The sequence below is a fragment of the Arthrobacter sp. FW306-1B-F12A genome (assembly GCF_058781865.1).
Window position 1 is genome coordinate 1 of sequence record NZ_JBYSXD010000029.1, and the last position, 55,476, is coordinate 55,476.

Annotated in this window: 51 protein-coding genes, 2 pseudogenes and 2 riboswitches; of the genes and pseudogenes, 35 read left to right on the top strand and 18 right to left on the bottom strand. The window is 64.7% G+C overall.

What is annotated here, in order from left to right; translation table 11 throughout:
- From AC3WJU_RS14345 to AC3WJU_RS14375, 7 genes and pseudogenes are all read left to right on the top strand, one after another.
- Positions 1-1,122 (top strand): annotated as a pseudogene (locus AC3WJU_RS14345) (glycine dehydrogenase (aminomethyl-transferring)); the annotation flags it as partial.
- A 13-nt stretch (positions 1,123-1,135) separates the two neighbouring features.
- A complete protein-coding gene (gene gcvT / locus AC3WJU_RS14350) occupies positions 1,136-2,269 on the top strand; it encodes a glycine cleavage system aminomethyltransferase GcvT (RefSeq protein ID WP_492260178.1) in 1,134 nt (377 codons plus the stop codon).
- 531 nt (positions 2,270-2,800) lie between these two features.
- Positions 2,801-3,184, top strand: a complete 384-nt coding sequence (gene gcvH / locus AC3WJU_RS14355; protein WP_059388212.1) for a glycine cleavage system protein GcvH — start codon at positions 2,801-2,803, stop codon at positions 3,182-3,184.
- Complete coding sequence (glyA, locus tag AC3WJU_RS14360; protein ID WP_492260179.1) at positions 3,181-4,518, top strand: serine hydroxymethyltransferase; 1,338 nt, start codon at positions 3,181-3,183, stop codon at positions 4,516-4,518. Before gcvH ends, glyA begins: the two co-directional genes overlap by 4 nt.
- 301 nt (positions 4,519-4,819) lie before the next feature.
- Entirely contained in the window at positions 4,820-6,250 is a 1,431-nt protein-coding gene (locus AC3WJU_RS14365; RefSeq protein ID WP_284989608.1) for an L-serine ammonia-lyase, read from the top strand.
- Between the two features lie 376 nt (positions 6,251-6,626).
- Positions 6,627-7,700 (top strand): lipid II:glycine glycyltransferase FemX, encoded by a 1,074-nt coding sequence (locus AC3WJU_RS14370; protein ID WP_307052758.1) that lies wholly within the window; start codon positions 6,627-6,629, stop codon positions 7,698-7,700.
- A 96-nt stretch (positions 7,701-7,796) separates the two neighbouring features.
- Positions 7,797-9,275: a threonine/serine exporter family protein gene (locus AC3WJU_RS14375; RefSeq protein WP_284989610.1), complete on the top strand. Its 1,479-nt coding sequence runs from the start codon at positions 7,797-7,799 to the stop codon at positions 9,273-9,275.
- Between the two features lie 34 nt (positions 9,276-9,309).
- On the opposite strand, the gene AC3WJU_RS14380 is transcribed toward AC3WJU_RS14375, so the two are convergent.
- Both AC3WJU_RS14380 and AC3WJU_RS14385 read right to left on the bottom strand, forming a co-directional pair.
- The gene (locus tag AC3WJU_RS14380) at positions 9,310-10,149 is read right to left on the bottom strand and encodes a siderophore-interacting protein (protein WP_306963011.1); all 840 of its coding nucleotides are present in this window, start codon (positions 10,147-10,149) and stop codon (positions 9,310-9,312) included.
- 15 nt (positions 10,150-10,164) lie between these two features.
- Positions 10,165-10,932: a uracil-DNA glycosylase gene (locus AC3WJU_RS14385; protein ID WP_284989612.1), complete on the bottom strand. Its 768-nt coding sequence runs from the start codon at positions 10,930-10,932 to the stop codon at positions 10,165-10,167.
- 136 nt (positions 10,933-11,068) lie between these two features.
- Here AC3WJU_RS14385 and AC3WJU_RS14390 point away from each other — a divergent pair, with 136 nt between their 5' ends.
- The 6 genes from AC3WJU_RS14390 (at position 11,069) to AC3WJU_RS14415 (ending at position 17,014) form a co-directional block, all read left to right on the top strand.
- The gene (locus AC3WJU_RS14390) at positions 11,069-11,404 is read left to right on the top strand and encodes a DUF3263 domain-containing protein (protein ID WP_059388211.1); all 336 of its coding nucleotides are present in this window, start codon (positions 11,069-11,071) and stop codon (positions 11,402-11,404) included.
- A 49-nt stretch (positions 11,405-11,453) separates the two neighbouring features.
- The gene (locus AC3WJU_RS14395) at positions 11,454-12,077 is read left to right on the top strand and encodes a LytR C-terminal domain-containing protein (RefSeq protein ID WP_059388210.1); all 624 of its coding nucleotides are present in this window, start codon (positions 11,454-11,456) and stop codon (positions 12,075-12,077) included.
- Between the two features lie 139 nt (positions 12,078-12,216).
- Positions 12,217-12,420, top strand: a complete 204-nt coding sequence (locus AC3WJU_RS14400; protein WP_059388209.1) for a cold-shock protein — start codon at positions 12,217-12,219, stop codon at positions 12,418-12,420.
- A 95-nt stretch (positions 12,421-12,515) separates the two neighbouring features.
- Positions 12,516-13,772 (top strand): ABC transporter substrate-binding protein, encoded by a 1,257-nt coding sequence (locus AC3WJU_RS14405; protein WP_441432755.1) that lies wholly within the window; start codon positions 12,516-12,518, stop codon positions 13,770-13,772.
- Positions 13,773-14,067: 295 nt separating this feature from the next.
- Positions 14,068-15,696, top strand: coding sequence for a chaperonin GroEL (gene groL / locus AC3WJU_RS14410; RefSeq protein ID WP_492260180.1), 1,629 nt, complete (start codon positions 14,068-14,070; stop codon positions 15,694-15,696).
- A gap of 229 nt (positions 15,697-15,925) precedes the next feature.
- Positions 15,926-17,014, top strand: a complete 1,089-nt coding sequence (locus AC3WJU_RS14415) for an RNase H family protein (protein ID WP_492260181.1) — start codon at positions 15,926-15,928, stop codon at positions 17,012-17,014.
- A gap of 88 nt (positions 17,015-17,102) precedes the next feature.
- Here the strand turns inward: AC3WJU_RS14415 and AC3WJU_RS14420 are convergent, their stop codons facing one another.
- The 4 genes from AC3WJU_RS14420 to AC3WJU_RS14435 form a co-directional block, all read right to left on the bottom strand.
- Entirely contained in the window at positions 17,103-17,393 is a 291-nt protein-coding gene (locus AC3WJU_RS14420) for a WXG100 family type VII secretion target (protein WP_059388207.1), read from the bottom strand.
- Positions 17,394-17,542: 149 nt separating this feature from the next.
- Complete coding sequence (locus tag AC3WJU_RS14425; RefSeq protein WP_307052762.1) at positions 17,543-19,024, bottom strand: sensor histidine kinase; 1,482 nt, start codon at positions 19,022-19,024, stop codon at positions 17,543-17,545.
- Between the two features lie 2 nt (positions 19,025-19,026).
- Entirely contained in the window at positions 19,027-19,737 is a 711-nt protein-coding gene (locus tag AC3WJU_RS14430; RefSeq protein ID WP_059388206.1) for a response regulator transcription factor, read from the bottom strand.
- Between the two features lie 84 nt (positions 19,738-19,821).
- Positions 19,822-20,457 (bottom strand): LysE/ArgO family amino acid transporter, encoded by a 636-nt coding sequence (locus tag AC3WJU_RS14435; protein ID WP_492260182.1) that lies wholly within the window; start codon positions 20,455-20,457, stop codon positions 19,822-19,824.
- Between the two features lie 69 nt (positions 20,458-20,526).
- Between AC3WJU_RS14435 and AC3WJU_RS14440 the strand changes: the two genes are divergently transcribed.
- Together AC3WJU_RS14440 and AC3WJU_RS14445 are read left to right on the top strand one after the other, a co-directional pair.
- On the top strand, positions 20,527-21,435 hold the full coding sequence (locus tag AC3WJU_RS14440; RefSeq protein ID WP_307052763.1) for a LysR family transcriptional regulator ArgP: 909 nt from the start codon (positions 20,527-20,529) through the stop codon (positions 21,433-21,435).
- Positions 21,436-21,527: 92 nt separating this feature from the next.
- Positions 21,528-21,755 carry a hypothetical protein gene (locus AC3WJU_RS14445; RefSeq protein ID WP_059388202.1) on the top strand — a complete coding sequence of 76 codons (228 nt, stop codon included), beginning with the start codon at positions 21,528-21,530 and terminating at the stop codon, positions 21,753-21,755.
- Positions 21,756-21,774: 19 nt separating this feature from the next.
- Here the strand turns inward: AC3WJU_RS14445 and AC3WJU_RS14450 are convergent, their stop codons facing one another.
- The 3 genes from AC3WJU_RS14450 to AC3WJU_RS14460 are packed head-to-tail and all read right to left on the bottom strand — an operon-like array spanning position 21,775 to position 26,156.
- The gene (locus AC3WJU_RS14450) at positions 21,775-23,418 is read right to left on the bottom strand and encodes a DNA repair helicase XPB (protein ID WP_059388201.1); all 1,644 of its coding nucleotides are present in this window, start codon (positions 23,416-23,418) and stop codon (positions 21,775-21,777) included.
- A gap of 10 nt (positions 23,419-23,428) precedes the next feature.
- Complete coding sequence (locus tag AC3WJU_RS14455) at positions 23,429-25,891, bottom strand: helicase-associated domain-containing protein (protein WP_284989618.1); 2,463 nt, start codon at positions 25,889-25,891, stop codon at positions 23,429-23,431.
- Positions 25,892-25,940: 49 nt separating this feature from the next.
- Positions 25,941-26,156: a hypothetical protein gene (locus tag AC3WJU_RS14460; protein WP_332601717.1), complete on the bottom strand. Its 216-nt coding sequence runs from the start codon at positions 26,154-26,156 to the stop codon at positions 25,941-25,943.
- A gap of 243 nt (positions 26,157-26,399) precedes the next feature.
- Here AC3WJU_RS14460 and AC3WJU_RS14465 point away from each other — a divergent pair, with 243 nt between their 5' ends.
- The 3 genes from AC3WJU_RS14465 to AC3WJU_RS14475 are packed head-to-tail and all read left to right on the top strand — an operon-like array spanning position 26,400 to position 28,664.
- Entirely contained in the window at positions 26,400-26,783 is a 384-nt protein-coding gene (locus AC3WJU_RS14465; protein ID WP_059388199.1) for a cold-shock protein, read from the top strand.
- A 7-nt stretch (positions 26,784-26,790) separates the two neighbouring features.
- Positions 26,791-27,279 (top strand): DUF3027 domain-containing protein, encoded by a 489-nt coding sequence (locus AC3WJU_RS14470; protein WP_084784410.1) that lies wholly within the window; start codon positions 26,791-26,793, stop codon positions 27,277-27,279.
- Positions 27,280-27,323: 44 nt separating this feature from the next.
- The gene (locus AC3WJU_RS14475; RefSeq protein WP_284989619.1) at positions 27,324-28,664 is read left to right on the top strand and encodes an MFS transporter; all 1,341 of its coding nucleotides are present in this window, start codon (positions 27,324-27,326) and stop codon (positions 28,662-28,664) included.
- Positions 28,665-28,685: 21 nt separating this feature from the next.
- Here AC3WJU_RS14475 and serC read toward each other — a convergent pair whose 3' ends face one another.
- A complete protein-coding gene (gene serC / locus AC3WJU_RS14480; protein WP_492260183.1) occupies positions 28,686-29,816 on the bottom strand; it encodes a phosphoserine transaminase in 1,131 nt (376 codons plus the stop codon).
- 271 nt (positions 29,817-30,087) lie between these two features.
- Here serC and AC3WJU_RS14485 point away from each other — a divergent pair, with 271 nt between their 5' ends.
- From AC3WJU_RS14485 to AC3WJU_RS14560, 16 genes and pseudogenes are all read left to right on the top strand, one after another.
- The gene (locus AC3WJU_RS14485) at positions 30,088-30,783 is read left to right on the top strand and encodes an iron-dependent transcriptional repressor DtxR (RefSeq protein WP_492260184.1); all 696 of its coding nucleotides are present in this window, start codon (positions 30,088-30,090) and stop codon (positions 30,781-30,783) included.
- 125 nt (positions 30,784-30,908) lie between these two features.
- Positions 30,909-31,116: riboswitch (cyclic di-AMP (ydaO/yuaA leader) on the top strand.
- Positions 31,117-31,118: 2 nt separating this feature from the next.
- Positions 31,119-31,937 (top strand): M23 family metallopeptidase, encoded by an 819-nt coding sequence (locus tag AC3WJU_RS14490; protein ID WP_306962992.1) that lies wholly within the window; start codon positions 31,119-31,121, stop codon positions 31,935-31,937.
- A 145-nt stretch (positions 31,938-32,082) separates the two neighbouring features.
- A riboswitch (cyclic di-AMP (ydaO/yuaA leader) is annotated at positions 32,083-32,249 on the top strand.
- Between the two features lie 5 nt (positions 32,250-32,254).
- Positions 32,255-33,019, top strand: a complete 765-nt coding sequence (locus AC3WJU_RS14495) for an NlpC/P60 family protein (RefSeq protein ID WP_492260185.1) — start codon at positions 32,255-32,257, stop codon at positions 33,017-33,019.
- A gap of 249 nt (positions 33,020-33,268) precedes the next feature.
- Entirely contained in the window at positions 33,269-33,769 is a 501-nt protein-coding gene (locus AC3WJU_RS14500) for an HNH endonuclease (protein WP_028266173.1), read from the top strand.
- 37 nt (positions 33,770-33,806) lie between these two features.
- Positions 33,807-34,436: a molybdenum cofactor guanylyltransferase gene (gene mobA, locus AC3WJU_RS14505; protein ID WP_492260186.1), complete on the top strand. Its 630-nt coding sequence runs from the start codon at positions 33,807-33,809 to the stop codon at positions 34,434-34,436.
- Between the two features lie 31 nt (positions 34,437-34,467).
- Positions 34,468-34,755 (top strand): DUF6457 domain-containing protein, encoded by a 288-nt coding sequence (locus AC3WJU_RS14510; protein ID WP_492260187.1) that lies wholly within the window; start codon positions 34,468-34,470, stop codon positions 34,753-34,755.
- Positions 34,752-36,077 carry a molybdopterin molybdotransferase MoeA gene (locus AC3WJU_RS14515; protein ID WP_492260188.1) on the top strand — a complete coding sequence of 442 codons (1,326 nt, stop codon included), beginning with the start codon at positions 34,752-34,754 and terminating at the stop codon, positions 36,075-36,077. The genes AC3WJU_RS14510 and AC3WJU_RS14515 overlap by 4 nt, the downstream gene beginning before the upstream one ends.
- A 62-nt stretch (positions 36,078-36,139) precedes the next feature.
- Positions 36,140-38,476, top strand: a complete 2,337-nt coding sequence (locus AC3WJU_RS14520) for an FdhF/YdeP family oxidoreductase (RefSeq protein ID WP_492260189.1) — start codon at positions 36,140-36,142, stop codon at positions 38,474-38,476.
- 1 nt (position 38,477) lies between these two features.
- Positions 38,478-39,335 (top strand): annotated as a pseudogene (gene fdhD / locus AC3WJU_RS14525) (formate dehydrogenase accessory sulfurtransferase FdhD); the annotation flags it as partial.
- A 54-nt stretch (positions 39,336-39,389) separates the two neighbouring features.
- Complete coding sequence (locus AC3WJU_RS14530) at positions 39,390-40,448, top strand: ABC transporter permease (RefSeq protein ID WP_492260196.1); 1,059 nt, start codon at positions 39,390-39,392, stop codon at positions 40,446-40,448.
- A gap of 15 nt (positions 40,449-40,463) precedes the next feature.
- Positions 40,464-41,417: an ATP-binding cassette domain-containing protein gene (locus AC3WJU_RS14535; RefSeq protein WP_492260190.1), complete on the top strand. Its 954-nt coding sequence runs from the start codon at positions 40,464-40,466 to the stop codon at positions 41,415-41,417.
- A gap of 111 nt (positions 41,418-41,528) precedes the next feature.
- Positions 41,529-42,524, top strand: a complete 996-nt coding sequence (locus tag AC3WJU_RS14540) for a Gfo/Idh/MocA family oxidoreductase (RefSeq protein WP_492260191.1) — start codon at positions 41,529-41,531, stop codon at positions 42,522-42,524.
- The gene (locus AC3WJU_RS14545; RefSeq protein ID WP_492260192.1) at positions 42,524-43,564 is read left to right on the top strand and encodes a Gfo/Idh/MocA family protein; all 1,041 of its coding nucleotides are present in this window, start codon (positions 42,524-42,526) and stop codon (positions 43,562-43,564) included. Before AC3WJU_RS14540 ends, AC3WJU_RS14545 begins: the two co-directional genes overlap by 1 nt.
- A 35-nt stretch (positions 43,565-43,599) precedes the next feature.
- The gene (locus tag AC3WJU_RS14550; RefSeq protein ID WP_307052797.1) at positions 43,600-44,703 is read left to right on the top strand and encodes a Gfo/Idh/MocA family oxidoreductase; all 1,104 of its coding nucleotides are present in this window, start codon (positions 43,600-43,602) and stop codon (positions 44,701-44,703) included.
- On the top strand, positions 44,703-45,521 hold the full coding sequence (locus tag AC3WJU_RS14555) for a TIM barrel protein (protein ID WP_284989663.1): 819 nt from the start codon (positions 44,703-44,705) through the stop codon (positions 45,519-45,521). The genes AC3WJU_RS14550 and AC3WJU_RS14555 overlap by 1 nt, the downstream gene beginning before the upstream one ends.
- The gene (locus AC3WJU_RS14560; protein WP_492260193.1) at positions 45,518-46,558 is read left to right on the top strand and encodes a Gfo/Idh/MocA family oxidoreductase; all 1,041 of its coding nucleotides are present in this window, start codon (positions 45,518-45,520) and stop codon (positions 46,556-46,558) included. Before AC3WJU_RS14555 ends, AC3WJU_RS14560 begins: the two co-directional genes overlap by 4 nt.
- 199 nt (positions 46,559-46,757) lie before the next feature.
- Here AC3WJU_RS14560 and iolB read toward each other — a convergent pair whose 3' ends face one another.
- The 5 genes from iolB to AC3WJU_RS14585 form a co-directional block, all read right to left on the bottom strand.
- Entirely contained in the window at positions 46,758-47,651 is an 894-nt protein-coding gene (gene iolB, locus AC3WJU_RS14565) for a 5-deoxy-glucuronate isomerase (RefSeq protein WP_307052800.1), read from the bottom strand.
- Positions 47,652-47,668: 17 nt separating this feature from the next.
- Positions 47,669-48,409, bottom strand: coding sequence for a GntR family transcriptional regulator (locus AC3WJU_RS14570; RefSeq protein WP_059388160.1), 741 nt, complete (start codon positions 48,407-48,409; stop codon positions 47,669-47,671).
- 232 nt (positions 48,410-48,641) lie between these two features.
- Positions 48,642-49,091 (bottom strand): hypothetical protein, encoded by a 450-nt coding sequence (locus tag AC3WJU_RS14575; RefSeq protein ID WP_492260194.1) that lies wholly within the window; start codon positions 49,089-49,091, stop codon positions 48,642-48,644.
- A gap of 10 nt (positions 49,092-49,101) precedes the next feature.
- A complete protein-coding gene (locus AC3WJU_RS14580; RefSeq protein WP_492260195.1) occupies positions 49,102-49,506 on the bottom strand; it encodes a cupredoxin domain-containing protein in 405 nt (134 codons plus the stop codon).
- 127 nt (positions 49,507-49,633) lie between these two features.
- Positions 49,634-50,413, bottom strand: coding sequence for a gamma-glutamyl-gamma-aminobutyrate hydrolase family protein (locus tag AC3WJU_RS14585; RefSeq protein ID WP_307052803.1), 780 nt, complete (start codon positions 50,411-50,413; stop codon positions 49,634-49,636).
- Between the two features lie 63 nt (positions 50,414-50,476).
- On the opposite strand from AC3WJU_RS14585, the gene AC3WJU_RS14590 reads away from it, so the two are divergent.
- Entirely contained in the window at positions 50,477-51,610 is a 1,134-nt protein-coding gene (locus AC3WJU_RS14590; RefSeq protein WP_306962113.1) for an LOG family protein, read from the top strand.
- Between the two features lie 51 nt (positions 51,611-51,661).
- Here the strand turns inward: AC3WJU_RS14590 and AC3WJU_RS14595 are convergent, their stop codons facing one another.
- The 3 genes from AC3WJU_RS14595 to AC3WJU_RS14605 form a co-directional block, all read right to left on the bottom strand.
- Positions 51,662-52,489 (bottom strand): IclR family transcriptional regulator, encoded by an 828-nt coding sequence (locus AC3WJU_RS14595; protein ID WP_059388157.1) that lies wholly within the window; start codon positions 52,487-52,489, stop codon positions 51,662-51,664.
- A gap of 128 nt (positions 52,490-52,617) precedes the next feature.
- On the bottom strand, positions 52,618-53,874 hold the full coding sequence (locus AC3WJU_RS14600; RefSeq protein WP_284989670.1) for an aminopeptidase P family protein: 1,257 nt from the start codon (positions 53,872-53,874) through the stop codon (positions 52,618-52,620).
- A 32-nt stretch (positions 53,875-53,906) separates the two neighbouring features.
- Entirely contained in the window at positions 53,907-55,202 is a 1,296-nt protein-coding gene (locus AC3WJU_RS14605; RefSeq protein WP_253257232.1) for an MFS transporter, read from the bottom strand.
- Between the last annotated feature and the right edge of the window lie 274 nt (positions 55,203-55,476).

The window sequence follows — 55,476 nt, forward strand, 5'->3', positions numbered from 1 at the left end:
GCCCAGCGCAACGTCTGCCTCATCCCGGCATCCGCCCACGGCACCAACGCAGCCTCGGCAGTGCTGGCCGGCATGAAAGTGGTCGTGGTGGCCACCGCTGCCGACGGCACCATCGACCACGCGGACCTGCAGGCCAAGATCGACGCCAACAAGGACGTCCTTTCGGCCATCATGATCACCTACCCCTCCACGCACGGTGTCTACGACGCCGACGTCCGCGAAATCTGCGACTCGGTGCACGCGGCCGGCGGCCAGGTGTACGTTGACGGCGCCAATCTGAACGCCCTGGTTGGCCTGGCCCAGCCGGGCAAGTTCGGCGGCGACGTCTCCCACCTGAACCTGCACAAGACCTTCTGCATCCCGCACGGCGGCGGCGGACCCGGCGTCGGCCCGGTCGCGGCCAAGGCACACCTCGCACCCTTCATGCCCGGCGACGCCAACAAGGCAGCGCACGAAGACGGCGCTTCTTTGCCAGGGACTGGCGTTGCGATTTCCGCTTCGCGTTACGGCTCCGCGGGTGTGTTGCCGATTTCCTGGGCCTACGTGAAGCTCATGGGCGGCGAAGGCCTCACCGAAGCCACCAAGTCCGCGCTGCTTGCCGCGAACTACATCGCCTCGCGCCTGAACGAGTACTTCCCGGTCCTCTACACCGGTGAAGGCGGACTCGTGGCCCACGAGTGCATCCTTGACCTGCGCGAACTGACGGCCAAGACCGGCGTCACCGCCGAGGATGTTGCCAAGCGCCTCATCGACTACGGTTTCCACGCTCCCACCCTGGCGTTCCCGGTCGCGGGCACCCTGATGGTGGAGCCCACCGAATCCGAGGACCTCGGGGAGATCGACCGCTTCATCGAAGCCATGATCACCATCCGCAAGGAAATCGACCAGGTTGCCCACGGCGACTTCACGGTGGAGAACAGCCCGCTGCGCCACGCACCGCACACCGCGGCCGCCGTCGTCTCCTCGGACTGGAACCGTGAGTACTCCCGCGAGCAGGCCGTCTTCCCGGTCCACCACCTCAAGCAGGACAAGTACTTCCCGCCCGTCGGCCGCATCGACGGCGCCGCAGGCGACCGCAACCTGGTCTGCTCCTGCCCGCCGATCGAAGCCTTCGAGAACTAAAGGACTCCTCACGATGACTGAGAACTACACTGCGCTCTACGAAGAGCACAAGAAGCTCGGCGCTTCCTTCACCGATTTCGGTGGCTGGCAGATGCCCCTGAAATACTCCTCCGAACTGGCCGAACACCACGCAGTACGTAACGCCGCCGGCTTGTTCGACCTTTCCCACATGGGCGAAGTCTGGGTCACCGGTCCGGAAGCCGCGGCTTTCCTGGACTACGCCTTGGTGGGCAAGATCTCCGCCATGTCGGTTGGCAAGGCCAAGTACTCGCTGATCTGCCAGGAAGACGGCGGCATCATCGACGACCTCATCACGTACCGCCGCGGCGATGCCAAGTTCCTGGTGGTTCCGAACGCCGGCAACGCCAAGGTTGTCGCCGAGGCGCTGGCGCAGCGGGCAGCCAACTTCGACGTCGTCGTCGAGGACGCCTCCGCGGCAACCTCGCTGATCGCCGTCCAGGGTCCCAAAGCGGAGGCAATCCTCCTCCGCTTGGTCCCGGCCGAACAGCACTCCCTCGTCACCGGGCTCAAGTACTACGCCGCCGTTGAGGTGCCCTTCACCTTTGCCGGGAACACCACGGATCTGCTGCTCGCCCGCACCGGTTACACGGGCGAGGACGGCTTCGAAATCTTCGTGGACAACGACGACGCTGCCGCCCTGTGGCAAGCAATCGCGGACGTTGCCGAGGACGGCGAGCTGATCCCCGCCGGCCTGGCCTCGCGCGACTCCCTGCGCCTCGAAGCCGGGATGCCGCTGTACGGCAACGAGCTCTCCCGCGAAGGCAACCCCTTCTCGGCAGGCCTGGGCCCTGTTGTCTCGCTCGCCAAGGAAAGCGACTTCGTAGGCCGCGCTGCCCTGGAAGCCCTGAAGGCTGAGGGCGCCGGTTCCACCAGCGGCCGCAAGCTGGTTGGCCTCAAGGGCTTGGGCCGCCGCGCCGGCCGCAGCCATTACCCGGTCCTCAAGGACGGCGCAGTTGTCGGCGAAGTCACCTCCGGCCAGCCCAGCCCCACCCTCGGCTACCCCGTAGCGTTGGCCTATGTCGACGTCGAACACGCCGAACCGGGCACGGCCCTGGACGTGGACTTGCGCGGCAAGTCCGAGCCGTTTGAGGTTGTCACCTTGCCGTTCTATAAGCGGACCAAATAAGTTTCGGATGGGTGACCGTGGTTGCGTTTAGCCCGTCGGGACCGACATCCTCTGCGGGCTCGGTCGCGAAAGACGCCCGCTGAGCGGACGTGACGCTCCCTTAGACGCCCGCTGCCGGATGCCGGTCCCGATGGGGCCGTCCTCGTCACCTTTGGTTATCGAACTGATGGGTGGTTATCGAACAGAAGGGCGAACGGTATGGACCTCGGCTCACCCTTGGTGCCTCTGTTGCGAACCTGCACCTGTCGCGTTCGATCGCCCTAGGTTTTTGGAAGGTGGGCTACCTCCCGCAGGTTGGCCCACTGGAACTGAATCGGCCTACTGGAACCACGGGTCACCTACTAAACCCGAAAGGGCCAGCGTTCTTTTCCGGAACTGTTGGCCCCGAAAACTGAACAAGCCTCTAGCGGTGGGGGAGCGGCATCCGGCAGCGTGCGTCAAAGCGACGAAGGAGCAGCACGCAGAGGATGGCGGCCCCCGCCGCGTAACCTGACCACAACTGTTTTCTTAGACCAACGCAAAGGAAAAAACATGGCAAAAGTTGCACCTGAACTCCAGTACTCCGACGAGCACGAGTGGGTTGCCCGCGAAGCCGGCAACCTTGTGTCTGTCGGCATTTCCGCCGTGGCCACCGACGCCCTCGGCGACATTGTGTACGTTGACTTGCCCGAGGTCGGTGCCGCTGTGACTGCGGGGGAGACCTGCGGCGAGGTTGAGTCCACCAAGTCCGTCTCGGACCTGTACTCCCCGGTGACGGGCGAGGTCACGGAAGTGAACTCCGCCGTCGTCGACGATCCCGCACTGATCAACAACGATCCGTATGGTGCGGGGTGGCTCTTCAAGGTGGCCGCCGAGTCCGACGGCCCGCTGCTTTCCGCGGAGGAATACGCTTCCAAGAACGGTGGCGAGCTGTGAGCGCCGCAACCGGGGCCGCAGGTACCGATAACACCCTGTTCGAGCAGGTAGTTTCGCCGTCCCTGGACACCGTGTTGTCAGAGCTGGATCCGGAGATCGCGGCGAAGATCGACGATGAGCTGAACCGTCAGCGTTCGGGCCTGGAAATGATCGCGTCCGAGAACCACACCGCCGTGGCTGTCATGCAGGCGCAGGGCTCGGTCCTGACCAACAAGTATGCCGAGGGCTACCCGGGCAAGCGCTACTACGGTGGCTGCGAGCACGTGGACGTCATCGAGCAGCTTGCGATCGACCGCGTGAAGGCCCTCTTCGGCGCAGAGTACGCGAACGTGCAGCCGCACTCCGGTGCCCAGGCCAACGCCTCGGTGATGCACGCCCTCATCAAGCCGGGCGACACCATCATGGGCCTGAACCTGGCACACGGCGGGCACCTGACCCATGGCATGCGGATCAACTTCTCCGGCCGCCTGTACAACGTGATCCCGTACCAGGTTCGCGAAGAGGACCACCGGATCGACATGGCCGAGGTGGAGCGCCTGGCACTCGAGCACAAGCCGGCGCTGATCGTGGCCGGCTGGTCCGCCTATGCCCGCCAGCTGGACTTCGCCGAGTTCCGCCGCATCGCCGACCTGGTGGGCGCGTACCTCATGGTGGACATGGCGCACTTCGCCGGCCTCGTGGCCGCCGGCCTGCACCCGTCCCCAGTCCCGCACGCGCACGTCACGACGTCGACGACGCACAAGACCCTCGCCGGTCCGCGCGGCGGCATCATCCTGAGCAACGACGCCGACATCGCCAAGAAGATCAACTCCGCGGTCTTCCCGGGCCAGCAGGGCGGCCCGTTGGAGCACGTGATCGCCGGCAAGGCCGTGGCCTTCAAGATCGCCGGTTCGGAAGAGTTCAAGGAACGCCAGGAACGTGTGCTGGCCGGTGCCCGGATCCTGGCCGAGCGCCTCGTCCAGCCCGACGTCACGGCCAAGGGGATCTCCGTGATTTCCGGCGGCACGGACGTGCACCTGGTGCTCGTGGACCTGCGCAACTGCGAACTCGACGGCCAGCAGGCCGAGGACCGCCTCGCCGCGATCGAAATCACCGTCAACCGCAACGCGGTTCCGTTCGACCCGCGCCCGCCGATGGTGACCTCCGGCCTGCGGATCGGCACCCCGGCATTGGCAACACGCGGTTTCGGTGAAGCGGCGTTCCGTGAAGTTGCGGACATCATCGCCGAGGCACTGATCGCCGACGCCGGCGCGGACCTCTCCGGCCTGCGTCACCGCGTGGAGGCACTCGCCGCCGCGCACCCGCTCTACCCGGGCGTCGCGAACCTCGCGTAGTCAGAGATCGGATCGGCAACGCCCGTCGGGTCCGACCTCCTCGGCATGCTCGGTCGCGTAGACGCCCGCTGAGCGGACGTGACGCTCCCTTAGACGCATGCTGCCGGAGGCCGGGCCCGAAGGGGCCCTCTGGTCGCCTCCTTTGAAGCGCGAGAACATTGACCGTTCGCTCTGGTGACGGCTAGACAGCGGGTGAGCGTATTCCGGAAGCGTGCGTCAAAGCGACGAAGGAGCAGCACGCGGAGGAATGCGGTCACCCGCCACCCATCCCCAACCCCCACCATCTAGTTAGGAACCGACCATGGCTGTTGGCGTCTTCGATCTTTTCTCTATTGGGATTGGTCCTTCGAGTTCGCATACCGTGGGGCCGATGCGGGCTGCTGCGGTCTTTGCGGGTGAGCTGAAGGATTCCGGTGCCCTGGAACGGGTGGCGTCGCTGCGCGTTGATCTGTATGGTTCCTTGGCTGCCACGGGCCGGGGGCACGGCACCATGACTGCGGTGCTGCTGGGCCTGGAGGGTTACCACCCCGAGGAGATCCTCCCCGAGGAAGTGGAGGAACGGCTCGCGTCGATCGCGGAGACCGGTCTGCTGAGCCTTTGCGGCGCGGTCGATCCCGAATCGGGGGTGTCGCTGCCGTACGGGGAAGCGGACATGATCCTGCACCCGCTCACAGTTCTTCCCCGCCATACGAACGGGATGAAGTTCTCCGTGTCCGACGCCGACGGCGAGGTGCTGCACGAGGCCACGTTCTTTTCCGTGGGCGGTGGTTTCATCGTCCGGGAGGGTGAAGAGGACGCGGCCCAGAAGGAACTGGAGGAGTCCAAGAAGGAACTCCCGCTGCCCTTCCGTACTGCCGCTGAACTCATGGGCCGTTGCTCCTCCAAGGGGCTTGGCATCTCGGACATCATGTTTATCAACGAACGCGCTTCCCGCACCGAAGAGGAAATCCGTGAAGGCCTGCTGCACATCTGGTCCGTCATGGAGGCCTGTGTTGAAACGTCCCTCAAGCGCGAAGGCGTGCTGCCCGGCGGACTGAAGGTCCGCCGTCGGGCCCCGGACTGGCACGAGCGTCTCCTGAAGGAAACCAAAGACCAGGATCCTGACTACCGGGATCCGAAGTACTGGCAGGAATGGGTGAACCTGATCGCGTTGGCCGTGAACGAGGAAAACGCCTCGGGCGGCCGCGTGGTCACCGCGCCCACCAACGGCGCCGCCGGGATCATCCCCGCCGTGCTGTACTACGCCTTGCATTTCGCCCCCGGCATGGACAAGGCCACGCAACAGGACCGCGACGACGTCGTGGTGAAGTTCCTGCTCGCCGCGGGCGCCGTCGGGGTGCTCTACAAGGAGCAGGCCTCGATCTCCGGCGCCGAAGTGGGCTGCCAGGGCGAGGTCGGCTCCGCTTCCTCGATGGCCGCCGCCGGATTGGCCGAAGTCATGGGCGGCTCCCCGGGACAGGTGGAAAACGCTGCCGAGATCGCAATGGAACACAACCTCGGACTAACCTGCGACCCGATCGGCGGACTCGTGCAGATCCCGTGCATCGAACGCAACGCGATCGCAGCGGCGAAGGCCATCAACGCGGCGAAGATGGCGCTCTGGGGGGACGGCACCCATCGCGTCTCCTTGGACGAGGTCATCGTGACCATGCGCGAGACCGGCAAGGACATGTCCTCCAAATACAAGGAAACCGCCATGGGCGGCCTCGCCGTCAACGTCGTGGAGTGCTGACCGCCGCTTCTTGATATTCGAGGCGGCGGCCACCGGATGGCCAAGCGGGGCCCAGCAATGCTGCGGATGCCATGGCGGCGAATACCGACCACCAGCTGTTGCTGCGGCCGGTGGTGAGCGGCGGAAGGGGGCGGTAGACGATCAACGGATCCTCCTGGTTCGGCTTTCGTTGTAACCACTTTCCGTTGCCCGGATAGCTGCGGACTTTGGGGAACCTTTGCCGCGGCTGTGAGAAATCGAAAGGGACCCAGCTCAAGGCGTTGGAAACGGACCACGCAGTAGCTTGCTGTGGGGGCCGATAGACTTGGAGCTGAACGCCTGCGCCGCACACCGGTGCCTGCTGCCTCACGTACGCAACTGATTGGACACGGCCCCCTTGCGAGAATTTACCGCACGCTTTGCCACCGCCGAGGAAATCGAACACTGGGACAAACACGTCACGGCCAACCCCAACGGCGGCAACCTCCTCCAATCCGAGGCCTTCGCGGACGTGAAGCAACACTTTGGCTGGAAGCCCTTGCATCTCGTCTACGAGACCGCGGACTACAGCAGCTACAACCTGGTCCTGGAGAAGAGCTTTCCACTGCTCGGCAAGCTCTGGTACCTCATCAAGGGCCCCGACGTTGCCGGCGTCGAGGACATTCCGGGGATCATCAAGGCAAACCGGGAATTCGTGAAGCGGGACAAGCTCGGGGTTTTCGCCGTTAAGATGGAGCCGGACATTGTCCTCAGTGGCGAAGCCCGGGACGCGATCGAGGCCACCGGAGTGGTCAAGACCCCCAACCTGCAGCCGAACGACTCCACAGCCCTGCTGGACATCTCTCCCGAGGAGAACCAGTTGCTGCGCAACCTGCATTCCCGCGGCCGCAACGCCGTTCGCCGGGCCATCCGCGAAGGCGTTGAAGTGCACACCATGGAACCCACGGAAGAGAACTTCCGTTCGATGTATGCGCTGATGACTAACACGGTTGAGGCGAAGTCCCAAGTGCGGGTCCGTGAATTCGGGTACTATCGCCAGTTCTGGACCAACTTCATCGAGCGTGGCCAGGGCAGGCTCCTCTTTGTCTTTGAAAACGGTGTGCCATCGGTCGGAGCCTTCGTCATCAACTATGGCCGAAAAGGCACCTACAAGGACGGCGGATCGCTGCAGAAGCGCGCGCAGTACGGCGATTCGCACTTGGTCCAGTGGACGGCCATCAACCAGGTCAAGGAACTGGGTTGCACGGAGTACGATTTCTGCGGCACTCCGCCCGCGGACCGGCTCAAAGACACCTCGCACCCGTTCCACGGACTTGGCCTGTTCAAGACCAGCTTCAGCAAGACCGTCACCGACTTCGTCGGCTGCTATGACCAAGTCATCAGCCCGCTGAAGTACAAGCTCTGGACTGCTGCGGGCGAACGTATCGCACGGCAGATCTACACCCGTCGCACGGGTCAACAGTTCTACTAGGCCAGCAGTTCCAGAAGGCTCGCAGCGCCACCCCGCCTACCGCATGTTGCACTACCCCGTATATGGAGGAACCACGCCCTTTGGAGGAACACCCGCGTGACTGACCGCCCCGACAACAGGCCCAACACGGATGGCTTGCCCAAGACGCAGCCGCTCAAGCCATCCCAGGTGCGCCAGAATGTCAACGCCAAGCGCATGCTTCGCAGGCTGGTGCAGGGGGAGAACCCTCCCACTGCCCCCATGAGCATCGTCGACCGCCTGGCGGGTAGTCCCTACGCCAACCCCATCATCCATGTGGGCGGTGTTGACGCATCGGCCCGCAAGACCATCGACTTCGCCCTGCATATGGCCGAAACGATGTTCCGCTACGGGGCAGGTGCCCTGGAAGTGGAGACCAGCATCATCGCGGTCACGGCTGCGCTCGGCTTGAAGAACATCGAAGTGGACATCACCAACCAGTCGGTCGCGCTCAACTATGCGCCCAAGGACCAGACCCCCATCACACTGCTCCGGGTTGTTCGCTCCTGGACCAACAACTACGCAGGCCTGGCCCAGGTGCACCAACTCGTCACGGATATCGTGGCTGGCGGTGTAGGCAGGTCGGAAGCGGTGAACCGGCTGGATGACATTATCCGCAGCAGCAAGCCCTTCCCACGGTGGATGGTCACCATGGCGTTCGGCGTCTTCTCTGCTGTCTTCGTCGGAGTCCTGGGCGGGGGACTTGGCGCTTCCGCCCTGGCTTTCGTCTCCAACATGCTTGTCAATCTCGTGGCCCGGCAATTGGGCAAGTGGCGCACGCCCGACTTCTTCGTGACAGCGGCCTGCTCCTTCCTGGTCACGTTCATCGCGCTCATGCTCCACTGGACCGGGGCGGACATCCCGCCGTCCATCGTCGTGGCGGGCGGCATTCTCCTGCTGTTGCCAACCGGGCGGCTCGTCTCTTCCGTGCAAGACGCCATCAACGGATTCCCCGTGACTGCGGCCGGACGATTCCTGTCCACGATCCTGACCTTCGGCGCGATCGTTGCGGGCATCGCCGTCGCGGTAGTTGTGGGTGACCTCATCGGCAGCGTCGCGATCGACGTCACGCAAACATTCCCCGAGGCGTATCCATTGTGGGGCCAGGCCATCCTGATAGCCGTAGCCGTGATTGCCATCGGCATCACCGAACAGACCCTGCTCAAACTTCTGCTCCCGACGGCGGCAGTGGGTTTGGTGGGTTACTTCGTCTTGTGGGGGGCTTCCAGCCTTGGTTTCGGAGACCGGCTCTCGCCGGCGATTTCCGCCGTGGTCATCGGCCTGCTCGCGCGGATGGTGGCGCTCAGGCTCGGAGCCCCGCAGCTCGTGGTCGCCGTCCCGGCCGCCCTCATCCTGCTCCCGGGCCTGAAGATATTCCGTTCCATGTATGTATTGACGGTGCAAGAAGCAGATGTACTGGTGGGTTCGGGAGGCATGCTCAACGCCGGAGCAATCGTGCTGGGTGTGGCCGCGGGAATCGTGCTGGGGGACAACCTTGCCCGGCCACTGACCAAGGGACTGGCCAGCAACGAGCGCCGCCGCGTGCGCCGGCGCTAGCCGCGTCCGCTGGGCCGCCAAGCGGTAAGGACCGCTAGATTTGCCCGATAGGGAGTTTCTTCTCCGCCTGGAAATCGTCCTCCACACGCCCCTGGGCCCAGTATCCGGAAAGCGATACCTGGGACCGCTCGAGCCCACGCTGCTTGAAGAAGATGTCGCGCAGGCCCTTCATGTAGCCGCGTTCACCGTGCGCAAACACGTCTACGCGTCCGGGCAGCCACTCGGCTTCGCCCAAGGCATCGAGCAGGATCGAGCTTGATCCGGCCGGGACTCCGGAGCGAAGGAGCCAGCGCAGCTCCACGCCCTCGGGAGCGGCGATATCAAGGATGTCCGCGTCGCTATCGACTTCGAGGAAAGCAAGGCCCTTCGCGTCGGCCGGCAGGGATTCGATCGCGGCGGCAATCGCCGGGAGCGCGGCGTCGTCGCCGGCGAAAAGGTACCAGTCGGCGTCGGGCGCCGGGTTGTAGGCGCCGCCGGGGCCCGTGAAGACAAGTGTGTCGCCGGGCTGGGCCGCCAGGGCCCATGGGCCTGCAAGGCCTTCGTCGCCGTGGACCACGAAGTCGATTGCCAGTTCCTGCGCAGCTTCGTCCACCCAACGGACGGTGTAGGTGCGGGTGTACGGCCATTGTTCGCGCGGCATGGTCTCGCGGATGGCCCACAGATCCAGCGGCAACTCATACTCGACGCCGGGCTGCGGGAACACGATCTTCACATATCGGTCCACGAAGCCGTTGTTCGCATAACCGGCAAATCCGGGTCCACCAGCAATGATCCGCACCATGTGGGGCGACAGCTGTTCCGTGCGCAGCACAGTCAGGTTCACTTGGGGGCGGGTATTGCGGGATGCAGACGACGTGGCGGGCAAAGATGTCATGTAGGCAAGCCTAAGCTAGGGCAGCGGTGGAAGCTCCCAGATGACGGGATCCGCGCCTTGCATCCGGAGCAGGGCGTTGGCGCGGCTGAACGGGCGAGAGCCGAAGAAACCCCGCGACGCGGAGAGCGGGCTGGGATGGGCGGAGGAGATCACGGGGGCGCCTTCAAGCAGCGGCTGTACGGCTTCAGCGTCCTTGCCCCACAGGATCGCGACGAGCGGACTCTGCTGCCCGGCAGCATTTCGTCGGCGGGCGACGGCGGTGACCGCCGCCGTCGTGATGGCCTCCCAGCCTTTGCCCCGGTGCGAGCCGGCAGCACCGGCCGCGACGCTGAGCACCCTGTTCAGGAGGAGTACTCCTTGGCCCGTCCAGGCCGAAAGATCGCCGTGGACCCGCGGCGGGAGCCCGAGATCGGTTTCCATCTCCCGGTAGATGTTCGAGAGGCTGCGGGGGATGGGCCGTGTTTGTCCGGAAACCGCGAAAGAGAGCCCGACGGCGTGTCCCGGCGTCGGGTAGGGGTCCTGGCCCAGGATCAGCACCTTCACGTCGGCCAGCGGCTGCCGGAAGGCACGAAGTATGTTGGACGCCGCAGGCAGCACGTGCGCTCCGCGGCCGGCCTCGGCCGCCACGAAGGCGAGCACCGAGCGCAACTCGTCCTCGATGCCGGAGAGCGCGCCCGCCCAGTCCGGCGCCATGAGATCCTCCAAGGCCATTCCGGGTAGTGCCTCGAACCCGGCGGAGTGATCTTCGGATTCAAGCTCAAATAACGCTTCTTCGCCTGCCACCCAGCCATTGTCCCTGTCCTCGCGGTCCGGGGGAAAGCGCCGGCCCTCAAGGCGGCGGGGCAAATGACATCGGTGTTATTCGCCCGTTACCATGGGCGGGGGACATTTTTCAGTCAATGCGTCGAAGGAGTGTGTCGTGGCAGAACCCGCACGGGAACCCATGGCGTCCGAAGCAACTGGATTGGTGCTCGAAGACCTGTCCGCCGGACTCCGCAGTGATTCGCCGCTCGGCGAGCGTGAACAGCAGATGCTCGCCCTGGAGAGGCAATGGTGGAAGTACGCCGGGGCCAAGGAACAGGCCGTCCGGGAACTCTTCGATCTCTCCGCGACCCACTACTATCAGCTGCTCAATGCCCTCATAGACACCGAGGAAGCATTGGCGCACGATCCTATGCTGGTCAAGAGATTGCGTAGACTACGTATGTCACGTCAGAGGGCCCGCACAGCGCGCCGTCTCGGTTCCGACGCATAGAGCACCCGCTGATCCCCCAGCCAGCAAGCAGCAAGGACAAGGCTTCACCATGACCAAATTTGCCCGGGATGAATTCGACCGTGTCCCGCAGAGCTCATCGCGGCAAGGTGTCCACAGGCTCGTCGCGTCTGCTTCCCGGCCGGCCCTGTGGCCGGTGCTGCTGCTGGGCGGCATCGCACTTGCTGTAGGACTCGTTGCCTTCCTGATCCTTCCGAAGCTTGGCTTCACCTCGTCGACGACGCCGCAAGCCGTCGTCACCGCTGACACTTCCAAGCAAAGCGCCGCGGCGCCACCTTCGGCGAACAGCTCTGCGCAGGCATCCAGCCAGCCGTCTACCCAGCCGAGCCCGGGCGACACTCCGTCCAGCACGCCGACGCCGACCCCCACGACGGCGCCATTGGACAAGACGGCGGCAGTAGCGGTCTACAACGGCACCACCACCGGTGGCCTGGCTGCGCGTGTGGCCGGCATGGTGCAAGGCGGAGGATGGCCGTTGTCCACTGTCGCAAATTGGGGCGGCATGCCCCAGCAGACGTCGTCGGTCTTCTACAAAGGCGCGGCGCAGAAGGGCAATGCCGAAGCCCTCGGCAAATTGCTGGGCATTTCCAACCTCGTGGACAGCGCGGAGTTCCAGCAGCCCGTGGTTGTGGTTCTGGGCCCCGGTTACAAATAGCAACTCGGTTACGCCTCAATAACATTGCGGCCACCCGCACCCAAGGTTGCGCTACGGCAACGTGACTGTGGTTACAGTAGTTGTGAGCTGGCCCGGAGATCCCGGAAGCCGGCCACTGCTAGTTGAAAGTGTGGGGATCATGGCTTTGGGAACCGTCAAATGGTTCAATGCCGAAAAGGGCTACGGATTCATCACCGTGGATGAGTCCGGTGACGACATCTTTGTGCATTGGTCCGCCATCCAGATGGATGGCTTCCGTGCGCTCGAAGAAGGACAACGCGTCGACTTCGAACTGGGCGAGGGCCAGAAGGGCCCGCAGGCAGAAAGCGTGCGGCTTATCTAGTGGGTGTTGCGGCAACAGGGCTGTCCTGGCCCCTCGGAGCGCGCCGGTCCCGGGTAGTTTCTCTTCTTGCAGCTTCGGCAGCCTTGGCCCTTGGAGTGGCCGGATGTTCCGCCCCCGTCGGCAACGCCAGACTGAGCTCCGTTACCCCAAGCGGCGACGGCGTCCTGCGCATCGGCGTGATCCTGGACAATACCGGTGGTTCCGCATTCCTCAACGAGTCCGAACTGGCTGCCGCCAAGTTGGCTGTCAAACAAATCAACGACGCCGGCGGATACAAGGGCCGTCCCGTCGACTTGCTACCGGCGTCGGCGGCCGGTGAAGGCGGTGGCGCTAGCCAAGGGGCCGGCGCGGCGGCCTTCTCTGCCGACACTGCGGCACAAGCCAAGGCGTTGTTGTCCGCCCACGCAGACGTCGTCGTGGGGCCGAGCGATTCGAGCCATGCGCCCGCCGCGATCGATGTGCTCTCTCCCGCCCGGATTCCGCTCATCTCGCCGGCGAACACGGCGTCGGGGCTGAGCAGCTACAAGAATGGCGGCTTCTACTTCCGCACGTCTGCCGCTGATGCCGCACAGGGCAGCGTCCTGGCGAAGCTTGCCCGCGACGCCGGCGCCAAGCGCATTTCGGTCCTCCACGAAGCCGGGGATTACGGTACGCGCGTCTCGGGAGCGGTCATGGATGCTGCCCGCGGCCTCGGAATGGACGCCGTGTCCAATGCGGAATTCGCGGCAGGCAAAGCAGCTCCCGCCGCGGCGGGCATCAAGTCCGGTACGCCGGACGCCGTCGTCGTGGTTGCCCGTGATGGCGCCCAAGGCGCCCTGGCTGAGCTCCTGAATGCGGGGCTGAGCGGCAAGAGCCTGATCTTGAGCGACGGCGCGATCCGCCAATACGGAACCGCGCTCGGTGCAGGTGGCCTCGACGGCGCGCGGGGAATTCTTCCGGGCGTCTTCCCGAGTGCGGAGTTCCAAGCCGAGCTGACGGGCATCGACCCCAAGCTCAAGGACACGACGTACGCTGCCGAGACGTACGACGCCGTCACCCTCGCGGCGCTTGCCGCCTCAACGGCGGGCGACGATGCGGGAGGCTCGATCGCGGCCTGGCTCACCACTGTGTCCGGCGGAGTGCGTCCGGCGTCGGGCGATGCGGCAACGAAAGAACGTACGTCTTGTGCCTCATACAAGGACTGCGTCGAGGTGCTGAAGGGGGCCAAGCTCCCGGATTACGACGGCGAGTCCGGCACCATCGGGTTCGACGCCAACGGGGACGTTACCTCGTCCAATTACATGGTCTTCACCTACGGGGCTGACAACACTGCGCGGGTCAGTGGCAAAGAGACGGCCTCCCGGACTCCGTGACGGCTTGTGCCCGTAGCGAATTCCCTGGGCGTGGCGAGTAGTTTCCGGCTCTTCCTGCTTGCACTCTCCTCGGGTGAGTGCTAATTATTGATTAGCACTCTCAGGCATTGACTGCTAATCCTTCACGGCTTCGGCCGTATGGAATGGTGGCGGTGCCTGGGGGAACAAAGAAAACCTTGCTGGGGTGAGGTCCGGAGCACGCGGCGTACAGAGGCCGAATGCGAAGGATCGTCCGTCGCGGGCACCGCAGTGAAGGCACCTTCTTAACGACTGTCCCGAAAGGACTACCGCCGTTATGGCCAAGATCATTGCATTTGATGAAGAGGCACGCCGCGGTCTCGAGCGGGGTCTGAACATCCTCGCCGACGCCGTCAAGGTCACCCTCGGCCCGCGTGGACGCAACGTCGTCCTCGAAAAGAAGTGGGGCGCCCCCACGATCACCAATGATGGTGTTTCCATCGCCAAGGAGATCGAGCTGGACGACCCGTTCGAGAAGATCGGCGCAGAGCTGGTCAAGGAAGTTGCCAAGAAGACGGACGACGTCGCTGGCGACGGCACCACTACCGCCACCGTCCTGGCCCAGGCTTTGGTCAAGGAAGGCCTGCGCAACGTAGCTGCCGGCGCCGACCCGCTGTCCCTCAAGCGCGGCATCGAGAAGGCTGTTGACGCCGTCATCCGCGAGCTGCTCGCCTCCGCCAAGGAGATCGAGACCAAGGAAGAGATCGCTGCCACGGCTTCCATCTCTGCCGGCGACACCGAAATCGGTAACCTCATTGCTGAAGCCTTGGACAAGGTCGGCAAGGAAGGCGTCATCACGGTCGAGGAGTCCAACACCTTCGGCCTTGAGCTTGAGCTCACCGAAGGCATGCGCTTCGACAAGGGTTACATCTCCGCTTACTTCGTCACCGACGCAGAACGCCAGGAAACCATCCTTGAAGACCCGTACATCCTGATCGTCAACTCCAAGATCTCCAACGTGAAGGAACTCGTTGCGGTCCTGGAGAAGGTCATGCAGTCCAACAAGCCGCTGCTGATCATCGCCGAAGACATCGAGGGCGAGGCCCTGGCCACCCTGATCGTCAACAAGATCCGTGGCACCTTCAAGTCCGTTGCCGTCAAGGCTCCGGGCTTCGGTGACCGCCGCAAGGCACAGCTCGCCGACATCGCGATCCTCACCGGTGGCCAGGTCATCTCCTCGGAGGTCGGCCTCAGCCTCGAGAACGCAACCCTCGAACTGCTCGGCAACGCCCGCAAGGTTGTTGTCACCAAGGACGAGACCACCATCGTCGAAGGTGCCGGCGACGCCGACGCCATCGCCGGCCGCGTGGCGCAGATCCGTGCCGAGATCGAGAACTCCGATTCCGACTACGACCGCGAGAAGCTGCAGGAGCGCCTGGCCAAGCTGGCCGGTGGCGTTGCAGTCATCAAGGCCGGTGCCGCAACCGAGGTAGAGCTCAAGGAGCGCAAGCACCGCATTGAGGACGCAGTCCGCAACGCGAAGGCTGCCGTTGAAGAAGGCATCGTCGCCGGTGGTGGCGTTGCCCTCATCCAGGCCGGTGCCAAGGCATTCGCCAACCTGCAGCTCGAAGGCGACGAAGCAACGGGCGCCAACATCGTCCGCGTTGCCATCGACGCTCCGCTCAAGCAGATCGCTTACAACGCCGGCCTTGAGCCGGGCGTTGTCATCGACAAGGTCCGCGGCCTGCCGTCGGGCCACGGCCTGAACGCTGCAACCGGCGTTTACGAGGACCTGCTGGCTGCCGGCGTCAACGACCCCGTAAAGGTCACCCGCTCGGCTCTCCAGAACGCTGCCTCCATCGCTGGTCTGTTCCTGACCACCGAGGCCGTTGTTGCCGACAAGCCGGAGAAGAACGCTCCGTCTATGGGTGGCGGCGACGACATGGGCGGCATGGGCGGCTTCTAGCCCCCGCTGTAGCCCACCAGCCACACGCACGACGGCGGTCCCCACTTCAGGTGGGGGCCGTCGTCGCCGTTTAACGACGCTCGCTCACGTATGTCGGGTTTTGGGCGGACGCCCGCTCACGTATGTCGGGTTTTGGACGGACGCCCGCTCACGTATGTCGGGTTTTGGGCGGACGCCCGCTCAGTTCTGGGGTCAAGGAGTGTCGGGGTGGTCTGGCAGGATGGAAACCATGACGATTATTGCTGCCGCCGATGGTTCTGCCCTCGGCAATCCCGGGCCTGCCGGTTGGGCCTGGTACGTGAACGACTCTTGCTGGAGGGCCGGGGGGTGGCCGCACGGAACCAACAACCAGGGCGAGCTCATGGCGGTGCTGGACCTCTTCCGGTCCACGGCACATGTTCCCGATGAAGAGCTGAAGATTCTCTGCGACAGCCAGTACGTCATCAATTGCATCACCAAGTGGATGCCGGGATGGAAGCGCAAGGGCTGGCGCAAAGCGGACGGGAAGCCCGTCTTGAACGTCGATCTCCTCAAGGACATCGACCAGGCTATTGTCGGCCGCAGGTACTCGTTCGAGTGGGTCAAAGGCCATGCCGGCCACGACCTCAACGAGGCGGCCGACGATCGCGCGCGTGCGGTCGCCACAGCGTTCCAGCAGGGAATAGCCGCGCCTGCCGGGCCGGGCTATCCGGGAGCTGAAGCCGCACGGTCCTTGTCCCGCACGCTGTCAGTCGGCACACCATCAGTTGGCACGCCGTCAGCCCGTACAGCGCCTATGGAGGCGCCCTCGCTTTTCGACGACGACCACGACGACGCGGATGCCCAGGATGAAGACCTCACGTTGTTCGGCGGTCAGGACCTCTCAACCGGGTCGTCCTTGCCGAACGCGGCGGGGGCGTTCACGGAGCAGGAGACGTTCATCGAGCCCACTTTGTTCGCCGGCGACGACGAAGGGGTCCTTGGCCAGGCCGGAGGGCGCTCGGACGAGGAAACGGTCATTCTCCTTGAGAGGGAGCTCCTGAGGCCCGACGTCAGGGGAGACCTCGGGCGCACAGGGATCCTGCTGCACCCGGACTTTACCGAGATTGGCAGCTCCGGACGCGTCTGGTCCCGGGACGAACTCATGATGGCGTTGGAGGGCGATCCCGGGGAAAACGCGGAAGTAGAAATAATTTCCGCTGAACGCCTCTCCAGTAACACCATGCTGCTCAGTTATAGAAGTTATGGGCGAACAGGCTCCGCATTGCGGAGCTCGATCTGGTTGCTCGACGACGGCCGATGGCGGTTGCGCTTCCACCAGTCGACGCCGGAGAAGTAACGGCTCAGAAGCAACCGGACCCTGGAAAGCGGCTGGACCCCGGCGGGACGGCGGATTGGCCGCACCGCCGGGATCCCGGGCCCAGCTGTCAGTAACTGAACCGCTGGGTGTTGCCTTGCTCGGTCTGGAGGTAGCTTGCCGCCGCGGAGGACAGCGCGAGGTTGATGGATGCCAGCGAAGCCTCCACCTTGTTCTGGGTCAACGTCCACTCCGAGACGAGGGCCTGGAAGTTGTTGGCCGCTGATCCCTTCCACGTAGCTTGGAGCTCGTCCAGGCCCCGTTTCATCGCTTGGACATCGGCGCTGATCCGATCCACGGTGGCCTTGACGTTGGCGGACTTGAGCTGGAGCAGTTCGGTATCGACGGAGATGACGCTCATGGGGCGTTGCCTTTCAATCAAAGAGATCCGCAGGTGCGGCTGGCTTGTGGTCCACACCACGAGCCTAGAAGCCGTCACATGGCCCGGACAGTGCCGAATCTCCCTATGTGGACAACTCGCTCAATCAAGCCGCCAGGCATAGAAAACTGCTAGTCGGAGATCTCCGCCTCGGCGATGCCCGCATCTTCGGGCATCTCGGACAGCTCGTCCTGGAAGGGGAGGCTGACAACCAGGGTGGCTCCGCCGCCGTCGGTCTCTTCGACCCGGACGGTACCGCGGTGGGATCCGACAATTGCAGCCACAATCGCGAGACCGAGCCCGCTGCCGCCCGTTTCCCGCGTGCGCGAAGTGTCCGCCCTGTAAAAGCGCTCGAAAATCCGGGGCAGTTCCTCGGCCGGAATGCCGCTGCCGTGGTCCCGCACCTCGAGAACGGACAACGGGCCGGCGGGCGTGTTCCGGACCCCGACGGCGAGCTCAATCGGCGTTCCTTCGGGGGTGTAGCGCAAGGCGTTACCCACCAGGTTCCCCAGGACCTGACGAAGCTTGGCCTCGTCACCCTGGACCGGGGCGGGCGCTGCCGCTCCGCCGTCGAGCCCTGTGAGCGAAATCTTCCGCTCGCCCGACGTTGCGAGTGAGTCTACGACGGCGTCATTCGCCAGTAGGTGCAGATCCACCGGCTTGAGCTGCAAAGGCCGTTGTTCGTCCAGGCGGGCCAGCAGCAGCAGGTCTTCCACCATGGATCCCATGCGCTTGGCTTCGCTCTCGATCCTGCCCATGGCGGTGCCCACGTCTTCCGGCGTGGCAAGGGCGCCGTGGCGGTAAAGCTCGGAGAAGCCGCGGATGGTGACCAAGGGCGTGCGTAGCTCGTGGGAGGCGTCGGCGGCGAATCGCCGCATCCTTGCCTCGGAGGCGGCACGCGCCGCAAAGGACGATTCAATGTGCGCGAGCATGGCGTTGAGGGAAGCGCCCAGGCGGCCGACCTCGGTGACCGGATTCTCGATATCCACGCGACGCGAGAGATCACCGGCAGCGATTGCGGCCGCCGTCTTCTCAACGCGGGCGAGGGGGCGGAAGGAACGTGCAACGGTCCATGTCGCGATGAAGAACGCGAGCACCAGGGTCAAGAGTCCGACGCCGACCACCACGAGCGTGGCGTGTTCCATGACTCGGTCCACGGGGGACAGCGGCAGGCCCACGATCACCACCGCGTTCTGCCCGGTCCGGTTGTCCACTACGTTGACCGCCACCACACGCCAATCGCCGCCAGCGGTGCCGTTCACCTGGAAGGGTGCGTAATTGCGGTTCTTGGCCTCACCCGGGGTGATGTTGGCGATGCTCGGCCGATCCGTCTTGCTTCCGCCGAACGGATAGGGCGGCTGGCCCTGGACGTAGAGCGTCAGGGAATAGTCCGTGGGCACGGCGGGGCTCGCCTCAGACAGGTTGGCAAAGGACTGCTGCTGCTGGGCGATCTGGACGGCAGCCCTGAGTTTGTCATCCACTTGCCCTTGGAGGTAGCTCTTGACGAGCGTCAGCGTCCCGGCGCCAGTGGCGGCCAAGGCAAGGAGCAGCAGCCCCATGATGATGGCGACCAGCTGCGACCTGAGGGAGGCCGACTTCCAACGGTTGAACAAAGTCAGCGCTTCTCGGCCGTCCGCAATACGTAACCGACGCCGCGCTTGGTCTGGATCAAGGCAGTGGCATCCGGATCAATGTCCACCTTGCGCCGGAGGTAGGAAATGTAGGACTCAACAATCGAGGCGTCGCCATTGAAGTCGTATTCCCAGACGTGGTCCAGGATCTGCGCCTTGGAAAGCACCCGGTTGGGGTTCAGCATGAGATAGCGGAGCAGCTTGAACTCGGTGGGCGACAGCTCGATGATGGTGCCGCCGCGGCGGACCTCGTGCGCGTCGTCGTCGAGCTCCAGGTCATCCACGCGGATGACGGCGTCGTCGTCTTCCATTGGCTGCGTGCGGCGAAGCACGGCGCGGATCCGCGCCACCACTTCATCCAGGCTGAAAGGCTTGGTGACGTAGTCGTCGCCGCCCACGGTCAGGCCCGTGACCTTGTCCTCCGTGTCGTCCTTGGCAGTCAGGAACAGGACAGGGAAGTGCTTACCGGCGGCGCGAAGGCGGCGGGTGACAGTGAACCCGTCCATGTCGGGGAGCATGACATCCAGGACCGCGAGGTCCGGGGCGTGAAGATCGGCGGCAGCGAGCGCTTCGCGGCCGTTCGACGCCGCAACGACCTCAAAGCCAGCAAAGCGCAGCGAGGTGGAGAGCAGCTCACGGATGTTGGGTTCGTCGTCGACGACGAGGAGCTTGGCTTCGGGGCCGTTCTTTTTCATACCATTCATGATGCTCCCAGTTTCTGGGAGTTGACTGGACGCTTGTTGTGAGAATTATCGGGGTGTCGTGGTTGTGGGCCCGGGCTAACTGCCGAGAGCCAGCCCGACGCCGAGTCCCACCATGGTGACAGCAATTCCGCCGTCAAGGATTCGCCAGGACGCCGGTCGCGCAAAGAATCCGCGCAGCAGTTTCGCGCCGAAGCCGAGGGAACAGAACCATAGGATACTGCCCAGCATGGCTCCGGCGCCGAACCACCACTGGAGGCCGGGCCCTTGCGCGTTCGCCACGGATCCCAGGAGCAATACGGTGTCCAGGTAGACGTGGGGGTTGAGCCATGTCAGCGCCAGGACAGTCGCCAGTGCTGACGCCAGTCCGCTTCGGCCGGCCCCCGACGGTCCAGGCTCCGCGGAGACGAGCGCTTGCGGCCTTAGGATGCGCCGTGCCGCCATCACGCCGTATGTCACCAGGAATGCCGCACCGACAAAGCGGAGAACGACGACGGCGGCAGGCGCCGCGGCGAGCAGGGCGCCTGTGCCGAGTACCCCGGCCGCGATGAGCACGGCGTCCGAGATGGCGCACACGGCAACGACCGCACCGATATGCTCGCCGCGGATGCCCTGCCGGAGGACGAAGGCATTTTGGGCGCCAATCGCGACAATGAGGGCCAGGCCTGTGCCGAGGCCCAAGCCGGCGGCGTGGAAGACGTCGGGGGAGTTCATTCTTCGAGGCTAAGTTCCACCTTCGTCATTAGTCCAGCTAATTATTCTTAAGCATCGTAAGATTGTCTTATGGCCAGATTCTCCTCCGAACAGTTGCACACCTTCGCCGCCGTGCTCACGGAAGGCACGCTCGACGCCGCCGCCCGGTCACTGAACGTCACGCCGTCGGCGGTCTCCCAGCGTCTCAAGGCGCTTGAACAAGCGTCCGGAAGGGTATTGCTGCAGCGCAGCAATCCGGTCCAGGCCACGGAGTCGGGACATGTGGTGCTCAGATTGGCGCGGCAGCTCGCCCAGTTGGAGGCCGACGCCGAACTTGAACTGGGCCTGCCCGGCGAATCCCCGATGGTCTCGGTTCCGATCGTCGTCAACGCGGATTCCTTGTCCGTCTGGTTCCTCAAGGCCCTGACAAGGGTTCCCGCGGAGCTGAACGCTGTCTTCGATCTTCACCGCGACGACGAGCAGTATTCCACGTCCATGCTGCGCGCCGGAACTGTCATGGCCGCAGTGACCGCGACTCCTGAGCCGGTGCAGGGATGCCGGGTTGAGCCGCTCGGGAGCATGCGATACCGTGCCGTCACCACTCCGGGCTTCAGGGCACGGTGGCTTCCCGACGGCGTCGATGTCGCCTCGCTCTGCGCTGCTCCCGCCGTCGACTTCGACCGCAAGGACGAGTACCAGCACCGCTTCCTGGAACTCCTGGGCGGTGCGGCTCGTGGGATGGAGCCTGCAGGCCCGCGCCACTTTGTTCCGTCCAGCCAGGAGTTTGCCGAGGCCATTCGTTTGGGGCTCGGGTGGGGATTGCTGCCTGAACCGCAATGCGGCCGGGACATAGCCGATGGATCCCTGGTGGAACTCGCGCCTGAGCGGCCATTGGACGTGCCTCTGTACTGGCAAAGGTGGCGGACACCGTCGCGCATATTGGACGCTGTGACCGAGGCGGTCCGGAGCACCGCCGCGGAAGTGCTGCGCAGGGCCTGAATGGTGCTGCGCAGGCCTCGGCAATCCGGCCAAAAGCCAACACGCCGCGGGCACAGTCCTAAATTGTCGGACCCCGGATTCACACTTGAGCCATGGAAAACAAACAAGAATCACGCGTTGAAATTCAAGACGTCGAATTCCATGTCAGCTACCTGGACACGCTCTCCGGACGCATCGAGCACGAGGACTTCAGCGACCGCCGCGCCGCCGAACGCTTCGCGGATGCGCAGCTCAAGGACGAGGAGTCCTGGGCTGTGGTCGACGTCGTCGTGCGGCAAGGAGCGCAGCCCCAGGAACACGCACAACAGCTGGTTGCCTAGCCAGAAAAAATGACGCGCCTTACCCGGCGGGTACGTCCTTGGCGTCCATGATCCGGTAGGCGTAGCCCTGTTCGGCGAGGAAGCGCTGCCGTTTGGCCGCAAAATCCTGGTCGAGGGTGTCCCGGGCCACCAAGGAGTAGAAGCGTGCCGCGCGGCCGTCCTGCTTGGGCCGAAGCAGGCGCCCCAAGCGTTGAGCTTCCTCCTGGCGGGAACCGAAAGACCCCGACACTTGGATCGCCACGGATGCCTCGGGTAGGTCGATCGAGAAGTTGGCCACCTTGGATACCACGAGGGTCTTGATGTCACCGGCCCGGAAGGCGTCGAAGAGCTTCTGCCGCACCTTGACTGTCGTATCGCCCTTGATCACGGGAGCGTCCAGGCGCTCGCCGATCTCATCCAACTGGTCGATGTACTGGCCGATCACCAGCAGCGGCTCGCCTTGGTGCAGAGCAACGAGCTGCTCCACCAAGTGGGTCTTGGTCTCGGACGTCGCGCAGAGCCGGTACTTGTCCGCATCCTCAGCCATCGCGTAGGCCACGCGCTCGTCCCTAGGCAGGTCTACCCGGACCTCCACGCAGTCCGCCGGCGCAATGTAGCCCTGGGCTTCGATGTCCTTCCACGGTGCGTCGTAGCGTTTGGGACCGATCAAGCTGAAGACCTCGCCCTCGCGGCCATCCTCACGCACAAGCGTCGCCGTGAGTCCCAGGCGCCGCCGGGCCTGCAGGTCCGCGGTCATCCGGAAGATCGGAGCCGGGAGGAGATGGACCTCGTCGTAGATGATGAGTCCCCAATCGTGCCCGTCCACGAGTTCCAGGTGCGGGTAAAGGCCTCCGCGCTTGGTGGTCAGGACCTGGTAGGTGGCGATCGTGACGGGCCGGACTTCCTTGACCGCGCCCGAATACTCGCCGATCTCCTCCTCCGTCAGCGACGTCCGCTTGAGGAGTTCGTCCTTCCATTGCCGGGCCGCGACCGTGTTGGTCACCAGGATCAGCGTGGTGGTGGAGCTCGTAGCCATGGCTGCGGCCCCCACCAAGGTCTTGCCCGCGCCACAGGGCAGCACGACGACGCCGCTGCCGCCCGCCCAGAAGTTCTCCGTGGCAAGCTTCTGGTACGGCCGCAGGTGCCAACCGTCCTCGTTCAAGGCGATCAGGTGCGGCGTGCCGTCCACGTAGCCGGCGAGGTCCTCGGCCGGCCATCCGAGCTTGAGCAGCAATTGCTTGAGCTGTCCCCGCTGGGAGGAATGCACCACGACGGTTTCGCCGTCGATCCTGGGCCCCAGCAACGGCGCGATTTTCTTGGCCCGGCTGACTTCCTCGAGTACGGGGTAGTCGGTGGTCCGCATGACCAATCCGTGTTGCGGGTCCTTTTCCAGGCGCAAGCGGCCGTAGCGGGACATGGTCTCTTCGATGTCGATCAGCAAAGAGTGCGGCACCGGGAAACGGGAATAGCGCAGGAGAGTGTCGAGGACTTTTTCGGCGTCCAGTCCCGCCGCGCGCGCATTCCACAGGCCCAAAGGGGTGAGCCGGTAGCTGTGGACGTGTTCGGGGGCGCGCTCAAGCTCGGCGAACGCCGCGATCGCATGCCGTGCCTCGGTGGCGAGCTCGTGGTCGACTTCCAGCAGGATGGTTTTGTCGCTCTGTACGATCAGCGGACCGTCGCTCACTATTGCTTCCTCACTTGTGCGGCTCGCCCGCAGGTTCCACATCGATGATGCGATGGATGGACAAGACCCTTTCGGTGTCCCTGGCGGCGTCGAACACCCGGACGCGCCCTCCGGACACCGATACCGGAACAACGGTTTCGGTGTTGGAATTCCCCAAGCCGTCAACCACGTTCATGGTGACCGCTTGCTTCAGCCGGATGGCCCTCTGCAGGGTTTCGAGGCCCAGTTGCGTTGCCGCCTCGCCGGTCACCTCGCCGTGGACCGCCCGATGGTGCCTCAACACCGCGAGCTGGGCGTCGACGTCGTCGTCCGGTGGTGCGGTGCGGGGCGCCGTATACACGGGACGGGCGCCAGCGGCCACCGACGCCGTCCTCTTATAGCGCACGACGGCGGTCTCCGCCTCCTGCACGGCAGGCGAGAGTCCCAGCTCGCGCAGCACCCTCACGGTCTCCCGGGGGCTCGCGCTGGAGGTCAGTACCGTGGGGGCGATCCGGACAAGCCCCAGGCTTGCGGCCCCGGGCTCGCGGACGAGCTCGGCGATGGCGGCCTCGTCGTCACTTTGGATGAAACTGGGGCTGCTCGCGACCCGCAGCCGGCCGTGCCTCGAGGCAATGTCCTTGATCAAGTAGCGGAGCGGCTGCGGAACGTCAGTGGCAGAGTGGGTGCGCAGGAACGCGAGGATGGTTTCGGCGTCCTGGCCGGCGTCCAGCGCGCGCCGGATCGAATCTCCGGAGAAGCGGAAGATCGTGGCCGGGCCCTGGCCTTCGGCGTCGGCGATCAAGAGCAGTTTTTCGCTCAGTTCAGGTGCCAGGTACCCCGGCGCGACGGCGGTCAGGTCCGCTTGGAGCAGGACGTGGTTGACGGCGGCGGGCAGATGTTCGCCGAGGATGCTGAGGGCCAACTCGGGCTGTTCGGTGGCGATCGCCGAACCAAGCTGGGTCAGGGCGCCGGAGCCCATGAGCCCCAGGAGTTCGGCTTCGTGCAGGATCCCGCGGACAAGGGAGCTGAACCGCCGCGACATCCGCGGCTGGGACCATTCCGCGCGTTCCATGACGGCCTCGGCGTTCAGCACTGGAGCTTTGCCGTCCGGTGCTTCCACCTCGAGGGTGAGCTCTTCGAGGATCTCCAGGATCCGCTTGCGGACCAGCGGAGCGTCAGGGCGTTGGGCCTCTGCGGACAGGGCATTGATGGGGGTTGCCGGAGAGCCGGATCGCGGTGCCGTGGTGGCGGGCCCGGGAAGGGTTTGGCCCACAAGGGAGGGGGCGCGCTCGCTCGCGAGCCAGGCGTTGACCAGCCAGAGCCACTGTTCCTGGCGGGGGAGCGTGAGCCATTCCAGCGATGGCGGCTGCACCCAGGTGGAACTGTCCACATCGAGCCGCAGCAATCCTGACAAGGCACTGAGCTCGAGGATCAGGGCGGTCTCGGACAGCCCCAGACGGAGGCTGTCGGCAAGGCGTTTGAGCTCGCGCACGCCCACCCCTCCGCTGCGCAGGGTGACCACGGGCTGCTCGCGGACCGCGTAGAGGAGTTCACCCACCAACCGGAGCGCTTCTGCGATGGCACCCATGGCGGCGTTCCGGCGCAACGCGGCACTCGTCTGGCCCAGTTCAGGAACGGGAGGCTTCAAGGTGAAGTGGTCCACGATTGCGCCGCCGCGCAGGGACAGGCCCACGCTGTGCGGGAGCTCAACGTGGCCGGCGTCCAAGGGGACAAGCAGACCGCGGGCCAGGAGCCAGTCCACGGGACCGACGTCGCGGCCTTCATGGAGCACGGAAGCCTTGCGCTGGGCCTGGGGAACGGCCCCCATGGCCCAACTGCCGAACTTGTTCAAAAGGGGACGCGTCCGTACGGGTGCCTCGGACAGGATGTGCTGAAGGTTCTCCGGCGTCGAGGTCCAGCGTTGCAGCGCCAACGCAGCATCCATGGGCGTCGTGGCGGCCAGGATATCGGCGCCGCTCTGGTGGAGTTCGGCAACGAGATGCACCACGCGCTGGGCGAAGGCCGGTTGCAGCCGAACCAACTCGGTGTAGCTGCGGCCCAAACCGGCTGGATAGATGCCGATGACGTCCTTGAGGCTGCCCACCGGCAAGTAGAACCGCTGCCGCCCCGGATTGTGGACCGTGGCCGGCGGATCGGCCCGGTGGATGAGGGCGAGTTCCTGGAGCTTGTTCAGGATCGGCTCGAGCGCGGCAAGGGTGGCGCCATTGATGCACTTCTTGAGTCCCGCCGCCGACACGCTGTGGCCCGTGTCCGTGTTGGTGCATAGGTGGAGTGTCTCCAGTACCTGCATCTCCGGTTTGTTGAGCCGTTCCAAGGCGCGCTGCACGCTGACGCGGGCGCTTGCCCGCGCCGCGAGCGCAGCGAAGTCCGGGACCACCGGGGAGATGAGGTCCGGCCGCGCGGCAAACAAGGCCCGCAGCGAATCATCGCTGCGCGCTTCCAGTTCCTTGCTGAGCGCGCGAATAAGGGACATCAATTCAACGTTACAGCCAGCCGGGTCCGCCGTCGGGCTTTCCGGCTGCTCATTGCCGACGCCGCGCCCACACAGCGTCCACCACCAGCGCGGCCATCAAAATAAAGGCGAGCGGCAGCCCGTAGAGAGCGGCGGACGTGACCCACACCGGTGCCACTCCGTTGGCGAAAGCGATCCCCATGACGGCGGCTACGGAAGCCAGGGACAGGACTGCGACGACGGCGGCAACGATCGTGAGCGGGCGGCGGAAGTCGTGGGGAATCATGGAAGCAACGCTAACAGTCCCGGGCCGCATCCCCTGTTCCAGGCGAGGGTGCAGCCTGGCCGCGGGCAAAAGGCGGCGGGACCTGCCTGCGGGGTCTCAAAGCGCGAATCGGTGGCCGGGCAGGATAACCTTGAAGCAATAGACCAACATGGTCCAGGCAGTCACCCCTATTCCCGCAGTCTCCTGCGGATGCGGTGGCGTGCCGGCTGTGTCTCGCAAGTAAGAACGAAGAAGGTTGATTACGTGCCCACCGGCAAGGTCAAGTGGTATGACAAGGAAAAAGGCTTCGGATTCCTCGCAGCAGAGGACGGCCAGGAAGTGTTTCTGCCCAAATCCGCACTGCCCGAAGGCGTAGCGGATCTCAAGGCAGGAACCCGGGTTGAGTTCGGCGTCGCCGACGGTCGCCGGGGCGCCCAGGCGCTGGGCCTCCGGGTCCTGGACAAGTTGCCTTCCATCGCCAAGGCCAAGCGCATGAACGCCCGCGAGCTCGCTCCGGTAGTCCAGGATCTCGTATCTGTACTGGACAACCTCTCCGGCACGTTGTCCGCCGGCAAGTACCCTGAAGGCGCCAAGGGCAAAGCCATCGCAGCAGCCCTGCGCAAGGTTGCCGACGAGCTGGAAGCTTAAACCTGCCATGACATCAACGGCGAAACCCCGCACCGGCATTCCTGTGTGGCGCGTCGGCAAGCCGGACGCTTTCCTTGCGGCCGCCGTCGACGTCGCCCGCAATGCGGTGGAGACCATTGCCAAGCCGGCAGAAATCGGGCCGCATATTGCCGCGCGCTCGGAAGGCGAACGCGTCGTCACGCACCTGTTCGAATCGCGGCTGGCCGGGTACGGCGGGTGGCAGTGGTACGCCGTCGTGACCCGCAACTCGCGCTCCAAAGTGGTCACCGTCAGCGAGCTTGGCTTGCTGCCGTCTGAGGACTCCATCCTCGCTCCTGAATGGGTGCCGTGGGCAAAGCGCGTCCGTCCGGAGGACGAGGCTACCGCGGCCGAGGAGGCGGAGGAAGCCGGAGTCCCCGTTGACGCGGACGACGACGGCGACCCTTCCCGTGAGGACGTCGCCGCCCCGGGTGACGAACAAGAGAGCGACGACGCCGACGACATCGAGGCTGACTAGCCCTTGGCGGACCCGGCGAGTGAATTTCGTGAAGGTGGCAACTGATGTCCACCTTCAAATCGCTCGGTGTCCTTAACTACCGCATTTGGTTCATCGGTGCGCTCGTTTCCAATATCGGCACGTGGATGCAACGGACTGCCCAGGACTGGCTGGTCTTCGCCCATCTGAGCAACCACGATGCCGGTGCGATGGGCGTGACCTTGGCCCTCCAACTGGGTCCGCAGCTTTTCCTGGCGCCGTGGGCCGGACTGCTTGCCGACCGCTACAGCCGGCGCAGGCTCCTCGTCATGACGCAATCGGCCATGGCGGTCCTGAGCACTGGCTTGGGACTCCTGGTCCTAAGCGGTGCGGCGCAGTTGTGGCATGTCTACGTGTTCGCGCTGTTGCTTGGCGTCGTCTCGGCACTTGACGCCCCCGTCCGCCAGACGTTCGTCTCGGAGCTGGTCAAGGACGACTATCTTTCCAACGCCGTTGCGCTGAACAGCGCGTCCTTCAACGTCGCCCGCATGATCGGTCCCGCGGTGGCCGGCGTGTTGACGGTGGCCGTGGGGCCGGGCTGGGTATTCATGATCAATACCCTGACCTTCCTCGCGATGCTTGGCGCGATCCGGGCCATCCCTCTTTCCTCCTTGCGCGTCCAACCCCGGGCCGCCGCGGGCAAAGGCCGCATCCGTGAAGGGCTTCGCTACGTCCGCAATCGCCCGGACATTGGGGTTGTCCTCGTCGCGATTTTCATCATGGGCACGTTCGGACTGAACTTCGTCCTCTTCATCGCGGCCATGGTCGGCACGGAGTTCGGCATGGACGCGGGGGCATTCGGGCTGCTCAACTCGGTCATGGCGATCGGCTCCGTCGCAGGAGCATTGCTTTCCGCCCGGCGAGGGAGGCCACGCATGCGGCTCATCTTCGCAGCGGCAGGCGGGTTCGGCCTCGCGAGCGGGCTGGCCGCCCTCGCGCCGAATTACACCATGTTTGCCTTGGCGCTGATTCCCTGCGGACTGTTTGCCCTGACCATGATCACGAGCGCCAACGGCTACGTGCAGTCCACCACCGAACCTGTCATGCGCGGCAGGGTCATGGCACTCTACATGGCCATCTTCATGGGTGGAACGCCCATCGGCGCACCGTTCGTCGGCTGGGTGTCCAACGTCGCCGGACCCCGGTGGGCAGTGGGAGTGGCCGCCGCCGCGGGCGCCAGCACCGCCGTCGTCGGCATCGTGTGGATCATCCGCGCGCGCCAGTTGCGGCTCCGCTTCGACCGCAGCGCCGGCGGGATGCGGTTCTTCCGGATTGAGTCCCAAGGCGCGGGTCCAGCTAATAGGGACGCCGTTAAAAGGGACAGCGCCGCCCGGGATCCCCACCCGGACGACGCCGACCAGTCCTGACCGCGGGAATGCGGCAGGCCCTTACTTCTTCAGTTCGCCCACCACGAAGTCGATGCTGGCGAGCAATGCGGAGACGTCGTCCGGCTCGATGGCAACGAAGGTAGCGATGCGCAGCTGGTTGCGGCCCAGCTTGCGGTAGGGCTCCGTGTCCACGATCCCGTTGGCGCGGAGCACCTTGGCGATGGCCGCGGCGTCGATCGAGTCATCGAAATCGATCGTGGCAATGACGTTGGAGCGGTCCTCGGTCTTTGCCACGAACGGGGTGGCGTACTCGGAAGCCTCTGCCCAGCTGTAGATACGGCTTGCGGAGTCCGCGGTGCGTCCGGAAGCGAAATCCAGGCCACCGTTCTTGTTGAGCCACTGGACCTGGGCATCCAATGTCACCAAGGTGGACAGGGACGGCGTGTTGTAGGTCTGGTTGAGCTTCGAGTTGTCGATAGCCGTCTGCAGGTCGAGGAAATCTGGGATCCAGCGGCCGCTTGCCTTGATACGGGCCGCGCGCTCCAGGGCGGCGGGGGAGAAGAGTCCCAGCCACAGGCCTCCGTCGGACGCAAAGTTCTTTTGCGGGGCGAAGTAGTAGACGTCGGCTTCGGCAACATCAACATCCAGGCCGCCGGCTGCGGACGTCGCGTCCACCAAGACAAGTGAACCCTCGCCGGCGTCTTGGACGCGCTTGACCGGAGCGGCGACACCCGTCGAGGTTTCGTTCTGTGGCCACGCGTATACGTCCACGCCTGCTTCGGCCTGGGAAACCGGCCGGGTACCAGGCTCGGACGTGATGATGGAGGAAGCTTCAAGGAACGGTGCCTTGTTGGTCGCCGAAGCGAACTTGGAACCGAACTCACCGAAGGAGAGGTGCTGGGCCTTCTTCTCGACCAGGCCGAAGCTGGCGACGTCCCAGAACGCGGTGGAGCCTCCGACGCCGAGGATCACCTCGTAGCCCTCGGGCGCACGGAAGAACTGGCTAAGTCCCTCGCGGACGGAGCCCACCAGGTTCTTGACGGGTGCTTGGCGGTGGGAGGTGCCGAGGATCGTTGTCGAGGCGGCGGAGAGGGCCTCGATCTGCTCCGGGCGGACCTTGGAGGGCCCGGCGCCGAAGCGGCCGTCCTTGGGCAGCAAATCGGCGGGGATGGTGATGCTGTTGTCGCTCACGGGATGCTCCAATGGTGAAGTAGCGGCCTAGATGGGTCGTGGCAGGTGGCAAGCTGCCCCTTCGACTCCCCAATTCTGCCTGACGCCGCAGTCGGGGGCAGAACCGAAGGTGTCATAGTCCGCCACGTGGAAACCATTGTTCGGCCGGCTCAGGAGAGGACGGCGGACCGGGCGGTGGACAAGCGCCGGAATTATCCGGAGTAATTCCAAATAAGCTAAGCTTGGAGCTGGCGAAAATACGCAAGATACTGCGCTCGAGGAGCTGAGCTGGATGACGGATCTGATCGATACCACTGAGATGTATCTTCGGACCATTTTGGAGCTTGAAGAAGAGAACATCGTGGCTCTTCGCGCCCGCATCGCCGAGCGCTTGCGGCACTCCGGCCCCACCGTTTCCCAGACGATCGGGCGGATGGAGCGCGACGGCCTGGTGATTGTGTCCAACGACCGGCACCTTGAGCTGACTGAAACGGGCCGGAAACGCGCCACCGAGGTCATGCGCAAGCACCGGCTCGCCGAACGGCTCCTGGCAGATGTCATTGGACTGGACTGGGCCTACGTGCACGATGAAGCGTGCCGTTGGGAGCATGTCATGAGTGAGCGCGTGGAACGGCGGCTCTATGAGTTGCTGGACCACCCCACGGAATCGCCCTATGGCAAACCCATTCCCGGACTCGAAGCGCTGGGTGGAGCCGCGTCCCACGCCTTTACGGATGGCGTGGTCAACCTTCTTGACGCGATGAACGAATATTCACCTGAAAACCGGGTCACCGTCAGCCGGCTGGCTGAACCGATCCAGGTGGAACCGGAACTTCTGGTCCAGTTGGACGAGGGCGGAATCCGCCCGGGCGCCAGGGTGTCCCTGGAGCGCGTAGGGGAGTACATCTCCGTTCGCGTGCCCAATATCGAGGGCGCGCTGGAGCTGCCGCCTGAGGTCGCCTCGCACGTGTTTGTCACGGTCGCCTAGCCGGCCCGGCGGGGTCGCCCGCAAAGATAACGAAATTATTACCGTGGGGCTTAATCCCCTATAGTTAAATACTGGCGCCGATACCAAAGCGTTACCTGATCCGAAGCCGAGTTCTGCCAGCGGATCAGGTGGATTAGTCCATTCACTGGCAGAAACGGAGGAACCACCATCGGCTGTCGAAAGACGGCCTTGGGGTGAAGTCCGTAGCGGAAGTGCAAACAACGCAAGGCCCCTCCGGGTACCTTGCGTTTCGTGCCCTTCGCGCGGACCGGGTCCACGATCTCTCTGGCCCGAATCCGACAGCTAACTTCGCAGGCTTGCCAGAGAGGAAAACCTTGACCACGCAGAACACCAGGGGCCGCAGGCGCGCGTCCGGTCCTACTGCTGAGCTGCGGAGCACAAGCGCCGTCGAGCACGAGCGGCCGCGCGATCCCCATCGCGAACTTCGCCGCCGCAAGGGTCCTTTGCGACAGATGGCCGAATTCGCCGCCGCGAGCGGAGCGGGACAGAAGGCCGGAGTGGCCCTCGCCACGACGGGCCTCATCCTGACAGTCGCCATGCCGGGCACCGGCGCCATGACGGCCACGGCGGATTCAAGCCAGGCCGCCTCGGCTGTGGGCACCCAGCCCGAGATTCCGGCCGCGGCAAGCGCCACGATCGACTTCAGCCGTGCCGCAGTGTCAACCACGGCGGATCCGGACAGCAAGCTCAAGCAGCTCTTGAGCGCACAGTCCGTCGGCACCATCAAGACCTCGTCCTCCAAGGGCACCCTGGGGGCGCCCCTGGACACCCTGACCACGGCCTCGCCTTTCGGCTACCGCGTGAATCCCATCACGGGCGGTTTGGGGGAGTTCCACCGCGGCCAGGACTTCGTGGCCCAGTGCGGCACCCAGGTCCATGCTGCCGCGGCCGGCAAGGTCACCTTCGCCGGCTGGCATCCGTATGGCGGCGGAAACCGCATTGTGGTGGACCATGGCAACGGCCTGGAAACCACGTACAACCATTTGTCGTCGTTCAACGTCCAGGTGGGCCAAACGGTTGGCCGAGGCGATGTCATCGCATTGAGCGGCACTACGGGCGCCTCCACGGGCTGCCACCTCCACTTTGAAGTCATGGTCAACGGCGACGTCGTTGACCCCCTGGGCTGGCTGTAGCCAATCCGATGGAAGTCTCTCGCATGCTTGTCACGCTCCGTGACCTGAATGTGACATTCAGCCAAAACTCATGTACCGTCTAACTCGCATCAACTTTTAGAGAGTTGATGCACTCGGGTGGATTGCCTAGCTCTGCCACTGCCCGAGGTTCCGTTCGCAAAACATCGTCTGGCAGAGGCGGGGGACCCACTTTTGGTCATCTTCACCGATGGCCTTGGGGTTAAGTCGCACGACTTCCGAGAGGGAGGAGTGTGGCCGGATGACTCCCATCCGAATCCGACAGCTTACCTCGCGGGCATAGGGAGAGGCCTCTTAACGTGTCTTCACGCTCTACTGTTGCGCGCCACCGTGCCGTGGTCACCAAGACCAACTCGCTTGCCGTTATCGCTAAGACTGTCGGCAGCAACGCCGGTGGCGTAGGCCGTCAGGCAGCCGTTATCGCAGCTGCTTCCGGTCTGGTGCTCACTAGCGGTATCGCAGCCAACGCTGCAGAAACCAACGTTCCCCGCGAGTCCACTTCGACCTCCGCCCTGGAAGTCCAGTCCATCGCCCAAGCCAGCATTTCGGCCGACTCCTCCGTCGCCATCAAGTACGAACGCCCGGTGGTTTCCACCGAAGCTGCTCCGGTTGTCGCAGCTCCGGTTGCCACCCAGGAAGCCGCTCCGGCTTCGCAGGCTGCCACGGGTGCCGCTACCGGCTCCTCGACGCTTTCTGTGACCGCTGCTGTTTCGCCCGCCACGAAGGTTGCCAGCGGCAAGGGCGCAGCGATTGCTGCCGCAGCTTACGCTCAGCTTGGCGTTGCCCAGGACTGCACTGCCCTGGCCTCGAACTCCCTGGCCGCTGTTGGCATCAACTTCCACGGCTGGCCGGCAGACTACCTCTCCCTTGGCCGTACGGTCAGCGCTGCTGAAGCGCAGCCGGGAGACCTGGTCTACTACCAGAACGGTGGCATGGGCATGGCCCACATCGCTGTTTACGTCGGCAACGGCATGGCAGTCCACGGCGGCTGGAACGGTGGCACCACCGCCCTTTACAGCGTCAATGTCGGCTCCGGCCCGGTCTTCATCCGCGTTGGTGGCTAAATAGCCCCGGTTACATAGCTTCACTGGAACATCCCCGCTGGTCCGCCGGTGGGGATGTCCTGTTTTAACGAGCGTGCGCTTACGTGTCCGGCACATGAACTTTGACCGACACTGCGCTGGAACCCCCGCATGGATTCGTTGATCTGGCCTTCTGGTGTTTACTCTTAGGTTGTCGATCCACAGCCCGTACATGCAGAGGGCAGCCGGCCCTCGCGCCCCTGACGGGTGCGGCCGTGAAGAGGTACGTGCATGCGCACACTCGTTCTGAATGCTGGATATGAACCGCTGGCGGTAGTAACCTTCCGCCGGGCGCTGGTCCTTGTGCTCACCGGAAAAGCGAGCGTAGTGGCCGAAGGCGACGAGCCTGTCGTCGGGCCACAAGAGATTCTCGGACGTCCTTCCGTGATTCTGCTCAATCGCTACATCCGGCCAAGGTACAACACCATCACGGCGGTCACACGCCGCGGCGTCTTGCGCCGTGACGGTCACCGTTGCGCCTACTGCGGGAAAGCAGCGCACACCATTGACCACGTCCACCCCAAATCCAGGGGCGGCGCGGATTCCTGGGAAAACCTGGTGGCAGCGTGCTTGCGCTGCAACAACGCCAAGAGTGACCACACCCCAGCCGAGATGGGCTGGAAACTGAGGTTCACTCCGGCGGCGCCCACCGGGACTATCTGGCAAATCAAGGAGCTTGAGAAACCTGCGCCCGCATGGGATCCCTTCCTCCTGCCCGAGTCGGCGGCCTGAACCGGAATTGAGCCCGCTTCCCGGGTAATCTGGGCGGGTGGACTTTGATGCGGTGATATTGGCGGGTGGCAAGTCCTCCCGCCTCGGCGGCGTGCCCAAAGCCCAGTTGAGATACGGCGGCGCCACACTCCTTGAGCGCGCCGTGGCGGCCGCACGCGGTGCGGGAAGCGTCGTCGTCGTCGGCCCGGATCCCGGCACTCTGCCGGACGGCACATTGACCGCGCGGGAGGAGCCGCCCTTCGCCGGACCCGCAGCCGCGATCGCCGCCGGACTCCTCGCCCTGGGGCACGGAGGCGAAACGCAAAACGGCGAGGAGCCGTCCACGAAGCACGCGCCCTGGGTTCTCGTCCTGGCCTGCGATATGCCCCTGGCCTCCGCCGCGGTTCCGGTCCTGCTCCGGGAAGTTGCAGGCCACCAGGACACGGACGGGGCCATGTCCGTATCCGGCGACGGTAGGAAGCAGCCGCTGCTCGGGATCTACCGCGTATCTGCTTTGCAGCGCGAAGTGCAAGCTGCCGGAGAAGAACGTGGCCTGGTCAACGCCGCGGTTTTCCGCCTGCTTGCTAGGCTTGATCTGCTGGCCGTGCCTGTCCCCGCAGGGTCCACCGATGACGTGGATACCTGGGATGACGCCGCGGCGCTTGGAGTGGACGGCGACCTGCCGTGACAACAGCTGTACCGGACGGTGGAGGCGGATCGTGAAGAGCCAGGAAGAAACGCTCGAGGAATGGTGCAGGAGCCTGCTGCAAGCGTATGAGTTGGACGACGTCGAGATCGACATCAACGAGATCCTGTCCCTGGCGGGCGTTGCAGCCCATTCGGTGGTCCGGCCGGCGGCTCCTTTGACAACCTTCATTGCGGGCTTTGCGGCCGGGCTTGCCTCGGGCTCGGGACAAGCCACCCAGGCAGCGTCGATGGATGCAGCACTTAGCCTGGCACGCACGCTCGCGAAGGACTATACGAACCCCGGAACCGACGCCGGATGACGGAAGCCCCCGGGCATGTCCAGCATGCCGACCACTTGTGGGCCGAGGCGCGGCAACTTGCCTTCGATAGCGCCACGCCCATTCCCGCCGCAGCCGTTGCCCTGAAGGACGCCATCGGCAGGACCCTGGCCTCGGATGTCCACGCCCTGCAGGATCTGCCGCACTACGCGTCCTCTGCGATGGATGGCTGGGCAGTCAACGGCAGCGGTCCATGGATCCTCGCCGAACCCGGCCATCGGCTGGCACCGCACCAAGCCAGCCCGATCGCCACCGGTGGCCTGATCCCGCCAGGGGCCAAGGCCGTTCTGCGGAGGGAGAGCGGGGTCCTGACCACGGACGAAGACGGCTTACCACTGCTCGCGCTCGGCGGGAACGCGAAGCCCGGCGAACCGCGCAACGGGCAACACATCCGCGACGCGGGAGAGGAAGCCGCGGCGGGCGAGCTGCTGATCAAATCAGGCGTCGTCCTGAACCCGGCCCATCTCGCCCTGGCCGCCCTGGCCGGACGTGATGAACTGGACGTCCTGGGCAAGCCCCTCGTGAAAATGGTGCTGACCGGCGCCGAGGTGGTGACCACGGGTGTCCCGGCCCCCGGGCGCGTGAGGGATACCTTCGGTCCCCAGCTTGGCGCCGTCGTCGAGCTCCTTGGCGGCATTCGCGGCGAGCAAATCAAGGTGGGCGACTCCTATGACGAATGGCTCTCGGCCCTTGAGGAAGGTGAGCTGTCGCCGGACGCGCCACCCGCCGACGTCGTCATCACCACCGGGGGTACCGGCCGTTCGGGGACGGACCACTTCCGTCGGGCCATTGCGGAGCTGGGTGGCCGCTTGCTGATTGATGGAATTGCGATGCGTCCGGGACATCCCGGCGTTTTGGCCGAGTTGCCGGACGGTCGCTTCGTGCTGGGTCTCCCAGGCAATCCGCTCGCGGCCATGATGGTCCTCTTCACGATCGGCGCGCCGCTCCTCGCGGGTCTGGGTCACGGAACACTGCCCGAGGTGGGCGAGGTTCCTTGCGGTGCAATGCTCGACGCCGATCCCGGGCGCACGCGCTTGTTTCCCTTCAGGTTTGTGTACGGCTTGGCGTCGCCGGCCCAGCACGCGGGGCCCGGGATGATGCGCGGCCTCGCCAGTGCGGACGGAATCATGGTGGTGCCGCCGCACGGCGTACAACTTGGAGAGGCAGTGCCAGCTTTTCCATTGCCGTGGGGGCCGCCGCTTCCCCGGCCGAAGCCACCGGAGGACAAGGCCAAGAAGACTCCTGCCAAGCCAGCACGGAAGGTTTCGTCCGGTCCGGTGGACTGGAGCGCCCTGACGGGCTGAGAGTTTCAGGTGCGGGATGGACGCGGGTGGATTAGAGAGTCAGGCCTTGCAATGATGGGGACATGAACAGGCATGCTCCCGAGCAGGACATCAATGAAGATGACCTCCAGATCCACCCACCCAAGCGCTCCGCGGCGGGCGTCAAAGCTGTCACTGTGGCATTGGAACGGGGCTGGTCCCAAGCGGGTGTCAGCCGGACCGTCAAGTCAATGCTCCGCGTCAACCAGCGGGACGGTTTCGATTGTCCCGGCTGCGCCTGGCCGGAGTCCATCACCGGCAAACGCAGTCCCGCCGAGTTCTGCGAAAACGGGGCCAAGGCAATCGCCGAGGAGAGCACCACACGCGTGGTCGACGCGGAGTTCTGGGCCCGGCACTCCCTGGCCGAGCTTGGGGACAAGACCGAATACTGGCTCGGCAGCCAAGGCCGCATTGCCGAGCCCGTCGTCATCCGCCCTGGCGAGACGCACTATTCGCCGATCAGCTGGACGGATGCTTTCGCCCTGATCGGCGAGCACGTGAATGCCACCACGCCGGACCGCTGCGTTTTTTACACCTCGGGGCGCACGGCCAACGAGACAGCCTTCATGTACCAGCTGTTCGCCCGCAGCCTGGGCACGAACAACCTGCCCGATTGTTCGAACATGTGCCACGAGTCTTCCGGAAGCGCCCTCAACCCGACCATCGGCATCGGCAAGGGCACTGTCTCCCTGGAAGACATCCATGAAGCTCAGTTGGTGTTCGTTGTGGGGCAGAACCCCGGCACGAACCATCCGCGCATGCTCTCAGCCCTGCGTGATTGCAAGAACAACGGCGGCAAGGTCGTAGCCGTCAATCCATTGCCGGAAGCCGGGCTCCTGAACTTCAAGGACCCCCAGTCGCTCAACGGCGTGGTAGGCGGCGGCACGGACATCGCCGATGAATTCCTCCAGATCAAGGTGGGTGGCGACCTTGCCTTGTTCCAAGCGCTGGGCCATCTCCTGTTGGAGGAGGAGAAGCGGAAGCCGGGAACCGTGGTTGATCGCGCCTTCATCGAGGCGCAGACCGACGGTTTCGAGGCCTACGCCGAAGCCCGGGCTACCCTGGACTGGGCAGAGACGGAACGCGCCACGGGCCTGAGCCGTATCGAAATCACCAAGGTGGCCGGCATGCTCGCCGCGTCAAAGGGCACCATCATTTGCTGGGCGCTGGGCCTCACCCAGCAGCCGCACTCCGTGGACACCTTGCGGGAAATCATCAACCTGCTGCTCTTGCAGGGGAACTTCGGCAAACGCGGTGCCGGCGCCTGTCCCGTGCGCGGCCACTCCAACGTACAGGGCGACCGCACGATGGGCATCTGGGAGAAACCGTCCGAAGGCTTCCTGGCAGCCTTGGACAAAGAGTTTGGATTCACCACACCGCGGGTCCACGGATACGACTCCGTGGAAACCCAGCACGCCTTGGAGAAGGGCGAGGTGGACGTCTTCGTTTCCATGGGCGGCAACTTCGCCGCGGCAGGTTCGGACACCGTCGCCCTGGAGGAAGGGCTCAAGAAAGCCGGGCTGACGGTCCATATCTCCACCAAGCCCAACCGCGCCCATGTTGTACACGGCAAGACCTCCCTGATCCTGCCCACCCTGGGCCGCACGGACACGGACGACAAACACCCGGGCGGACGGCAGATCCTCTCCGTTGAAGACTCCATGTCCGTCATCCACTCCACGCAGGGCCGGTTGACTCCGATTTCGGAGCATTTGCTTAGCGAACCCGTCATCGTCGCACGCATGGCGCAGGCGGTCCTCGGGGACAACCACCCCGTGGATTGGCGGGCCATGGCCGAAGACTACGACGTCATTCGCGACCGCATCTCCAGGGTGATCCCCGGCTTCGAGGACTTCAACGCGCGGGTGCGGACCAAGAACGGCTTCGTGCTGCCGAACCCGCCACGCGACACCCGCACGTTCGCCACGGACATCGGCAAGGCACGATTCACCGTGAGCCAGCTGGAGTACCTCGAAGCCCCTGCCGGCCACCTGATCCTGCAGACAGTCCGCAGCCATGACCAGTACAACACCACGTTTTACGGGCTCGACGACCGATACAGGGGCATTTCCGAAGGCCGCCGCGTGATCCTGGTCCACGAGGACGATCTCGGCGAACTTGGCTTCGAAGACAGGGACATGGTGGACGTCATCTCCACTTTCCGCGGAACGGAGCGCCGGGCGGACAAGTTCCGGCTGGTTGCCTACCCAACGGCCAAGGGTTGCGCCGCCGCGTACTTCCCCGAGGCCAACGCCCTGGTCCACCGGGAGCTCGTTGCCCGTGAATCCAATACCCCCGGCTACAAGGCCATGACGGTGCGGTTCGTCAGACACGGGGAAGCCGCCGGGCATGCGGAACCCGCCGGGAAGGTGGGTAGCTGAGATGGGACGGGTGACCCAGCGCCGCAAGGTGCACAAATTCGTCCTGGACGGCTCCGCCCAGGCCCTGGAGCACCCGGTCCGCTACCGCGAGGACTTCCTGGCCGTCGAGGAACCGCTCGAGGTGCGTTTGGGGCACATGTCCTTCTCGGTGACCATGCGGACCCCTGGCGACGACTTCGACCTCGTGGCGGGCTTCCTGGTCTCCGAGGGTGTTATTTGGGACCCGGCCCAGCTCATTTCCCTGCGCTTCTGTGCCGGCGAGGACGAGAACGGCGTTCAGACCTTCAACGTGGTGGAAGCCCAGTTGCGTCCCGACGTCGTCCAGCCGGAGACCGGGCGCAACGTCTACACCTCCAGCTCGTGCGGGATCTGCGGCACCGACTCCATCGAGGCAGTGCGTAAATCCTCACACTTCAGCCCCGAGGACGACCCCCTGAATGTCCCGGTGGAGGTTCTGGCCGCGCTGCCTGACCGTCTCCGTGAAGCACAGGCGGTCTTCGACAAAACCGGGGGAGTACACGCCGCCGGACTCTTCCGGATCCACGACGACGGTGCGGCCGAGCTGCTGTGCCTGCGGGAAGACGTGGGGAGGCACAATGCGGTGGACAAAGTGGTGGGCTGGGCGCTGCGCGAAGGAATGCTGCCCCTGCGCGGCACCGTCCTGCAGGTCTCCGGGAGGGCATCCTTCGAGCTGGTCCAGAAGGCGGCGCTCGCAGGGATCCCGGTCCTGGCCGCCGTCAGCGCACCCTCCAGCCTCGCAGTGGAGCTCGCACAGGAGACCGGCCTGACGCTGGTGGGCTTCAGCCGGGGGACCAGCTTGAACGTCTACGCGGGCAGCGACCGGGTCGGAGTTCCGGCGGGAGCCGGTGGGGGGGCCCCCCCCCCGCGGCCTGACCAACAAGGAGTTCTTCCTATGGCAAACACAGCAACCCTGCCGCCGGCACCGGCTTCGGCCCCCGGCGATGAGCGGATCGGACGCCGGAGCCCGGTCCAGAAGTTTCTGGGCAGGCCTGAAGTCGGCGCCCTCGTGGGGGCCGTTGTTCTCTTCATTTTCTTCGCTTCGGTGTCCCAGACGTTCACGCAGCCGAACGCGCTCGCGACCGTGCTGTATGGTTCTTCGACGATCGGGATCATGGCGGTGGGGGTGTCGCTGTTGATGATCGGCGGCGAGTTCGACCTCTCCACCGGTGTAGCCGTGATTTCCTCGGCACTGACTGCCTCGCTGTTCAGCTGGAACTTCTCGCTGAACGCGTGGGTCGGCGTCGTGCTGGCGCTCGTCGTTTCGCTCGGCATCGGTTTCATCAACGGCTGGATCCTGGTCAAGACGAAGCTGCCGTCCTTCATCGTGACGCTCGCGACGTTCCTGATGCTCACGGGCCTGAACCTGGCCCTGACCCGGCTGATCGGCGGGTCCGTGTCCTCGCCGTCGATTTCGAAGCTGGACGGGTTCGAGTCGGCGCATGCGGTGTTCGCGTCCTCGGTCAGCATCGGCGGGGTCGAGGTGAAGATCACGGTGTTCTTCTGGATCGTCCTGGTCGCGATCGCGTCCTGGGTGCTGCTGCGCACGAAGGTGGGCAACTGGATCTTCGCCGCCGGCGGTGACGCGAACGCTGCCCGTGCGGTGGGTGTCCCGGTGACGAAGACGAAGATCGGCTTGTTCATGGCGGTGGGGTTCTGCGGCTGGGTCCTGGGCATGCACAACCTTTTCGCGTTCGACGCGGTGCAGTCCGGTGAGGGCGTGGGCAATGAGTTCCTGTACATCATTGCCGCGGTGATCGGTGGCTGCCTGCTCACCGGCGGTTACGGTTCGGCGGTGGGCGGGGCGATCGGTGCGTTCATCTTCGGGATGGCGAACAAGGGCATCGTGTATGCGCAGTGGAACCCGGACTGGTTCAAGTTCTTCCTGGGCCTGATGCTGCTGCTGGCCACCATCGTGAACCTCATCGTCAAACGCCGCGCAGAGCTCAAGTAGAAGGGGCGCAAGAGAATGAATGCCAAACAGATCGACCAGCAGACCCTGCTCCGGGATGAGAAGGACCCGCTGACCCACACCCCCGTGCACCTGCTCTCCCTGGACGGGGTGGGCAAGCACTACGGGAACATCATCGCCCTGCGGGACGTGACCATGGCCGTGGACAACGGCCGGGTCACCTGCGTGCTGGGGGACAACGGCGCGGGCAAGTCCACGCTGATCAAGATCATCGCCGGACTGCACCAGCACGACGCCGGGGTGCTGAAGATCATGGGGGAGGAGCGGAAGTTCAACTCCCCCCGCGACGCCCTGGACGCCGGCATCGCCACCGTGTACCAGGACCTGGCGGTGGTGCCGTTGATGCCGATCTGGCGGAACTTCTTCCTCGGCTCGGAACTGACCACCGGCTGGGGCCCGTTCAAGTCCATGGATGTCCAGAAGATGAAGGACATCACGCTCAAGGAACTGGCCGAGATGGGGATCGACCTGCGCGATGTGGAACAGCCCATCGGCCAGCTCTCCGGCGGGGAGCGCCAGTGCGTGGCGATCGCGAGGGCCGTGTACTTCGGGGCGAAGGTGCTGATCCTGGACGAACCCACCGCGGCGCTGGGCGTGAAGCAGTCCGGCGTCGTGCTCCGCTACATCCTGCAGGCCCGCGACCGCGGGCTCGGGGTCATTTTCATCACGCACAACCCGCACCACGCCTTCCCGGTCGGGGACCGTTTCCTGCTGCTCAAGCGCGGGAAGTCCATCGGCTACTACGACAAGAAGGACATCACCCTGGACGAACTCACCGCCCAGATGGCCGGCGGCGCGGAACTGGCCGAACTCGCCCACGAACTCGAACAACTCGGCGGACACACCCAGGCCCTCAAGGAAGTCCAAGCCGAAGTCGCCGGGGTATCCGAAGTGACCGACGTCGCGGGCGCAGCTGACAATTCAAGGGAAAGCAGCCCGCGGCACGCTTAGCGCGCGGGGAGACAGCGCGGACGGAGAGGGGGGTCCGCCGGAAAACCGGACGGGCCCCCGCTCGCCATGCCACTGCGGGAATGTGCACGAAGTAGTAGACGGGAAGACAGCATGCCGATCCGGGTTGGCGTTATTGGCGCCGGTGTCATGGGCGCAGACCACATCAGGAACCTCTCCACCACCATCAGCGGGGCCGAAGTCACCTTCGTGGCAGACCTCGACGCCGGACGTGCGGCAGCTGCGGCGCCGCCATCCGCACGCATCACCACCGACCCCTCCGAGCTGATCAACTCCAGCGACGTTGACGCCGTCGTCGTCGCTTCCCATGACTCCACCCATGCGGGACTGGTGCTGGAATGCTTCGAAGCGATGACCCCGGTATTGTGCGAAAAGCCGTTGGCTCCCACGCTCCTGGAAAGTCGCGAAGTGGTGGAGGCCGAAGCCGACCTCTTGGCCGCAACGGGTGCCCGGCTGCTGTCGATGGGCTTCATGAGGCGCTTCGATCCCGGCTATGTCGCCTTGCGCGAAGCCACCCGGGCACGCACGCAAGGCGAGCCTTTGCAGGTCCACTGCACCAGCCGGACCGTATCCGCGGGACCGGGCGCGAGCTCGGAGTCCGCCATCACCAACTCGGCCATCCACGAGCTGGACATCATCCCCTGGCTGTTGGATTCGCCTATCACTGAGGTGTCCTGGCAAGCGGGGCGGAGCTCCCGGTACAGCACGGGTGACCTGCGGGACCCGGCCTTCATGCTCCTACGCGCAGCCGACGGCACCCTGGCAACGCTCGAACTCTTCCTCAACGCCCAGTACGGTTACACCACCCGGTGCGAGGTTGTTTCGGAGTTCGGCATTGCCGCGCTCCCGGAACCGGCCGCCCTCGATGTCCGGCAGGAAGGGAAGCGCAGCTCCGAAATCCCCGCAGACTGGCGTCCACGTTTCGCCGACGCGTACCGCCTGCAACTTCAGGCCTGGATCTCCGCCCTCGAAAAGGGAGAGCCGGCGCCGCTCGCCACGGGTGAGGATGGCCTGCGCGCGTCGCAGCTCGCACAAGCGATGATCCGCTCGCTCCACAGCGACGGAGCCTACACAAAGGTGATCTACTGATGGTTTCATCCGTTCTGCCAGTATCAAGGGTGCCGGATTCGCGCGACGCTCCGGCGTTGCGCTGGGGGATCATGGGTCCGGGGTGGATTGCCGAACGCTTCGCGGAATCGGTGCAGGCCCACTCAACGCAAGTGATAGCCGCCGCCGGCTCCCGCTCCCTGGACCGCTCCAAGGCGTTCGCGGATGCTTTCGGCGTGCCCGCCGCCTATGGAAGCTACGAAGAGCTGGCCGCGGCTCCGGACATAGACATTGTGTACGTGTGCACGCCGCACAACTTCCACCATGCGGCTGCTTTGATGGCCATCGACGCCGGCAAACACCTCCTGGTCGAGAAACCGATCGGCCTGAATGCCGCGCAGGCACGGGATATCGCCGCGCGGGCCAAGGCAGCCGGCGTTTTCGCCGCCGAGGCTATGTGGAGCTTCTTCCTTCCGAAGTTCGACGTGATCCGGCAAGTGCTCGACGCCGGGACGCTGGGTACCGTAACGACGGTCCTGGCGGAATACGGTGAGCACTTTGAACGCGGCCACCGCATCTTCGATCCCGCTTTGGCTGGTGGGCCATTGCTGGACCTGGGCACTTACCCTCTGGCCCTCATCACCGAAGTCCTCGGCGCCCCGGAACGCTTGAGCGCTTTCGGCGAGCCCCACGAATCGGGTGTCAACGGCCAACTCTCCGCCATCATGCAATTCACGGGCGGGGGCCAGGCCGTGATGAATACGCACTTGCATAATTTCACCCCCACCGCGGCGACGATCGTTGGCTCCGAGGCCACATTGACCATCGACGGCCCCTTCAATATGCCCGGCGGTTTCGAGCTCCGTTTCCCGGACGGCACGCGGCTTCGCCACAACGAGGCTGTGGGCGGGCATGTGGAAGGCTTGCACTTCGAAGCCGCGGCGGTGGCCCGCGCCGTCGCCGCGGGTGAGACGGAAACCCAACAACGGCCCCTGGCCTCCTCCATCCGGACGATGGATGTTGCCGATGAAATCCGCCGCCAAGTGGGCATTGAATTCCAGGGCGAAGGCAATGCCGCCTGAGCAATTGTTGTACTGACTATCGAAAGGACGGGCCCATGGCCTACATCGAACAGCACTCCTCCAGTCTCCCCACGCCTGTGCGGCTTGGACTCATAGGGTCCGGCTGGATGGGAGCGTTTCACGGCGAAAGCATAGCTCGCAGGGTTCCGGGTGCGGTCCTGGCCGCCGTCGCCGATCCCAACGTGGACTCCGCCGCGTCCGTGGCTTCCCAGCTTGGTACGGCGAAGGTCACCCCCGACGCCGCGGACATCCTGGCCGATCCTGACATCGATGCCGTCATCATCGCCAGTCCGGCGCGTTTTCACGCTTCCCTGATCGCCCAGGCCGCGGCCGCCGGCAAGCACGTATTTTGCGAGAAGCCTGCCGCGCAGAGCCTCGAAGAGCTCGACGCCGCCCTCCTCGCCGTCGAAACCGCCGGGGTACATTTCCAGATCGGCTTCAATCGCCGTTACGCCACCGACTTCCAAGCCGCGAAGAAGGACCTGGCCGAAGGAATTGTAGGGGAGCCGCAGCTCTTGCGCTCGTTGACAAGGGATCCGGGTACCGGGAGCATCGGACATGCAGCCAGGATTCCGGCCTGGACGATTTTCCTGGAAACCCTCATCCACGATTTCGACACTCTGAACTGGTTCAACGAAGGCGCCGAACCGGTGGAGGTCTACGCCGTCGCGGACGCACTGGTTGAGCCGAGCCTTCGTGACCAGGGATTCCTGGACACCGCCGTGGTCACCATCCGCTACAGCAATGGCGCCCTGGCGGTGGCGGAAGCCAACTTCAGTGCGCTGTACGGCTATGACGTCAGGGGCGAAGTCTTCGGCTCCAAGGGCATGGTGCAGGCCGGACGGCCCACTGAAACGGCTGCCCTGAGGTACACGGCAGAGGGCCTTTCCGCTGAGACCCCGAGGCTCAACGTGGAACTGTTCCGCGATGCCTACACCGATGAACTCGTCGACTTCGCGGCCGCAGTCCGCGCACGCCGCGATGGCACGCAACCGCCGTCGGGCGCTTTCACCCTCACCCCGGGAGCTGCTGACGCGCGCCGCGCCCTCGCGATGGCTTTGGCCTGCATCGAGTCGGTCCAGCAAGGCGGCCCGGTGGCGGTCCCCGCCGTGTCGAGCAACAGCAAGGCCGGTGTCTGATGCGGCTGGCTGTCTGCGCCGAAATGGTCTTCACGGAACTGCCGTTCGCCGAGCGGGTACGTCGGATCCATGAGGCCGGATTCGACGTCGAACTCTGGGACTCGAGGAACAAGGACATTGCGGCGCTTAAGTCGAGCGGCGCGGTCTTTTCCTCCATGACCGGGTACACCTCCGGGAGCCTGGTTGACGCCGACACCGCCGATGACGTGGTGAGGACGGCCGAGACGCTGGTTCCGACCGCTTTGGAACTCGGCGTCAGCCGCATGGTGGTGCACTCGGCGGAGCTGATCGACGGCAAAGCAGCCCGTCCCGCCTACCGGGCCAACGGCAGTATGTGGATCACGGGTGCCCGGACCCTTGAACGCCTTGGCGCGCTCGGGGAAAAGCACGGACTGACGTTTTGCCTCGAAAACCTCAACACCGTGCTGGACCACCCCGGAATTCCGCTCGCACGGGCCAAGGACACTTTGGCGCTCGTGGAGGCGGCCGGACATCCCAACGTGAAGATGATGCTGGACCTGTACCACGCTCAATTGGGGGAGGGGAACCTCATTGAACTGGTGCGTACCGCCTTGCCGCACATCGGCGAGATCCAGGTGGCGGACGTCCCCGGCCGCTGTGAACCCGGCACCGGCGAAATCAATTACCTGGCTGTGGCTCGGGCGCTCGTCGCCGCGGGCTACGAAGGCACCGTCGGCATGGAGGCATGGGCCAGCGGAGACGACATGGAGGCGCTCGAGGCATTCCGGCGGGCGTTCACGGTTGAGGCCGCGGAATCCCGCAACAGCTCAGCTTTTTCAACGGAGGTAGCACTATGAAGGACGTCGTTCTCGGGCTGGTTGGAGTAGGGCGGATCGGCGTCATGCATGCCAGCAACATCGCGGCCCTCAACGGGGAATTGAATGGACAAGGCATCAACGTGGAGTTGCGGCTCACGGACGTGGCTGAAGACCATGCCCGTCGAGTCGCAGCTGGTCTCGGCGCCGAGTTCCTACCCTCGGTGGAGGCGTTGATCGCCTCCGGCGTGGATGGGCTGGTGATCGCAACCGGCACGGGTACGCACCCGGAACTAATCCGAGCTGGGGTGGACGCCGGTATCCCGGTGTTCTGCGAGAAGCCTGTAGCCATGAATGTGGCCGATTCGCTGCCTGTCCTGGAACATATCCGCGCCAACGATGGCGTGGTGCAGATCGGCCACCAGCGTCGCTTCGATGCCGGCTACCTTGAAGCCAGGCGTGCGTACCAAGCGGGGGAGCTCGGCTGGATCCACTCACTGCGCGCCGTGACCTGCGACATGGCACCGCCGCCCGTGGAGTTCCTGGCAACGTCCGGCGGGTTGTTCCGCGATTGCTCGGTCCACGACTTCGACATCCTGCGCTGGCTGACCGGCCGCGAGATCGTAGAGGTCTATGCCAAGGGTTCCAACAACGGCGATCCCGCCATCGGAGAAGTGGGCGATGTGGACACCGCCTTGGCTCTGATCACCTTCGACGACGGGACGGTCGGCACAGTCTCGGCAACCCGCTACAACGGTGCAGGGCATGACGTGCGCCTCGAAATCCAAGGCTCCAAGCGTTCCATCATGGTTGGCCTGGACGACAAGACAGCCATGGAATCAGCCGAGGCCGGGATCGCCTTCCCGTCCGGAGAACCCCACAAGACCTTCGCCGAACGCTTCGACCAGGCCTACCGCTCGGAAATGGCGGCCTTCGTTGAACTGGTCCTGGGCCAACGGGAAAACCCGTGCACCCCCGAGGACGCCGTCGCAGCTTCCCGTGTGGCGGATGCCGCGCAGGAGTCGCTGGCAAGCGGAGTTCCCGTCAGAGTGGCGCTAGTGGGGGCGAAGGCGAGTTAGGCGATTACAGGTCCCAACTAGCTCGCAGTTGTTGTCGTTTTGACGGCCCAGAACGACAACAACTGCTTGGGCCCACGCCGCCAGGGTTCCCTGACCGTGGGGCCCCGCCGGCGAGGGCCCCAGCCTGAGCTTGCGAAGGTTGGGAGCCGGCGGGGACTTGCGAGGCGAGGGTGGCGGTGGGGATTGGGTGTGCGGCTCCTTAGGCGCCGAACGGCAGGCGGGGGTCGATGTCCTGTCCGTCCCAGCTCTGCCGCACCCACCCGTGGTGGGGGTCGTCGCTGATGAGCCATTCCCGCACAGGTCCCGGGCCGGCCATGACGTTCAGGTAGTACAAGTCGTAGCCCGGAGCGGCCATGGCGGGGCCGTGCCAGCCGTAGGGAACAAGAACGACGTCGCCCGTGCGAACCTCCGCGGCCACATCGATCGGCCGTTCATCTGAGGCGTAGACACGCTGATAGCCGATTGCATCGGCGTCGGCGGGTGCACCCGACCCTTGAGCCACGCGGGTCTCGAAGTAGTAGATTTCCTCAAGCTCCGTTTCGCCGTCCTTTTCCTCGTCATGCTTGTGCGGAGGATAGGAGGACCAGTTGCCTGCGGGCGTCAGCACTTCGCAGACGATGAAACGGTCGGCCTCAAGGGCGGCGGGAGTGCCGAAGTTGTGGACCTGGCGGGAGCAGTTGCCTGCTCCGCGCAGCTCCACAGGGGTTTCGGCCGCGGTCACGAGCCTGGTGGGGTACGACGCGTTGGCGGGGGCAGTCGCGACGGCGACGCGGCCGCCGTCGGGCGAACTGATGGTGACCGCGGCGTTCGTGCCGGAATACAGGACATCGCTGGGGCCATGGAATACCGACGCCCGCCCCGCGAGGGGATACTCGACGTCGTCGACCGTCACCGTGAAGGCGCCGTTGAGCGGCACAATGATCCGCTCCTCAGCTGCGGCGGGGAGTTCGACGGCGGCGCCCGCGGCGAGCGTGGCCACCTTGAGCCCGGTGTGGGCCCACCCGTCCACAGTCAACGCGGAATCGGAGGTTCCGAGCGAGATGTCCCAATCGCCGTCGTTGGCGGTTCCCAGTGGATAGACCCAGTTGGCCATGAAGTTGTGTCCTTGCGTTAGCGCTGTACGAGTGTCATTTCAAAGCTGTAGGAATCGGCCCGGTACACGTGGTGGCCGGTTTCCACCATGCGTCCGGTGTCGTCGACGGCGGTCCGTTCCATGGTGACCAATGCCGAGCCGACTTCCGCCTCCAAGAGCGGTGCCTGGTAGTCATTGGCGATCATGGCGCCGATCCGCTGCGAAGCGAGCCGGAAATTGACGCCGCCGCGGCGGAGGATGGCGTAGAGTCCTTCTTCCGCGAGCATGGCCTCGTCCATGGTGGCGATGTCGTCGCGGACCCAGTTCTCCATGAGCGCCAGGGGCTTGCCGCCCACTTTGCGCAAGCGCGTGAAGTGGTACACCTTGGAACCGGCCGGAAGCTGGAGGGCAGTCAGCGTCGCAGCGTCCGCCTCCATGTGCGAGAAGCTGAGGACCTGCGTCGTGGGCTTCTTGCCGTTGTTGGTCAGGTCGTCGTAGAGGCTGGAGAGCTCCAGGGGCCGGCGGACCTGGCTCGACACCACCTGTGTGCCGACGCCGCGCTTGCGGACCAACAGGCCCGAGCGGACGAGCTCGTCCATGGCCTTGCGCATGGTGGGCCGGGACAGGTTGAGCTGGGCGGCGAGGTCTATCTCGTTGTCCAAACGGCTTCCGGGCTCCAGCACTCCGCTGTGGATGGCGGCCTCGATGCCCTGGACCACCTGGTGGTACAAAGGCACAGGGGAAGAACGGTCGATAGTGAGGCCAAGTTGATTCGCCATTGCATGCTCCCTCGCATTCCAGGACCGTCCCGGAAGTTGCAAGCATGTCCGTTCATGTTCGCTTGATAGGACATACTGCTTTACTGATGATAGCAGGAGCATTGCGCGGGTCAAGGGTGCTGGAGGCGCGTTTATTGCGCCGTTTCAGGGGTCTTGTTTGGGACATGTCCAGACATCAGGACGAGCGTCTGGCGCCCTCAGCGGCGGGTGCGCCTTTCGGCGTCGCGCGCCTTCAGCGGCGGCGTCGGGCGCTGCTGCGTTGACGGACGTAGCCGACGGCGGCAAGCACGGCGCCCAGTCCCTCGGCGACTGCGCTAAGGGTCTTCTCGAAAAACCATACGGGCTCGTACATGGACGGGAGCGGACCGATGGCAGGTATGTCGACATAGCGGTAGAGGAGGACCGCAATGAAGGCGCTTCCAGCGACGACCACCGCGGCGGCGTAGGCTGGCCGACTGCCGCGGACCAGGACATACAGGGCGACGAGGATTGCGACCGCGCCCTCAAGGCGGAACAGATTGCCTTCACCGATTCCGCCAGGGGCACCCAACTGGTAACCGGAGGCAAGGTCGAAATGCACCACGGCGTCGACGACCAGGGCTGCCGCCACAAGCAGCCTCAACAGAATGTCCATTGGCTTGCGGCTCGCCGGCTTGCGGCGGGCCGCTTCACGGGTGCTCATTTTGCTGTGCTCATTTCACGACCAGCGTTCCGTGCATGTTGGAGTGGTACGCGCAGTGGTAGGGGTAGCTGCCCGGTGTGGTGGGCGCCGTGAACTGGACCGTTCCGCCTGCGCCGTCGACGGCGGCGTCGAACGCCTTTCCGTCGTCCGAGGTGACCGTGTGGGCCTGCGTGTCCTCGTTCTTCGCGGTGATTTTGGCGCCCGGGCTGACCGAGACAGGTCCTTGATAACCGAAGTCCTTGATGGTGATAGTGAGCGATTGCGAGGTCCCCGACGGCGGAGCAGTCGACGACGCGGCGGAAGGTGGGCTCGACGATGCGCCCTGGTAGCCGGTTCCGGACGCCCCGCAACCGCTCACGGCAATCAGGGCTGCCGCTCCAACGATGACCATCATGGCCTTGGGGTTGCTCCTCATGTTTGGTTCCCCGCTTCTCGTGTCCGGTGGCGCGAAGGTGCTTGCCACATTGATGAGACGAATTCCGGAGCGGTCAGGTTCACGGGCGCGGGAAATTGTTTCCGGCGAGCGGGGGCGTCCCGCTCGATCACCCCACCGGACGCAGCGTCCTGCAGACCTCCACGAACGCCTTGAACGGGGCGAGCCGTTCCTCGTCGGGCAGCTGCGAGGCCTCGGGATGCCATTGCACGGATGCCACCCAGCGCTGCGGATCCTCGAGGGCTTCCACGGTCCCGTCCTCGGCGACCGCCGTCACCACCAAGCCATCGCCTATCCGGGCCACGGCTTGGTGATGTCCCGAAGCAATCCGCACCGAGCCCCGTGCGTTGTAGAGTCCAGCCACTTTGGATTCCGGTGAAAGTTCGACGTCGTGCCATGCCCAGGCGCTGAGCTCGCCTTCCGCCGGGCTGAGGCCGTTGTGCTCGACCGATGAGGGGTGCATGTCCTGGATGAGCGTCCCGCCGTAGACCACGTTGAGGAGTTGGTGGCCGCGGCAGATTCCGAGGGTGGGCAAGCCGGCGTCGAGCGATCCACGGGCCACCGCCAAGTCCAAGCGATCCTGGTCAGGGTTGACGTCGTAGCAGGCGTCAGTCGCTTCTTCACCGTAGAGTCGCGGATCCAGGTCTCCGCCGCCGGGCAGCAGGACCCCGTTGAGGGAGCGAAGCTCGGCGGCCAGCGGACCGGCTTCGTCGGTAAAGGAGGCGTCCAGGAGTACAGGCTCCGCACCGGCGTCTCGCACTAGTTCGACGATGAAGTCGAAGAGTTCGTTCGCCTCTCCCACGCGGGGATCCGTGCTTTCGGAGCTGCTGAGGCGGACGGGAATGCCGATCCGGGGCCGGACGCTGCTCTGCTGTTCGGAAGTCTGCATGCTCCATGATGCACTGGACGGGAGACTCCTGCGCAACGGGAACCGCGGGCTTACGCTGATGCCATGAATCCGTCGCGCGCACTGACTCCCAGTCCCCGCACGCTCGACATTGAGAGCGTGGCCCATTTCGACAGGCTCCTGAGCTCCGGTGCCGCAACGATGCACGGTTGGCACGCCCAGTCGCTGGACTTACGGGGCCGACGGGCGGACCTGCAGCGGCTGGATCCCCAAGGCGCCATCTTCTTGGGCTGTACTTTCGACGACGGCGTCGAGGACTCCCTGCGGAGCCGCGGCGCACTCATCTTTCCGAAGCTGCGCGGGGTGCCGTTCAACCCGTACCGGGGCAGCCTTTACAGCGCCGCCGAACTGTACGAGGACATTGACTCCACGGAATACGAAGCCACCTTGGATGCCCAGGTCTACCACTGGAGCATCATGCCGGGGCAACGGACCAGCCTGGACGCCACCCTCGCCGCAGCCCTGCACGACCACGCTATCGGGGACGCCTTGGACGAGCTCCTGGGCAACGGGGATTTCGCGGGGAACAAGATCGTGGGAGTCATGGGCGGCCACGTCGCGCAACGCGGAACACAGGACTTCGACGACGCGGCGCTCCTGGGCAGGCTCTTGGCCTTGTCCGGCTTCACGGTAGCCACCGGGGGTGGGCCCGGTGCCATGGAAGCCGCCAATTTGGGTGCCTACTTGAGCGGACTGCCCGACGCCGACTTCGCCTCCGCGCTGCAGTCGCTCGCGGCGGTGCCGGGTTTCCGTCCCTCGGTGACGGCGTGGGCGCGGGCGGCGGCCGCCGTCGTCGGGCACCATCCGAGCGGAACGACGTCGCTGGGCATCCCCACCTGGTTCTACGGACACGAGCCGCCCAACCTCTTCGCGACCCACATCGCCAAGTACTTCGCCAACTCCGTGCGCGAAGCGATCCTGCTGGAGCTATGCAACGGCGGGATCGTGTTCCTTCCGGGCTCAGCCGGCACCGTGCAGGAAATCTTCCAGGACGCGTGCGAGAACTTCTACGGCGCCCCGGAAACCGTCACGCCCATGGTGCTCGTAGGGCGCGATCATTGGGAGCACAAGTATCCCGCGTGGCCCATGTTGCAGAGCCTTGCTGCCGGGAAGGTGATGGAGGGCCGGATCTTCCTGGTGGACAGCGTCGAGGAAGCGCTCGCCGTGGTCGCGGGCTAACTGCTTGGGTATGGCGGCTCGTAACGACAACAAATGCGAGCTACTTAGGAGTTAGTGCGGGGCGCGGCCGCCCAGGCGCGTGGTGACTTTGCGGGCTGCGTCTTGGCATGCCTCGCCGAGGCTGGCGAGCGTGTCCTGCGAGACCCTGAACTTCGGCGCCGGGATCAGGACAGAGGCAACGATGTCTCCGCGGTGGTCAAAGACGGGCGATGCGACGCCGACTTCTTCGATGGACGTTTCGCCGAAATTGAAGGCCCAGCCCCGGGTCACGGACTCCTGCAGCCGAAGAAGGTAGGCCTCGATTGCTTCCTCGTCGAGACCGGGCAATGTAATGGAGCCGCTGCGGAGGAGCTTGCGGACACGGTCGGCGTCTTCGGCGGCGAGGAAGACCTGCACCGAGGAGCTGAGCGCCTCGTTGTAGCGGGCACCCAGCGGAGCGAGGTGCTTGACCTGGTGGCGGCTGGCGATTTGCTCTACGCACATGGATTCGCTCCCGTTCCACACCATGAGCGCGCTCGTCTCGCCTGTCCGTTCGCTCAGCTCACGCAGCACGGGATAGGCCACGCGGCGCTCTTCCAGTTCGGCAAGGAGGGGGCCGGCAAGGGCGATCATCCCCAAGCCGAGCCGGAAGCGGCGGGACTCGGGGTCGCGCTCCACCAGATGTTCTTGTTCGAAGGTTGCCAGGATCCGGGACACGGTGCTCTTGTGCAAGCCGATCCTGCCGGCGATCTCGGTGACTCCCAGCAAGGGTTCCTCGGCGGTGAAGCTGCGGAGCACGGCAATGGCATTCTCGAGTACCGAAGCGCCTTTGGAATCGCCGTTGGCCGGGGTTTCGCTGGTGGTTGCACGCCGTTCTGCACGCGGTTCTGCTGGGGTCATGATGGTCACTATATGGCTCTTTTAATGGGGACATGCCCAGCCTTGGCCGTGAGCAGTGAGCAGTGAGCATATGAGTCATATGTCCATTGCTCGGGCGCAAGGCTGGGCATGTCCACGGGAGGTGGGGGTTAGGCGCCGATGATGTTGTATTCCGGGCCGAACGGGAACTTGGTGATGTTCTCGGCACCGTCTTCACCGACCACTAGGATGTCGTGCTCCCGGTACCCGCCTGCACCCGGCTGGCCATCGAGGACGGTGATCATCGGCTCCATGGAGACCACCATGCCGGGCTCCAGGACCGTGTCGATGTCCTCGCGCAGCTCCAGTCCGGCTTCACGGCCGTAATAGTGCGAGAGGACCCCGAAGGAGTGTCCGTAGCCGAAGGTGCGGTTGGCGAGAAGACCGTGCGAAACATAGATCTCGTTGAGCTCAGCAGCGATGTCCTTGCAGACCGCCCCGGGCTTGATGAGCTCGAGGCCACGCTTGTGGACCTCCACGTTGATGTTCCACAGTTCCAGGGAGCGGGCATCGGGTTCGCCGTAGAACAGGGTGCGCTCCAGGGCCGTGTAGTAGCCCGAGGTCATGGGGAAGCAGTTCAGGGACAGGATGTCGTGTTCCTGGATCTTGCGGGTGGTGGCCCAGTTGTGGGCGCCGTCCGTGTTGATGCCGGACTGGAACCACACCCAGGTGTCGCGGATCTCGGAGTCCGGGAACGTCCGGGCGATCTCGTGCACCATGGCTTCGGTGCCGATCAGGGCAACCTCGTACTCGGTGATTCCTGCCGTGATGGCGTTGCGAATGGCCTCGCCGCCGAGGTCGCCGATCCGGGCGCCGTGCTTGATGACCTCGATCTCTTCGGCCGATTTGATCATGCGCTGGCGCATGGCGGCCTGGGCGACGTCCACTAGCGTCGCCCCGGAGAAGGCCGCCTGGATCTTGTTGCGGTTGTCCAGGGGAAGGGAATCGTCCTCGACACCCAGGCGGCGGACGGTGATCCCGCGGGTTCGCAGCACTTCCTGGATACCGAAGATGTAGTTGTCCCGGCGCCAGTCCGTGTAGACAAGGTTGTCCCCGTAGCTGCGGCGCCACGGCATTCCGGCGTCGATGTTGGCGGTAACGGTGACGGTGTCGTCGGCCGTGACCACCATGGCGTAGGAACGGCCGAAATAGGTGAACAGGAAGTCGGAGTAGTACTTGATGGAGTGGTAGCTGGTCAGGACAACGGCGTCCAGATCCTTCTCGGCCATGATCCGGCGAAGACCCGCGAGGCGTCGTTCAAACTCTGTGTCGGAGAACGTCAGGGAGACTTTCTCTCCGTTGTTGAGGACCTTGAGGCGCTCAAGCTTGGCGACGTCGCTTACGGCTTCATTCTCGGTGATGGTCATGGGTGGTGTTCCTTTCAATGGGTGGGTTGTTTTCAGTCCTGCTGGAGGGGTTTCTTGGAAGTCTCCACAGCGAAGAGGACCGCGATGAGGGAAATGACGGAGGCTGCTACGAGGTACCAGCCGGGGGCCAGCTGGTTGTGGGTCAGGCCGATGAGGAGTGTTGCCATGAACGGGGCGGTGCCGCCGAACAGGGCGTTGGAGAGATTGAAGCTGACGGCGAAGCCGCTGTAGCGGACCCTCGTGGGGAAGAGCTCGGCAAGGAAGCTGGGCAGCGTGCCGTCGTTGAGGGTGAGCATGGCGCCCAGCAGGATCTGGACCAGGACAATGACCAGGAAATTGCCGGTGTCGAGGAGCATGAACGCCGGAACGGTCAGCACCACGAACAGTACGGAAGCCGTGATGAGCATGCGCTTGCGGCCGAACCTGTCCGAGGCGATACCCGTCAGGAAGATGAATCCGATGTAGCTGAGGAGGGCAATGGTGGTGGCCAGGAACGATTCGGCCGCACCGAAATGAAGCTCCTCGGAAAGGTACGTCGGCATGTAGCTGAGGATCACGTAGAAGCCGACGGCGTTGAGCAGCACCGCGCCCGTCGCGATGATCAGCTGCTTGCGGTACGTCTTGAACATCGCGAAGGCCGGAGCCTTGACTGCGGTGTCCTTCGCGGCCATTTCGCGGAAGGCCGGGGTGTCCTCGAGTTTGGTACGGATGTAGCGGCCAATCAGGCCCATCGGGGCGGCCAGGAGGAAGGGCAATCGCCAGCCCCATTCGCCGAGCTGCTCGGCGCTCAGTACCGAACTGAGAAGTGCCGCCAGAAGGGAACCGAGCAGCAGGCCTGCCGCCGTGCTGGCAGGTACGACGGCGGCATAGAGTCCGCGCCGATTGGCCGGCGCGTACTCCACCAGGAAGGCTGAGGCACCTGCGTATTCGCCGGCCGCCGAAAAGCCCTGGACAACCCGGACGAGCAGCAGGAGGACCGGCGCCATGACGCCGATGGTGTTGTAGCCGGGGATGAGGGCGATGCAGAACGTAGCCACGGACATGAGCACGATCGAGAGGGAGAGTGCTTGTTTGCGTCCGAGGCGGTCACCGATGTGGCCCCAAATGAATCCGCCCAATGGACGGACAAAGAAGGAGACGGCGAAGACGCCAAACGTGGCGAGCAGTGCGGTCTGCCGGTCCGATGCGGGGAAGAAGACGGTCGAGATGATCCCGGCAAGGTAGCCGTAGACGGCGTAGTCGAACCATTCGACGAAATTGCCGATGAAGCTTGCAGTGATGACCCGTCGCCGGGTGTCTTTGCTGACTGTGTGGCTATTGGCTGGCATCGATGTGCCGCCTTGGATGGCTGCTTCGTCGGGAAGGTCGCCGGATCCGCCTTTGGATCCGGCAGGAGCGCTTCCCGGGATGGCTGCCACGGAGGATGTTTCGTTTTTCATGAATCCACCAAGAACTTTTTGGGTTGCATTCAACGCAACGCTGTTGCACCAGAATAGATGTGTTGCGCGTCACCGTCAAGAGTCTTCGGCTGTCGCCCAACTGACTCGCACATGTTGTCGTTTTGAGGGCGCTAAACGACAACAAGTGCTAGCTAGTTGGGAG

Coding starts and splice junctions, on each gene's coding strand:
- gcvT (WP_492260178.1), top strand. CDS start 1,136: ATGACTGAGAACTACACTGCGCTCTACGAAGAGCACAAGAAGCTCGGC.
- gcvH (WP_059388212.1), top strand. CDS start 2,801: ATGGCAAAAGTTGCACCTGAACTCCAGTACTCCGACGAGCACGAGTGG.
- AC3WJU_RS14365 (WP_284989608.1), top strand. CDS start 4,820: ATGGCTGTTGGCGTCTTCGATCTTTTCTCTATTGGGATTGGTCCTTCG.
- AC3WJU_RS14380 (WP_306963011.1), bottom strand. CDS start 10,149: ATGACATCTTTGCCCGCCACGTCGTCTGCATCCCGCAATACCCGCCCC.
- AC3WJU_RS14395 (WP_059388210.1), top strand. CDS start 11,454: ATGACCAAATTTGCCCGGGATGAATTCGACCGTGTCCCGCAGAGCTCA.
- AC3WJU_RS14400 (WP_059388209.1), top strand. CDS start 12,217: ATGGCTTTGGGAACCGTCAAATGGTTCAATGCCGAAAAGGGCTACGGA.
- groL (WP_492260180.1), top strand. CDS start 14,068: ATGGCCAAGATCATTGCATTTGATGAAGAGGCACGCCGCGGTCTCGAG.
- AC3WJU_RS14415 (WP_492260181.1), top strand. CDS start 15,926: ATGACGATTATTGCTGCCGCCGATGGTTCTGCCCTCGGCAATCCCGGG.
- AC3WJU_RS14420 (WP_059388207.1), bottom strand. CDS start 17,393: ATGAGCGTCATCTCCGTCGATACCGAACTGCTCCAGCTCAAGTCCGCC.
- AC3WJU_RS14430 (WP_059388206.1), bottom strand. CDS start 19,737: ATGAAAAAGAACGGCCCCGAAGCCAAGCTCCTCGTCGTCGACGACGAA.
- AC3WJU_RS14435 (WP_492260182.1), bottom strand. CDS start 20,457: ATGAACTCCCCCGACGTCTTCCACGCCGCCGGCTTGGGCCTCGGCACA.
- AC3WJU_RS14440 (WP_307052763.1), top strand. CDS start 20,527: ATGGCCAGATTCTCCTCCGAACAGTTGCACACCTTCGCCGCCGTGCTC.
- AC3WJU_RS14445 (WP_059388202.1), top strand. CDS start 21,528: ATGGAAAACAAACAAGAATCACGCGTTGAAATTCAAGACGTCGAATTC.
- AC3WJU_RS14455 (WP_284989618.1), bottom strand. CDS start 25,891: ATGTCCCTTATTCGCGCGCTCAGCAAGGAACTGGAAGCGCGCAGCGAT.
- AC3WJU_RS14460 (WP_332601717.1), bottom strand. CDS start 26,156: ATGATTCCCCACGACTTCCGCCGCCCGCTCACGATCGTTGCCGCCGTC.
- AC3WJU_RS14470 (WP_084784410.1), top strand. CDS start 26,791: ATGACATCAACGGCGAAACCCCGCACCGGCATTCCTGTGTGGCGCGTC.
- AC3WJU_RS14475 (WP_284989619.1), top strand. CDS start 27,324: ATGTCCACCTTCAAATCGCTCGGTGTCCTTAACTACCGCATTTGGTTC.
- AC3WJU_RS14485 (WP_492260184.1), top strand. CDS start 30,088: ATGACGGATCTGATCGATACCACTGAGATGTATCTTCGGACCATTTTG.
- AC3WJU_RS14500 (WP_028266173.1), top strand. CDS start 33,269: ATGCGCACACTCGTTCTGAATGCTGGATATGAACCGCTGGCGGTAGTA.
- AC3WJU_RS14515 (WP_492260188.1), top strand. CDS start 34,752: ATGACGGAAGCCCCCGGGCATGTCCAGCATGCCGACCACTTGTGGGCC.
- AC3WJU_RS14520 (WP_492260189.1), top strand. CDS start 36,140: ATGAACAGGCATGCTCCCGAGCAGGACATCAATGAAGATGACCTCCAG.
- AC3WJU_RS14530 (WP_492260196.1), top strand. CDS start 39,390: ATGGCAAACACAGCAACCCTGCCGCCGGCACCGGCTTCGGCCCCCGGC.
- AC3WJU_RS14535 (WP_492260190.1), top strand. CDS start 40,464: ATGAATGCCAAACAGATCGACCAGCAGACCCTGCTCCGGGATGAGAAG.
- AC3WJU_RS14540 (WP_492260191.1), top strand. CDS start 41,529: ATGCCGATCCGGGTTGGCGTTATTGGCGCCGGTGTCATGGGCGCAGAC.
- AC3WJU_RS14545 (WP_492260192.1), top strand. CDS start 42,524: ATGGTTTCATCCGTTCTGCCAGTATCAAGGGTGCCGGATTCGCGCGAC.
- AC3WJU_RS14550 (WP_307052797.1), top strand. CDS start 43,600: ATGGCCTACATCGAACAGCACTCCTCCAGTCTCCCCACGCCTGTGCGG.
- AC3WJU_RS14555 (WP_284989663.1), top strand. CDS start 44,703: ATGCGGCTGGCTGTCTGCGCCGAAATGGTCTTCACGGAACTGCCGTTC.
- AC3WJU_RS14560 (WP_492260193.1), top strand. CDS start 45,518: ATGAAGGACGTCGTTCTCGGGCTGGTTGGAGTAGGGCGGATCGGCGTC.
- iolB (WP_307052800.1), bottom strand. CDS start 47,651: ATGGCCAACTGGGTCTATCCACTGGGAACCGCCAACGACGGCGATTGG.
- AC3WJU_RS14570 (WP_059388160.1), bottom strand. CDS start 48,409: ATGGCGAATCAACTTGGCCTCACTATCGACCGTTCTTCCCCTGTGCCT.
- AC3WJU_RS14575 (WP_492260194.1), bottom strand. CDS start 49,091: ATGAGCACCCGTGAAGCGGCCCGCCGCAAGCCGGCGAGCCGCAAGCCA.
- AC3WJU_RS14580 (WP_492260195.1), bottom strand. CDS start 49,506: ATGAGGAGCAACCCCAAGGCCATGATGGTCATCGTTGGAGCGGCAGCC.
- AC3WJU_RS14585 (WP_307052803.1), bottom strand. CDS start 50,413: ATGCAGACTTCCGAACAGCAGAGCAGCGTCCGGCCCCGGATCGGCATT.
- AC3WJU_RS14590 (WP_306962113.1), top strand. CDS start 50,477: ATGAATCCGTCGCGCGCACTGACTCCCAGTCCCCGCACGCTCGACATT.
- AC3WJU_RS14595 (WP_059388157.1), bottom strand. CDS start 52,489: ATGACCCCAGCAGAACCGCGTGCAGAACGGCGTGCAACCACCAGCGAA.
- AC3WJU_RS14600 (WP_284989670.1), bottom strand. CDS start 53,874: ATGACCATCACCGAGAATGAAGCCGTAAGCGACGTCGCCAAGCTTGAG.
- AC3WJU_RS14605 (WP_253257232.1), bottom strand. CDS start 55,202: ATGCCAGCCAATAGCCACACAGTCAGCAAAGACACCCGGCGACGGGTC.